The organism is Halomonas sp. LES1, assembly GCF_031846005.1.
GTDB lineage: Bacteria > Pseudomonadota > Gammaproteobacteria > Pseudomonadales > Halomonadaceae > Halomonas.
The window spans coordinates 112,725-169,027 of sequence record NZ_JAVRGC010000007.1; the positions used below are offsets into that span (position 1 = coordinate 112,725).

At 66.2% G+C, this 56,303-nt stretch carries 53 protein-coding genes and 1 pseudogene (1 of these 54 only partly in view); 27 read left to right on the top strand and 27 right to left on the bottom strand.

All coding sequences use genetic code 11. The features are described 5' to 3' along the window. From RM463_RS14425 to RM463_RS14445, 5 genes are all read left to right on the top strand, one after another. A protein-coding gene (locus tag RM463_RS14425; RefSeq protein WP_311430388.1) for an MFS transporter crosses the window boundary here: on the top strand, positions 1–874 show its 3' portion. 440 nt of this gene lie to the left of the window's left edge; only the last 874 of its 1,314 coding nucleotides appear in the window; the start codon falls outside the window, past its left edge; the stop codon is at positions 872–874. A gap of 117 nt (positions 875–991) precedes the next feature. Then, on the top strand, positions 992–1,426 hold the full coding sequence (locus RM463_RS14430; RefSeq protein WP_311430389.1) for a PAS domain S-box protein: 435 nt from the start codon (positions 992–994) through the stop codon (positions 1,424–1,426). Positions 1,427–1,623: 197 nt separating this feature from the next. Continuing rightward, on the top strand, positions 1,624–1,827 hold the full coding sequence (locus RM463_RS14435) for a PA3496 family putative envelope integrity protein (RefSeq protein ID WP_195688066.1): 204 nt from the start codon (positions 1,624–1,626) through the stop codon (positions 1,825–1,827). Positions 1,828–1,917: 90 nt separating this feature from the next. Continuing rightward, positions 1,918–3,579 carry an energy-dependent translational throttle protein EttA gene (gene ettA / locus RM463_RS14440; protein ID WP_311430390.1) on the top strand — a complete coding sequence of 554 codons (1,662 nt, stop codon included), beginning with the start codon at positions 1,918–1,920 and terminating at the stop codon, positions 3,577–3,579. A 182-nt stretch (positions 3,580–3,761) separates the two neighbouring features. Continuing rightward, on the top strand, positions 3,762–5,099 hold the full coding sequence (locus tag RM463_RS14445) for a DUF2254 domain-containing protein (protein ID WP_195688068.1): 1,338 nt from the start codon (positions 3,762–3,764) through the stop codon (positions 5,097–5,099). 9 nt (positions 5,100–5,108) lie between these two features. Here RM463_RS14445 and lpxL read toward each other — a convergent pair whose 3' ends face one another. The 12 genes from lpxL to RM463_RS14505 form a co-directional block, all read right to left on the bottom strand. Next, positions 5,109–6,026 carry an LpxL/LpxP family Kdo(2)-lipid IV(A) lauroyl/palmitoleoyl acyltransferase gene (gene lpxL / locus RM463_RS14450; RefSeq protein WP_195688069.1) on the bottom strand — a complete coding sequence of 306 codons (918 nt, stop codon included), beginning with the start codon at positions 6,024–6,026 and terminating at the stop codon, positions 5,109–5,111. Between the two features lie 20 nt (positions 6,027–6,046). Beyond that, positions 6,047–7,150, bottom strand: a complete 1,104-nt coding sequence (gene alr / locus RM463_RS14455) for an alanine racemase (protein WP_311430391.1) — start codon at positions 7,148–7,150, stop codon at positions 6,047–6,049. 155 nt (positions 7,151–7,305) lie between these two features. Next, positions 7,306–8,283, bottom strand: coding sequence for an RNA polymerase sigma factor RpoS (rpoS, locus tag RM463_RS14460; RefSeq protein ID WP_409228807.1), 978 nt, complete (start codon positions 8,281–8,283; stop codon positions 7,306–7,308). A gap of 113 nt (positions 8,284–8,396) precedes the next feature. Continuing rightward, positions 8,397–9,536 (bottom strand): peptidoglycan DD-metalloendopeptidase family protein, encoded by a 1,140-nt coding sequence (locus RM463_RS14465; RefSeq protein WP_311430393.1) that lies wholly within the window; start codon positions 9,534–9,536, stop codon positions 8,397–8,399. After that, positions 9,529–10,599, bottom strand: a complete 1,071-nt coding sequence (locus RM463_RS14470) for a DUF368 domain-containing protein (protein ID WP_409228766.1) — start codon at positions 10,597–10,599, stop codon at positions 9,529–9,531. The genes RM463_RS14465 and RM463_RS14470 overlap by 8 nt, the downstream gene beginning before the upstream one ends. Before the next feature lie 13 nt (positions 10,600–10,612). After that, positions 10,613–11,293, bottom strand: a complete 681-nt coding sequence (locus RM463_RS14475; RefSeq protein WP_311430394.1) for a protein-L-isoaspartate(D-aspartate) O-methyltransferase — start codon at positions 11,291–11,293, stop codon at positions 10,613–10,615. Beyond that, on the bottom strand, positions 11,280–12,026 hold the full coding sequence (surE, locus tag RM463_RS14480) for a 5'/3'-nucleotidase SurE (protein WP_311430432.1): 747 nt from the start codon (positions 12,024–12,026) through the stop codon (positions 11,280–11,282). Before surE ends, RM463_RS14475 begins: the two co-directional genes overlap by 14 nt. 26 nt (positions 12,027–12,052) lie before the next feature. After that, positions 12,053–13,129 (bottom strand): tRNA pseudouridine(13) synthase TruD, encoded by a 1,077-nt coding sequence (gene truD / locus RM463_RS14485; RefSeq protein WP_311430395.1) that lies wholly within the window; start codon positions 13,127–13,129, stop codon positions 12,053–12,055. Continuing rightward, entirely contained in the window at positions 13,122–13,643 is a 522-nt protein-coding gene (gene ispF / locus RM463_RS14490; RefSeq protein ID WP_311430396.1) for a 2-C-methyl-D-erythritol 2,4-cyclodiphosphate synthase, read from the bottom strand. The genes truD and ispF overlap by 8 nt, the downstream gene beginning before the upstream one ends. Beyond that, positions 13,643–14,377 (bottom strand): 2-C-methyl-D-erythritol 4-phosphate cytidylyltransferase, encoded by a 735-nt coding sequence (ispD, locus tag RM463_RS14495; RefSeq protein ID WP_311430397.1) that lies wholly within the window; start codon positions 14,375–14,377, stop codon positions 13,643–13,645. Before ispD ends, ispF begins: the two co-directional genes overlap by 1 nt. Continuing rightward, positions 14,374–14,709, bottom strand: a complete 336-nt coding sequence (gene ftsB, locus RM463_RS14500; RefSeq protein WP_132043042.1) for a cell division protein FtsB — start codon at positions 14,707–14,709, stop codon at positions 14,374–14,376. The genes ispD and ftsB overlap by 4 nt, the downstream gene beginning before the upstream one ends. A gap of 46 nt (positions 14,710–14,755) precedes the next feature. Then, a complete protein-coding gene (locus RM463_RS14505; protein WP_311430398.1) occupies positions 14,756–15,919 on the bottom strand; it encodes a GNAT family N-acetyltransferase in 1,164 nt (387 codons plus the stop codon). 116 nt (positions 15,920–16,035) lie between these two features. On the opposite strand from RM463_RS14505, the gene RM463_RS14510 reads away from it, so the two are divergent. The 11 genes from RM463_RS14510 (at position 16,036) to RM463_RS14560 (ending at position 28,044) form a co-directional block, all read left to right on the top strand. Continuing rightward, on the top strand, positions 16,036–17,433 hold the full coding sequence (locus RM463_RS14510; protein WP_311430399.1) for a coniferyl aldehyde dehydrogenase: 1,398 nt from the start codon (positions 16,036–16,038) through the stop codon (positions 17,431–17,433). A gap of 165 nt (positions 17,434–17,598) precedes the next feature. Next, on the top strand, positions 17,599–19,485 hold the full coding sequence (gene edd / locus RM463_RS14515) for a phosphogluconate dehydratase (protein ID WP_311430400.1): 1,887 nt from the start codon (positions 17,599–17,601) through the stop codon (positions 19,483–19,485). Positions 19,486–19,496: 11 nt separating this feature from the next. Next, positions 19,497–20,462 (top strand): glucokinase, encoded by a 966-nt coding sequence (glk, locus tag RM463_RS14520; protein ID WP_311430401.1) that lies wholly within the window; start codon positions 19,497–19,499, stop codon positions 20,460–20,462. Positions 20,463–20,483: 21 nt separating this feature from the next. Continuing rightward, positions 20,484–21,530: a D-hexose-6-phosphate mutarotase gene (locus RM463_RS14525; RefSeq protein WP_311430402.1), complete on the top strand. Its 1,047-nt coding sequence runs from the start codon at positions 20,484–20,486 to the stop codon at positions 21,528–21,530. Positions 21,531–21,573: 43 nt separating this feature from the next. Then, the gene (locus RM463_RS14530; protein WP_311430403.1) at positions 21,574–22,569 is read left to right on the top strand and encodes a Gfo/Idh/MocA family oxidoreductase; all 996 of its coding nucleotides are present in this window, start codon (positions 21,574–21,576) and stop codon (positions 22,567–22,569) included. A 165-nt stretch (positions 22,570–22,734) separates the two neighbouring features. Next, positions 22,735–23,544, top strand: a complete 810-nt coding sequence (locus RM463_RS14535; RefSeq protein WP_195688082.1) for a FadR/GntR family transcriptional regulator — start codon at positions 22,735–22,737, stop codon at positions 23,542–23,544. Further along, entirely contained in the window at positions 23,541–24,689 is a 1,149-nt protein-coding gene (gene dgoD, locus RM463_RS14540; protein ID WP_195688083.1) for a galactonate dehydratase, read from the top strand. Before RM463_RS14535 ends, dgoD begins: the two co-directional genes overlap by 4 nt. A gap of 21 nt (positions 24,690–24,710) precedes the next feature. Then, the gene (locus RM463_RS14545) at positions 24,711–25,481 is read left to right on the top strand and encodes an SDR family NAD(P)-dependent oxidoreductase (protein ID WP_195688084.1); all 771 of its coding nucleotides are present in this window, start codon (positions 24,711–24,713) and stop codon (positions 25,479–25,481) included. Next, positions 25,478–26,527 carry a 2-dehydro-3-deoxygalactonokinase gene (locus tag RM463_RS14550; protein ID WP_311430404.1) on the top strand — a complete coding sequence of 350 codons (1,050 nt, stop codon included), beginning with the start codon at positions 25,478–25,480 and terminating at the stop codon, positions 26,525–26,527. Before RM463_RS14545 ends, RM463_RS14550 begins: the two co-directional genes overlap by 4 nt. A 24-nt stretch (positions 26,528–26,551) precedes the next feature. Next, complete coding sequence (locus tag RM463_RS14555; protein ID WP_311430405.1) at positions 26,552–27,163, top strand: 2-dehydro-3-deoxy-6-phosphogalactonate aldolase; 612 nt, start codon at positions 26,552–26,554, stop codon at positions 27,161–27,163. Further along, complete coding sequence (locus RM463_RS14560; protein WP_311430406.1) at positions 27,160–28,044, top strand: SMP-30/gluconolactonase/LRE family protein; 885 nt, start codon at positions 27,160–27,162, stop codon at positions 28,042–28,044. The genes RM463_RS14555 and RM463_RS14560 overlap by 4 nt, the downstream gene beginning before the upstream one ends. A 117-nt stretch (positions 28,045–28,161) precedes the next feature. Here RM463_RS14560 and RM463_RS14565 read toward each other — a convergent pair whose 3' ends face one another. The 3 genes from RM463_RS14565 to zwf all read right to left on the bottom strand — a co-directional run bounded on the left by RM463_RS14565 (position 28,162) and on the right by zwf (position 31,101). Then, complete coding sequence (locus RM463_RS14565; RefSeq protein WP_311430407.1) at positions 28,162–28,824, bottom strand: bifunctional 4-hydroxy-2-oxoglutarate aldolase/2-dehydro-3-deoxy-phosphogluconate aldolase; 663 nt, start codon at positions 28,822–28,824, stop codon at positions 28,162–28,164. Positions 28,825–28,841: 17 nt separating this feature from the next. Next, on the bottom strand, positions 28,842–29,513 hold the full coding sequence (pgl, locus tag RM463_RS14570) for a 6-phosphogluconolactonase (protein ID WP_311430408.1): 672 nt from the start codon (positions 29,511–29,513) through the stop codon (positions 28,842–28,844). Between the two features lie 94 nt (positions 29,514–29,607). Beyond that, complete coding sequence (gene zwf / locus RM463_RS14575; protein WP_311430409.1) at positions 29,608–31,101, bottom strand: glucose-6-phosphate dehydrogenase; 1,494 nt, start codon at positions 31,099–31,101, stop codon at positions 29,608–29,610. Between the two features lie 228 nt (positions 31,102–31,329). On the opposite strand from zwf, the gene RM463_RS14580 reads away from it, so the two are divergent. Continuing rightward, positions 31,330–32,190, top strand: coding sequence for a MurR/RpiR family transcriptional regulator (locus tag RM463_RS14580; RefSeq protein ID WP_195688091.1), 861 nt, complete (start codon positions 31,330–31,332; stop codon positions 32,188–32,190). Between the two features lie 96 nt (positions 32,191–32,286). Here RM463_RS14580 and RM463_RS14585 read toward each other — a convergent pair whose 3' ends face one another. The 7 genes from RM463_RS14585 to RM463_RS14615 all read right to left on the bottom strand — a co-directional run bounded on the left by RM463_RS14585 (position 32,287) and on the right by RM463_RS14615 (position 40,666). Further along, positions 32,287–33,885 (bottom strand): solute:sodium symporter family transporter, encoded by a 1,599-nt coding sequence (locus tag RM463_RS14585; RefSeq protein ID WP_311430410.1) that lies wholly within the window; start codon positions 33,883–33,885, stop codon positions 32,287–32,289. Between the two features lie 220 nt (positions 33,886–34,105). After that, positions 34,106–34,480, bottom strand: coding sequence for a RidA family protein (locus RM463_RS14590; RefSeq protein ID WP_195688093.1), 375 nt, complete (start codon positions 34,478–34,480; stop codon positions 34,106–34,108). Positions 34,481–34,677: 197 nt separating this feature from the next. Next, positions 34,678–35,532, bottom strand: a complete 855-nt coding sequence (locus RM463_RS14595; RefSeq protein ID WP_195688094.1) for a universal stress protein — start codon at positions 35,530–35,532, stop codon at positions 34,678–34,680. A 73-nt stretch (positions 35,533–35,605) separates the two neighbouring features. Next, positions 35,606–37,093: a SulP family inorganic anion transporter gene (locus RM463_RS14600; protein WP_195688095.1), complete on the bottom strand. Its 1,488-nt coding sequence runs from the start codon at positions 37,091–37,093 to the stop codon at positions 35,606–35,608. A gap of 215 nt (positions 37,094–37,308) precedes the next feature. Further along, a complete protein-coding gene (locus RM463_RS14605) occupies positions 37,309–38,187 on the bottom strand; it encodes a DMT family transporter (RefSeq protein ID WP_311430433.1) in 879 nt (292 codons plus the stop codon). A gap of 108 nt (positions 38,188–38,295) precedes the next feature. Then, complete coding sequence (locus RM463_RS14610) at positions 38,296–39,102, bottom strand: slipin family protein (RefSeq protein WP_311430411.1); 807 nt, start codon at positions 39,100–39,102, stop codon at positions 38,296–38,298. 58 nt (positions 39,103–39,160) lie between these two features. Continuing rightward, positions 39,161–40,666 (bottom strand): nodulation protein NfeD, encoded by a 1,506-nt coding sequence (locus tag RM463_RS14615; RefSeq protein ID WP_311430412.1) that lies wholly within the window; start codon positions 40,664–40,666, stop codon positions 39,161–39,163. 256 nt (positions 40,667–40,922) lie between these two features. Here RM463_RS14615 and RM463_RS14620 point away from each other — a divergent pair, with 256 nt between their 5' ends. Further along, a complete protein-coding gene (locus tag RM463_RS14620) occupies positions 40,923–42,956 on the top strand; it encodes a diguanylate cyclase (RefSeq protein ID WP_311430413.1) in 2,034 nt (677 codons plus the stop codon). 89 nt (positions 42,957–43,045) lie between these two features. Here RM463_RS14620 and RM463_RS14625 read toward each other — a convergent pair whose 3' ends face one another. After that, positions 43,046–43,735, bottom strand: a complete 690-nt coding sequence (locus tag RM463_RS14625) for a hypothetical protein (RefSeq protein WP_311430414.1) — start codon at positions 43,733–43,735, stop codon at positions 43,046–43,048. 217 nt (positions 43,736–43,952) lie between these two features. On the opposite strand from RM463_RS14625, the gene RM463_RS14630 reads away from it, so the two are divergent. The 5 genes and pseudogenes from RM463_RS14630 to RM463_RS14650 all read left to right on the top strand — a co-directional run bounded on the left by RM463_RS14630 (position 43,953) and on the right by RM463_RS14650 (position 48,724). Beyond that, positions 43,953–45,056, top strand: coding sequence for a phosphotransferase (locus RM463_RS14630; protein ID WP_311430415.1), 1,104 nt, complete (start codon positions 43,953–43,955; stop codon positions 45,054–45,056). A 2-nt stretch (positions 45,057–45,058) separates the two neighbouring features. Then, entirely contained in the window at positions 45,059–45,190 is a 132-nt protein-coding gene (locus tag RM463_RS14635) for a hypothetical protein (RefSeq protein WP_311430416.1), read from the top strand. A 12-nt stretch (positions 45,191–45,202) separates the two neighbouring features. Further along, a pseudogene (locus RM463_RS14640) lies at positions 45,203–46,339 on the top strand (ABC transporter substrate-binding protein); the annotation flags it as partial. A 37-nt stretch (positions 46,340–46,376) separates the two neighbouring features. After that, positions 46,377–48,095 (top strand): ABC transporter permease subunit, encoded by a 1,719-nt coding sequence (locus RM463_RS14645; protein WP_311430417.1) that lies wholly within the window; start codon positions 46,377–46,379, stop codon positions 48,093–48,095. Next, the gene (locus RM463_RS14650) at positions 48,092–48,724 is read left to right on the top strand and encodes an ATP-binding cassette domain-containing protein (protein WP_311430418.1); all 633 of its coding nucleotides are present in this window, start codon (positions 48,092–48,094) and stop codon (positions 48,722–48,724) included. Before RM463_RS14645 ends, RM463_RS14650 begins: the two co-directional genes overlap by 4 nt. On the opposite strand, the gene RM463_RS14655 is transcribed toward RM463_RS14650, so the two are convergent. Both RM463_RS14655 and RM463_RS14660 read right to left on the bottom strand, forming a co-directional pair. Beyond that, complete coding sequence (locus tag RM463_RS14655; protein ID WP_311430419.1) at positions 48,711–49,550, bottom strand: sterol desaturase family protein; 840 nt, start codon at positions 49,548–49,550, stop codon at positions 48,711–48,713. The genes RM463_RS14650 and RM463_RS14655 overlap by 14 nt on opposite strands. Then, entirely contained in the window at positions 49,543–51,741 is a 2,199-nt protein-coding gene (locus RM463_RS14660; RefSeq protein ID WP_311430420.1) for an FAD-dependent oxidoreductase, read from the bottom strand. The genes RM463_RS14655 and RM463_RS14660 overlap by 8 nt, the downstream gene beginning before the upstream one ends. A gap of 112 nt (positions 51,742–51,853) precedes the next feature. Here RM463_RS14660 and RM463_RS14665 point away from each other — a divergent pair, with 112 nt between their 5' ends. Further along, complete coding sequence (locus RM463_RS14665) at positions 51,854–52,552, top strand: TIGR04283 family arsenosugar biosynthesis glycosyltransferase (protein ID WP_311430421.1); 699 nt, start codon at positions 51,854–51,856, stop codon at positions 52,550–52,552. Then, positions 52,542–53,207, top strand: coding sequence for a TIGR04282 family arsenosugar biosynthesis glycosyltransferase (locus RM463_RS14670; RefSeq protein WP_195688107.1), 666 nt, complete (start codon positions 52,542–52,544; stop codon positions 53,205–53,207). Before RM463_RS14665 ends, RM463_RS14670 begins: the two co-directional genes overlap by 11 nt. On the opposite strand, the gene RM463_RS14675 is transcribed toward RM463_RS14670, so the two are convergent. Next, positions 53,159–53,932, bottom strand: coding sequence for a YiiX/YebB-like N1pC/P60 family cysteine hydrolase (locus tag RM463_RS14675; protein ID WP_195688108.1), 774 nt, complete (start codon positions 53,930–53,932; stop codon positions 53,159–53,161). The genes RM463_RS14670 and RM463_RS14675 overlap by 49 nt on opposite strands. A gap of 214 nt (positions 53,933–54,146) precedes the next feature. Here RM463_RS14675 and RM463_RS14680 point away from each other — a divergent pair, with 214 nt between their 5' ends. Both RM463_RS14680 and RM463_RS14685 read left to right on the top strand, forming a co-directional pair. Further along, positions 54,147–54,761 carry a sigma-70 family RNA polymerase sigma factor gene (locus RM463_RS14680; RefSeq protein WP_195688109.1) on the top strand — a complete coding sequence of 205 codons (615 nt, stop codon included), beginning with the start codon at positions 54,147–54,149 and terminating at the stop codon, positions 54,759–54,761. A gap of 2 nt (positions 54,762–54,763) precedes the next feature. Continuing rightward, on the top strand, positions 54,764–54,961 hold the full coding sequence (locus RM463_RS14685; protein WP_267491297.1) for a zf-HC2 domain-containing protein: 198 nt from the start codon (positions 54,764–54,766) through the stop codon (positions 54,959–54,961). Between the two features lie 30 nt (positions 54,962–54,991). Here RM463_RS14685 and RM463_RS14690 read toward each other — a convergent pair whose 3' ends face one another. Continuing rightward, positions 54,992–55,450, bottom strand: a complete 459-nt coding sequence (locus tag RM463_RS14690; RefSeq protein ID WP_195688111.1) for a DUF302 domain-containing protein — start codon at positions 55,448–55,450, stop codon at positions 54,992–54,994. Between the last annotated feature and the right edge of the window lie 853 nt (positions 55,451–56,303).

Genomic DNA, 56,303 nt, shown 5'->3' on the forward strand with positions numbered 1-56,303 from the left:
GGCCCGGGGACTCTCCTCCATCGCTACCAAGGATGTGCTGGGCAAGACCATCGCCAAGCAGCGCCGCGGCAATCTGATGGGGTGGAGCGGCAGCGTGGCGGGCGCCGTGACCCTGGCCGCCGGTGGCGTATTGATGCTCTTCGAGGACCGCCAGGGAGAGGTCGCCCTGGCCGTGCTGCTCGGGGTGGCGGCGCTGGGCTGGGCGCTGAATGCCCTGTGTGCGGCGCGTATCCATGAGGCACCCGGCGCCGTGGAGGGCGGCGAGAATGCCTGGGATAGCATCAAGCTGGGCCTGCGCCTGCTGCGTGAGGACCGCGCCTTCCTGCACTTCAATATCTCCCGCACCCTGCTCCTGGCCAGCGCCCTGGCCCTGCCCTGGGTGGCACTGCTCGGCCAGCAGCAGAGCGGCACCGAGCTGGGGGGCCTGGGGGTGCTGATCGTGGTGTCGGGACTCGCCGGCATGCTGGCAAGCCCGGTGTGGGGGAAGCGTGCCGATGCCTCGAGCCGACGGGTGATGCGCGATGCCGGCCTGGGGGCGGCGGCCTGCTGTCTGCTCGGCGCCGCCTTCGCCTGGCTGCCGGGCGGCTGGACCCAGACGGTATGGCCCTATGCACTGGTCTATGCGCTGCTGGTGGTCGTACACGCCGGGGTGCGGCTGGGGCGCAAGACCTATGTGGTCGACATGGCCAGCGGCGACAACCGTGCCCTCTACGTGGCGCTCTCCAATACCATTACCGGGGTGCTGCTGCTGGCGGTGGGCGGTGCGGTCGGCGCCCTCGGCCAGTGGCTGGGCAGCCCGACCCTGCTGGTGATACTCGCCGGCATGGCGCTGGCCGCCGCCGCCAGCGCCAGCCGGCTGCCCGAGGTGGAGTAGCGGTGGTGCGTTGCAATCACCATGACCTCTGGCCATGATAACTGGCAGGCTTGACTCCATAATGCATGTCGTCACCCCCAGGCGGCCAGGACAGGATTCGCGACAGGAACGCCCAATATGAAACGATCTCCACTGATCAGCCCGGACCTGCTCGAGCGCATCGTCGACGCCTCCGATGATGGCATCGTGGTCGCCGAGCAGGAGGGTGACGATACCATCCTGATCTATGTCAACCAGGGCTTCGAGCGCCTGACCGGCTACAGTGCCGACGAGATCCTCTATCAGGACTGTCGGTTCCTGCAGAACGACGATCGTGACCAGGAGGGACTTGTCACCATTCGCAAGGCACTGGGCGAGGGACGCCCCTGCCGAACGATACTGCGCAACTATCGCAAGGACGGCACCCTGTTCTGGAATGAGCTCTCGATCACGCCGGTCCACGACGAAGACGACAATCTCACCTACTACATCGGGGTACAGAAGGACGTCACCGAGCGTGTCGAGGCCCAGCAGGAGCTGGAGCGCGTCAAGGCCGAGCACGGCCTGGATTGACCACCGACAACGATATCGCGCCCAGGGGGTTGCACTTCTCGCCTTTTGGCACTATATAGCGCCCAGGCAACCATGTTGTGACCGAGTGTTGTGACCGAGTTGTCCGGGCGCTTCGGATTCCACGCACGCACAGGGGAAGAGAAGCGATATGTGATCGGTCGGCACGGGTCGACCACTGGCCATGGGAGGAACGCCACATGCGCCGTGAACACCTTCTCGATTCCGATGATGACAATGATCGGGAATCCGCTGATGCAATGAACGATGACGATTACGCGCCGCCCCGCGCCTCCAGTCGCGCCGATACCCTGCGTGCCCGGCGCCGCGTGGAGTCACTACTCGAGGAGCGGCGCCTGCGTCGTGCCATCGAGGATGACTGGGCGATCGACGAAGAGGAGTAGGCTCCGACCGAGCACTCCAGTGGCTGGCCTTTACCCGTTGCGGGCACTATCATCCGTGGGTCAGCCAATCCTCCAACCAAGTGGAACTCCATGGCGCAATACGTCTACACCATGAACCGGGTGGGCAAGATCGTGCCCCCCAAGAAGCAGATCCTCAAGGATATCTCTCTCTCCTTCTTCCCGGGCGCGAAGATCGGCGTACTGGGCCTCAATGGCGCCGGCAAGTCGACCCTGCTGCGCATCATGGCAGGCGTCGACACCGAGTTCGAGGGTGAAGCCCGCCCCATGCCGGGTATCAACGTCGGCTACTTGCCCCAGGAGCCCCAGCTCGACGACGACAAGAACGTTCGCGAGACCGTGGAAGAGGCGCTGGGCGAGATCAAGGACGCCCAAGAGAAGCTGGACGCCGTCTACGCCGCCTATGCCGAGCCGGATGCCGACTTCGATGCCCTGGCCAGCGAACAGGCTCGCCTGGAAAACATCATCGAGGCCTCCGACGCCCATAACCTGGACCGCAAGCTGGAAGTGGCCGCCGAGGCCCTGCGCCTGCCGCCCTGGGATGCCCGCGTCGGCAACCTCTCGGGTGGCGAGCGCCGCCGCGTGGCGCTGTGCCGCCTGCTGCTCTCCAGCCCCGACATGCTGCTGCTCGATGAGCCCACCAACCACCTGGACGCCGAGTCCGTGGCCTGGCTCGAGCGCTTCCTGCATGACTACAGCGGCACCGTGGTCGCGATCACCCACGACCGCTACTTCCTCGACAACGTGGCCGGCTGGATCCTCGAGCTCGACCGCGGCCAGGGCATCCCCTTCGAGGGCAACTACTCGGGATGGCTCGAAGCCAAGGAGAAGCGCCTCGAGCAGGAGGCCAAGCAGGAGGCCTCCAAGAACAAGGCCATCAAGCATGAGCTCGAGTGGGTGCGCAGCAATGCCAAGGGCCGCCAGGCCAAGAGCAAGGCACGCCTCAATCGCTTCGAGGAGATGCAGTCCGGCGACTTCCAGAAGCGCAACGAGACCAACGAGATCTATATTCCGCCCGGCCCGCGGCTCGGCGACAAGGTCATCGAGTTCCACGGCGTCTCCAAGGCCTTCGACAACAAGCTGCTCTACGAGGACCTCTCCTTCAGCATACCCAAGGGAGCCATCGTCGGTATCGTCGGCGGCAACGGCGCGGGCAAGTCGACGCTGTTCAAGCTGATCACCGGCAAGGAGCAGCCCGACACCGGCGAGGTGGTGGTCGGCGAGACCGTCGATATCGCCTATGTCGAACAGCTGCGTGACGCCCTGGATGACAAGCAGACCGTGTGGGAAGCCGTCTCCGACGGCCAGGACATGCTCAATATCAATGGCTATGAGGTCTCCTCACGGGCCTATGTGGGTCGCTTCAACTTCAAGGGCAACGATCAGCAGAAGCGTCTCAACGAGCTCTCCGGCGGTGAGCGAGGCCGTCTGCAGCTGGCCCAGACCCTCAAGCAGGGGGCCAACGTGCTGCTGCTGGACGAGCCTTCCAACGACCTGGATATCGAGACCCTGCGCGCCCTCGAGGAGGCCCTGCTGGCCTTCCCCGGCTGCGCCCTGGTGATCTCTCACGACCGCTGGTTCCTCGACCGGATCGCCACCCATATCCTGGCATTCGAGGGCGACTCCCATGTGGAGTTCTTCGAGGGCAACTACACCGAGTATGAAGCGGACCACAAGAAGCGGGTCGGGGATAACACCCCGCATCGCATGAAGTACAAGCGCATCGACGCCTGACCGGCTTCGCCGGGACGGTAAGTTGTAAGTCAGCTTGATGTCCGACGAGTAAGAACCAACCCCGCACCCCTAGGGTCTGCGGGGTTTTCGTATGGCTGATGGCTTACTGCTCCCGAGAGGGATAGGGTTGCACCCGGCGCCGAGTCACGCGATAAGGGGACTCCGCTCATGAGGAGCCGCCCATGATCCGCTTGCTGTTCTGGCCCATCCATCTGTTCAAGGCCTTTCGGCAGAGCATTGCCTATCTGCCTTCTCTGCTGGCGCTGGCCTATGCGCTGCTCGCCTATGTGTCACTCTTCCTGCCGATCTCCGACGAGCAGCTGCCTTCCCTGCTGGTCAAGCTGATCGAGCCGCCGGAAGACACCCGCTCGCTGCTCGCCGCCCTGCTCGGCGGCATGATCTCCCTGATGGTGTTCAGCTTCTCGATGGTGATGTCGGTCCTCTCCCAGGCCGGCGGTCAGTTCTCCCACAAGCTGGTGTTCGGGCTGATCTCGGAGCGCTCCCATCAGCGAGTGCTGGGTCACTACCTGGGCACCATTCTCTTTGCCCTGGTGCTGCTGATGACCCCGGATGTCAACGAGGGCATCGTGACCTGGCGGACACTGGCGGTCTACCTGGCCTGCCTGATGGTCATTCACTGCCTCGCCTTGTTCGTCTACTTCATCCACAACGCCTCGCAGTCGATCCAGGTCGACGCCGTGGCGGCCGACCTGCACCGAACCACTCTCATCTCGATGCAGGCGCTGCAGACCTGTCAGAGCGGCGAGGAGTGGCGGGTTCTCGCTTCCTCCACTCCCCCCATCACGTCCGAGCCCCCCTATCACCCCGTACATGCCCGGCAGGCGGGCTATCTGCTGAATGCCGACCTCACTACCCTGGCAACCCTGGCGGAGCGGGCCGAGGGCACACTGCACCTGCATTTCCACTTCGGCGACTACGTGGTGGCGGGCATGCCGATCCTCTCGCTGGAAGCCCCGGAGGCGCCCGATTCGGGCTGGTGCGATGAGGTACGTGCCACGCTGACCTATATGGAGGGGGAGTCGATCAGCGAGCACTATGTGTTCGGCATGACACAGCTGATGGAGGTGGCCGTCAAGGCGCTGTCACCGGGGATCAACGACCCCGGCACCGCTCGACTGTGTCTGCATCGCCTCACCGACCTGCTGCGCCGACGCCTGGAGTGGCGGCCCTGTGACGCACTCTTCGACCAGGACGGCGCCTGCCGGGTGACATGGCAGGTAGAGGCGTTCGACAGCCTCGTGTTCCGACTCTTCCAGCCCATCCTGACCTACGCCAGGGAGGACCTGAGCATCGGCCTGGAGCTGCTGAGGTCATTGAAGACCCTCTCCCAGTTCGCCGATCGCCGGGATCTCAAGACACTGCAGGCCCATGCCGACCGGGTGGTGGAAACGCTCGCCCAGTCGGCGGACCATCCGCTGGACCGGCGCTTCGTCTCCGATCACTTGAATCGCGGCTCCCATCGCCTCTCGTTGCCGGATACCCTGCCCCGCCTCTCCTGACCGATTACATCAGTAGGGAGAGGGTTCCCCTTCCGGGCGTGTCTTGAAACGCCGGTGCAGCCACAGATACTGCTCGGGGTGCTGGCGGATCGCCGCCTCGATCACGGCGTTGACACGGGTGGCATCGGCCACCTCATCACCGCTGGGGAAATCCTCCAGCGGCGGCAGATACTCGAGGGTATAGGTGCGATTATCGGCGTTGCGGTGAAAGATCAGCGGTATCACCGGCGCCCCGGTCATGCGAGCGATGCGTGCCGTCATCTTCACCGTGGCCGCCTGGATGCCGAAGAAGGGGGCAAAGACGCTGACATCCCGGCCGAAGTCCTGGTCGGGCGAATACCAGACCGCGTGCCCCGCCTTGATGCGGCGCACCACGCCGCGCAGGTCGTGGCGATCGATCACCGCATCGAAGTAGGGGGCACGGGCACGCCCCATGAAGCGGGCGAAGAGCGGGTTGTCATGGGGCCGCTGCACGGCGTCGGCACGAAAATAGAGCGAATGCAGGGCGGCACCCAGGTCGAGGGTCGAGAAGTGCACCCCGAGGATCAACGCTCCCCTCCCCTCGGCCTCCAGCCGGGCACGATGCTCCTGACCCTTGAAAACGACCCGGTGACGCAGGTGTTCGGGGTCACGACACCAGCCCGTTGCGGTCTCCATGAGGCCGATGCCGTTGGCGATAAAGGTCTCCCTGACCAGGCGACGCTGCGCTTCATCGTCGAGCTCCGGGAAGCAGAGCCTGAGATTGGTCTCGGTGATATGCCGGCGCCGCCCGGCAAAGCGCCGAGCGGCCAGGCCGATCAGCTTGCCGATCCACAGCTTGAGACGCCAGGGCAGCCAGGCCGCCACATGCATGGCGGCAATGGCCAACCAGACCGGCCAGTAACGGGGGTGGGCGAAGTTGGGGCGGTCAGGAGCGTCCCTGGACATGTTCGGTTCCTGTCGGGCTTTCAAGACGCTCCATGATACCGCCTCGGCACCCTGGGCAGCACCCCGGTCAGCAGGGTGTAGCTGATGGTGTCGCAGTGGCGGGCCACCTCATCCACCGACAGCACCTCGCCGTTGGCGGCCCGCCCCCACAACACGACCTCGCTGCCGATATCGGCCTCGGGAATATCGGTGATATCCACGGTGAGCATGTCCATGGAGACCTTGCCGGCAATGGCGGTGCGCTTGCCCGCGACCAGCACCGGAGTGCCGTCCACGGCATGGCGGTCATAGCCGTCGCCGTACCCCGCCGCCACCACGCCGATGCGTGAGGGCCGGGGGGTAACCCAACGGCCGCCATAACCCACCGGTTCTCCGGCGGGAAGTTCACGCACGGCGATGATCGCCGAACGCAGGGTCATCACCGGCGCCAGCCGGGAGGTCAAGGCGTTGGGCTGCTCGAGGGGGTCGCTGCCATAGAGCATCACTCCCGGGCGATTCCAGGCACCATGGGCCTCGGGATGCGCCAGGGTCGCCGGCGAGTTGGCCAGACACAGCGGCGCCCCCAACCGTTCGGCCAGGGCCTCGAGCTGAGCCAGCTGACGCCTGAAGTAGCCAACGTCGATCAGGTCCGCGGTAGCGAAGTGGCTCATCAGGTGGAGGTCACAGGCCTGCTCCGGCGCCGCCGCCAGACGCTGCCATGCCGCTTGTGCGCGTTCGGGCGAGAAGCCCAGACGATGCATGCCGGAGTCCACCTTGAGCCACACCGGCACCGGCCGCGAGAGTCGCTGCCCCAGCAGGGCGTCGATCTGCCAGTCGCTGTGCACCGCTATCCACAGACCAAGTTCATCCACCTGGATCATTTCATCCACGCTGAAGATGCCCTCGAGCAGCACGATGGGTACGGTGATACCCGCCTCGCGCAGCCTCACCGCCTCCTCGATACAGGCCACCGCAAAGGCAGGAGCGATGCCCTCCAGGGCTCGTGCACAGGCAACCGCACCATGACCATAGGCATCGGCCTTGATCACGGCGACACTGCGGCTGCGCGGTGAACACTCACAGGCGAGACGATAGTTATGGCGCAGGGCGTCGAGGTCGATCTCGGCGATCAGCGGCCGGGCCATGGCAAACTCCTGAACGATGGATAGTGGGCGAACCAGGAATTATCGTCGGATGTGCAGCGGGAATCACGGAAAAAGCCACCATATGAATGGTGGCTTTTCACGACGACATGCTGAATTTGGCAGGTTAGCTAGAGGTTCTTGCTGATATGTGAATATCAGGCAAAGATGGCATCCAGGCTGAGCCCCTGCTTCTCGAGAAGCCGGCGCAGCTTCTTCAAGGCCTCGACCTGAATCTGACGCACCCGCTCGCGGGTCAGGCCGATCTCCTCGCCCACCTGCTCGAGGGTAGCCGCCTCATGCCCGCGCAGGCCGAAGCGACGCACCACCACCTCGCGCTGCTTTTCGCTGAGCACGGAGAGCCACTCGTCCACGAGCTGCTTGACGTCGCCGTCGAGCAGACTCGACTCGGGGCCGTCATCACTGTCATCGGCCAGCGTCTCGATCAACGGCTTGTCGCTGTCCCCTCCCACCGGGTAATCCACCGACGAGATGCGCTCGTTGAGCCCCATCATCTTCTTGACGGCCTCCACCGGCTTGTCGAGGTACTCGGCGATCTCCTCCGCAGTCGCCTCGTGATCGAGCTTCTGGGTCAGCTCGCGGGCCGCGCGCAGGTAGATGTTGAGCTCCTTGACCACGTGGATGGGCAGACGGATGGTGCGGGTCTGGTTCATCAGCGCCCGCTCGATGGTCTGACGGATCCACCAGGTGGCATAGGTGGAGAAGCGGAAGCCTCGCTCGGGGTCGAACTTCTCCACGGCGCGGATCAGCCCGAGATTGCCCTCCTCGATGAGGTCGAGCAGCGAGAGGCCGCGATTGAGGTAGCGCCTGGCGATCTTCACCACCAGCCGCAGGTTGGACTCGATCATGCGTGAGCGACCCATGGGGTCGCCCTTCTGGGCCAGGCGGCCGTAGTAGACCTCCTCCTCGGGGGTGAGCAGCGGCGAGAAGCCGATCTCGTTGAGATAGATCTGAGTGGCGTCGAGGCTCTGATGGCTGTAGCGATCTTCGCGAGTCAGGGCCTTCTCGAAGGCAGCCTCGTCATCCCTCTCTGGCTCGTCGATGGAATCGACGACCTCCTGCTCCTTCTCCTCTAACGTGTTCAGATCCACATCCTGAAGGTCCCGTTCAAGCATGCTCATCGATGGCTACCCCGTGCTAGCGTCCCGTCGCCGAGCCCTGGAGCATCGGCGAAACCGATTATTATTGTGTGACAACCCCGGTGAGGCTTCCCCACCGGGCGGCGGCATCAACGCGAGGGCAGGTAGTCCAGGGGGTCCTGAGGCTGTCCATCCTTGCGCACCTCGAAGTGAAGCCTGACATCCTCGGCATCACTGTCCCCCATGGTGGCAATCACCTCGCCGGCCTCGACCACATCATTCTCGCTTACCTTCAACGTCTCGTTATGGGCATAGGCACTGAGGAACTGGTCGTTGTGCTTGAGCAGGATCAGCTTGCCATAGCCCCTGACGCCGCTGCCCGCGTAGACCACGATCCCGGGCCCAGCCGCCTTGACAGGTTGCCCCTTTTGTCCGGCGATATCAATGCCGGCGGTGATCGTGCCGCCATCGCCGAACTGGCCGACCACATCACCGCCCACGGGCCACTGCCAGGGCACCTCGGCGACCGGGGTATAGGTACGTGAGCCGCGCTCCTGGGCCTGGGTGCCACCTGCAACGGCAGTACCGGCATCGGCGCCGCTGGCCTCTTCCCTGGCCGGTTCTTCCCGGTTTTCGGTGGCGGCGACTGCCTGGGGCGCGTTCTCTTCGCCGGCCGCAGGGGCAGCCTGCGACGCTTCACTCGCGGCATCCCGCTCGCTGCGTTCGGCCAGGTCTCGCTCGCTCAGGCTCCCGTCGGCCCCCGGGCTATCCGGCGAATAGACCGGCCCCGGTCCATCGTCATTCTCGCCGCTGGATGTCGATGCCTGGGCGCCCTCCGAGTCGCCGGGAGCGGCACTCGTCCGGTCGCGGCGTGACACCGTTTCGGTCTCGCCACTCGGCAGCAGCCACTCCATATCATCGGAGCCGGCGTCGGCCTGGGTACCGCCGAGGGGGGTGGCCACCGCCACGGCACTGCCACCATCGCTTCCAGGCTGGCGAGCCGCCGGCTGCTCCCCGGCTGCCTCGCCACCGAGGACCAGACGCTGCCCCGGCTGGATCGCGTAGGGAGGGCCGATGCGATTGAGGCGTGCCAGGTCCCGATAATCCATGTTGTGGCGCCAGGCGATGCCATAGAGGGTGTCGCCCCGCTCCACGGTGTAGTGGCTGGCCGCCGTTTCGGCGCGACTCGCCGAGAGATCTCGCACCGGCACCTGGCTCGGGGCGCCCTGCTGGTTGGCACAACCGACCAGCGCCAGGGCCAGCCCCGAAATCATCAATACATTACGCATCAGAGCCTTCCTCCTTGTTGGTTTCTCGAGAGTTGGTTTCTCGAGAGCTTGCCCCTTGAGAATTCGCCCCTTGAGGGTCTGCCCCTCGAGCGCTGGTTTCCTGAGAGCCTGCCGCAGACAGGCTATCGTTACGCACTGCCGCACTGCGTCGCCCCGAGTGATCGAGCAGCAGCACGACGAAGGCACCCGCCAGCATCAGCGCCACCACCGCCACCAGCTGAGGAGCATCGCCGGTGAGAAGGCCGTAATCGCCCGGTGTCAGGTAGCGATAATCCAGCGGAATCATCTGCCCCTCCGGGCCCAACTGGTAGCGTACCAGCTCCCGCCATGGCCAGAGTAGCGGCAATGAGCCGACGATAAAGCCCACCAGCAGCTGCAGGGTCGCGGTGTGATGGTGGTCGAGAAGCCAGGAGAGCAGCCGCGAAAAGGCGAACAACCCCACCGCACACCCCATGCCGAAGAGCCCGATCAGTCCCAGGTCGAAGCCACGGATGCCATCCATCACGGTGCCATAGAGGCCCATGGTCAGCAGCAGGAAACTGCCGGAAACACCGGGCAGAATCATGGCACTGATGGCGATGGCGCCTCCTGCCAGCAGCATCACCTCCTGGCTGCCCAGCTCGCTCATCAACGGCATCAGCGAGGGCAGTCCATTAGCCAGCAGCAGCCCCCCTATCAGCGGCAGGATATGCCACCATCGCCAGTCGGCCGGATGACGACTGACCACCAGCGCCGAGGCCAGTACCAGCCCGAAGAAGAAGCCGTTGAGCAGCAGCGGGTGATCCTCCAGCAACCACACCGCCAGGTGGGCGACGCTGACCAGGCTGACGGCGATCCCCAGCAACAGCGGCAACAGGAAGGGCAGATTGAGGTGGGCCACCAGGCCAGCCACTCCGCCGCGTCGCCAGGCCCCGAAGGCACTGGGGCCGAACTGCTTGATGGTATGGATCAACTCCTCGTAGATCCCGGTGATAAAGGCGATGGTGCCGCCGGACACGCCAGGAACCGCGTCGGCGGCGCCCATGCCGGCGCCCTTCAAGAGGGTGGCGAGATATCGCTTCAACGGCGGACTCCTTTCAACGAATGACGCCTTCGAGCAGCGGCACGAAGCGTACCGGCTCCAGCCGCCGCTTCTCGAACTGGTCGTCCTGGCGCTGGATACGGGTCAGCCACTGGCGCCCCCGAGCGTCGGACAGCGGGGTAATCAGCACGCCGCCCTCGGCGAGCTGGGAGAGCAGTGCGGCCGGTAGCTCGCTGGCGCAGGCGGTCAGCAGGATCACATCGAAGGGCGCGGCCTCTTCCCAGCCATGGCCACCGTCGGCCAGGCACAGGTGGGCATTCTTCGCCCCCAGCAGGCGCAGCCGCTCGGCGGCACGTCGCTGCAAGGCATTGATTCGCTCGATGGACCAGAGTTCCGGTACCAGTCGCGAAAGTATCAGCGTCTGATAGCCGGATCCGGTGCCGACCTCCAGCACGCGTTGCGGCGATGCCTGCAGCACCAGCTCGGTCATCCGCGCCACCATCCACGGCTGGGAGAGGGTCTGGCCGTAGCCGATCGGCAAGGAGGTATCCTCGTAGGCGCGATGGGAGAGCGCCTCATCGAGAAACAGGTGACGTGGCTCACGCCCCAGGGTCTCCAGTACCCGGGGGTCACGGATGCCCTGGGCGGCCAGGCGCTCCAGCATGCGGTCGCGGGTACGCTGGGAAGTCATACCCACACCACGCACCAGCTCGGCCAGGCGATCAGGTGAGTGCATCCAGCCAGCCTTCTACATCCGCAATGGCCGCATGCCGAGTCAGGTCGGTCTGCAACGGGGTGATGGAGACGAAACCCGCCTCCACGGCGGCGAAGTCGGTATCGGGGCCATCGTCGGCGTTCTTGCTCAGCGGCGCGATCCACCAGCGCACCTTGCCACGCGGGTCACGCACCTCCTGGGGAGACCCCGCGGGGCCACGATAGCCCAGGCGGGTAACCCGAAAGCCGCGGATCTCGTCCCAAGGCAGGTCGGGCACGTTGACATTGAGCAGGCTGCGCGGCGGCAGCGAGAGCTGCTCGGCGGCCCCCACCAGGCTCGCCGCCACCCGGCCGGCGGTGTCGAAGTGGCGATGCCCCACCAGCGACATCGCGATGGCCGCCATGCCCAGGTTGCGCCCCTCCATGGCGGCGGCCACGGTGCCTGAGTAGAGCACGTCATCCCCCAGGTTGCCGCCATGGTTGATGCCCGAGATCACCAGATCGGGTTTCTCGTTCCAGACACCATTGACGCCCAGGTAGACACAGTCCGCCGGCGTGCCGTCGACGCTGTAGAAGCCGTTTTCCATGGCCGTCAGTGACAACGGCCGGGACAGGGTCAGCGAGTTGCTGGCCCCGCTCTTGTCGCGGTCCGGCGCCACCACCCGCAGCCTGGCATGGGAGACCAGGGCATCGTGCAGGGCGCGCAGCCCGGGGGCGTGAACACCGTCGTCGTTGGAGAGCAGCAGTCGACGCATCTCGAATCCTTGCATGGGCGCCTCCGTCACAGGGTCGGGTGCGCGATCAGTTCTCTGAGTACCGCGGTGGCGAAGGCACCACGGGGCAGTGTAAAGGTCAGCCACAGCTCGCCGTCACCACGCTCCAGGCGTGTCTCGGCCAGCCGCAGGCGCAGCGGGCGGCGCCCCAGGCGTACGCCGGCCGCCTCGAGTCCCGCGCATAGCCCCGCAAAGCGCTGCGCCAGCTGGTCCTCACGGCGCCGAGCCTCGCCACTCGCCAGCGAGCCACCGGTGCCCCACAGCACACCGCTCGGATGCAGATCGAGGCGTGCCGCCCGGGCCTCGAGCTCGGCGTCCGGCGACTCGACGGCGAACTGGCTGGCACTGCCATCGAGGTTGGCCACCTCCCCCGGCAACAGACGATCCCAGCTGCCCTCGCGGATGCGCTCGGCGAGCAGCTCATTGAACAGGAAGCTGCGTGCCGACGAGAGCAGCATGCCATCGCGATCGTCGCGCTTTCGCCAGCCGCTGGCCAGCAGTGAACGCGCACGCAGCAGATTGCGACCATCCGGGCCGAAGCGCTGGGGACCGAAATAGTTGGGCACCCCACGCTCGAGCAGGCGCTCCCAGCGATGAACGAGGCCCTCGTCGGCCACCGCCGGGCCAGTCAGGCGCAGCCGGAAACGGTTGGTGCGATGCACCCCTCGCTTGAGCTTGCGCGGGTGACGCGCCATCTCGAGCACCCGTATGCCACGCTCGGCCAGGGCCTCGCGCAGTCCCGCCGGCGCCTCGCGCCCCAGCAGCTGCACCGACAACCACTGGCGGGTCACCGCCACCCGGTCCTTCATCCCCGAGTAGCCCACCGCCCGCGGCGAGGCCTCGCATAGCCTGGCGAGCTCCTTTACCACCATGGCGGTGGTCAGGTCACGCTTCTCGATATAGAGCCAGAGATGCTCGCCCTCCCCCTCGGGGTCGAAGTCGAGCGTCTCCTCGACCAGGAAGTCCTCGGGGCGTGTTCGATAGTCCCCCTCCGGGGGCGGCCCGAACTCGGCATCGAGCACCCGCGGCCAGGTCGGGGGCCAGTCGAGGGCGTCGAGGGGATGGCGTGTCGACGACTCACTCACCGGCGCCCTCGCTCGTCGTGGTCTCATTGTGAACGTCCGGCGAGACCGGCAGGAGCAGCACCACCGCCTCGGCGGCGATGCCCTCGCCGCGGCCGGTAAAGCCCAGACGCTCGGTGGTGGTGGCCTTGACGTTGACGGCCCCGCGTTCGACGCCCAGATCGGCGGCGACATTGGCCGCCATGGCCTCGACGTGAGGGGCCATCTTCGGCGCCTGGGCCATCAGCGTGGCATCGAGGTTACCGACCCGATAGCCAGCCTGGTGCACCAGGACCACCACGCGACGCAACAGGTCGCGACTGTCGGCGCCCTTCCAGGCCGGGTCGGTATCGGGAAAGTGGCGGCCGATATCGCCCAGGGCGCAGGCGCCCAACAGGGCATCGCTGATGGCATGCAGCAGCACATCGCCATCGGAGTGCGCGACGAAGCCGCGCTCGAAGGGGACGGCGACGCCGCCGATCATCAGGTGGTCGCCCTCGCCGAAGCGGTGGACATCGAAACCATGGCCGATTCGCATCATCTCTCCGCAACGCCCGCCGGCGTCGTCTCGCTGTACGCCGAGGCCTGGGCGGCCAGGATCATGCCGGCCAGGGCCAGGTCCTCGGGGTGGGTGATCTTGAGGTTGTCGCGACGCCCGGGCACCAGCCGAGGCGCATGCCCCAGGGCTTCCACCGCGGAGGCCTCGTCGGTGACCGTGACGCCGGACGCCGCGACCTGGCGAAGCGCCTGATTCAGCAGGCCGTAGCGAAAGCCCTGAGGGGTCAGGGCGTGCCAGAGGCCCTCACGAGGCTCGGTACGGGCGACCCGGCCGGCGCCATCGTCACGCTTCATGGTATCGGCCACCGGCGCGGCCAGCAGCCCGCCCACCGCATCATCGGCAAGCTCCCGCATCAGCCGCCGCAGGTCCTCGACGGCGACACAGGGGCGCGCCACATCGTGGACCAGCACCAGGTCATCATCCCGCGCCTCACCGGCGATGGCCCCCAGGGCGTTGGCCACGCTGTCCGCACGTTCGGCGCCTCCCGCCACGCGCCGCCAGTCGGCGAAGGGTACCCAGTCGGGGTCGAACCAGGCGTCGTCGGGGTCCAGGCAGAGGCAGAGTCGTGCCCCCGGGAAGGCGGCATGCAGCCGGGTCAGGGTATGGGCCATCACCGGGCGGGCATCGAGGGTCAGGTACTGCTTGGGACGGTCGGCCCCCATGCGCCGCCCCTGCCCCGCCGCCGGCACCACCAGCCAGGGTGTCGCACTCATCGGCTCGCCTCCAGGCGGGTGGCGGGCAGCGGATTGACCACCGGCTCCACCTCCACCGCCACATCGGGCACCCAGAAGAACTGCTCGTCGGTGCGCACCATGCCGATATCGCTGCGTGCCCGCTCCTCGATGGCATCGAGGCCGGTCTTGAGGTCGAGCACCTCGGCAGCCAGGCGCGCATTGCGGTCGCGCAGCGGCTGGTTGGCCGCCTCCAGCGACGCCACCCGCTGGCGAACCTCACGCAGCTCCATGACGCCTCCCTGGCCGAGCCACAGTCGATACTGCAGCAACGCCAGCAGGATCGTCAGCGTCAGCGCCAACCCCTTGAGCATGATGCCTTCCCGTCACCTCGATACGATGCCGCGCATTATGCCATTTTCATTGCTCGCCGGCAGAGTCAATCTTCGCCTCATCGCGAAACGGCAGTGCCGACTCGGCGGCGCGCCGATAGGCCAGCACATGCTCGCGCTCCTCTCCACAGAAACGCGTGACGGCGTCACGCAAGCGAGGATCGGCGATATGGTGAAGCGAGGTCAGCAGCCGCGGCTCGAACCCCCGGGTGAGCTTGTGCTCGCCCTGGGTGCCGGGGTCGAAGCGCGTCAGGCCACGCGCCAGGCAGTGCTCGATTCCCTGGTAGTAGCAGGCCTCGAAGTGCAGGCAGTCGGCGCTCACTTCGCTGCCCCAGTAACGCCCAAAGAGGGTGCGTGCACCCTGCAGGTAGAGCGCCGCCGCCACGGGACGATCGTCGCGACGCGCCTGCACCAGCAGCAGGCTCTCCGGCATGGTGGCACGCAGGCGCCGAAAGAAGTCGAGGTTGAGGTAGCCATGGCGACCACGCTCCCGATAGGTGATCTCATAGCAGCGATAGAAGTGCTCGAGGGCCGCGGCGTCGATCGCCTCGCCCTCCAGACGATGCAGGCTCAGCGCCTGGTCGGCGACGATTCGCCGTTCACGGCGAATCGCCTTGCGCCGCTTGGAGGTGAGGGTGGCCAGGAAGCCCTCGAAGTCGCCATAGCCACGATCCTGCCACTGGAACTGTACACCGTGCCGCGCCAGCAGCCCCGGCCGAGCCTTCTGCCACTCGGCCACCTCCGCCTCCTCGGCGAACAGCAGGTGCCAGCCGGATAGCTCGCCCTCCTCCCAGGCACTGGCCAGGGTCTCACGTGCCTCGCGTGGATCAACCTCCGGCGCCAGGGCCAGACGCGGACCGGGAGCCGGGGTATAGGGAATCGCCGTCAGCGCCTTGGGGTAGTAGCGCCCACCGGCGCGCTCCCAGGCATCGGCCCAGGCCCAGTCGAAGACGTATTCACCGAAGGAGTGATGCTTGTGATAGAGCGGCATGAGGCCGACCAGCGCTTCGCCCTGCCACAGGGTCTGGTGGCGCGGCACCCATCCGGTGGCCGGGCATACCGAGCCGCTGGCTTCCAGGGCATGCAGGAACTCATGGCGCAGAAAGGGGTGATCATCACCGACCAGGGCGTTCCAGGCGCTGGCGGACACCGCCTCCATGGAGGGCAGGGGTTGGCGCCTCAGCATTGTCATGCGATCACTCCTTTCACGGTTCGTTGCGTCTTCCTCCCTGGCCCTGGCGGCGCGATGGCGCCACCATTGTGCACAGCCTCCCATCAACCTTCCATCACCCCGAACAGGATTCCAGCATGAGCGATCTCAGTGATCTCCAGGCCCTCCTCGACAGACAGCGGCGTGCCTTCGAGGAAGCGCCCTTCCCGAGCCTCGCCACCCGTCGCGACCGGCTGACACGCCTGGCCACCCTGACCCGCCGCCATCGCGACGAGATCGTCACTGCGATCAGCACTGACTTCGGCCACCGCGCCGCCATGGAGACCCGCCTGAGCGAAGTGGCCACCGTTCTCCAGTCGGCCAGCTTCTCTCGACGCCGACTGCGCCACTGGATGCGCCCCGAGCGCCAGCCGGTGGGCTGGAGGCTATTGCCGGCCCGAGCGAAGGTTCACTATCAGCCACTGGGCGTGGTCGGCATCATCGCCCCGTCCAACTACCCCTGGAACCTTGCCTGGCTACCCGCCATCGATGCCCTGGCCGCCGGCAACCGGGTAATGATCAAGCCCAGCGAGCACTGCCCTGCCACCTCGGCACTGATGGCACGCCTGGCGGCTCGTTATTTCGCCCCCGAGGAGCTCTGCGTGGTGGAGGGCGATGCCGACCTGGCCAGGGCCTTCGCCACCCTCCCCTTCGATCACCTGCTGTTTACCGGCGGTGCCACCATCGGTCGAGAGGTGGCGCGTGCCGCGGCGACCAACCTGACGCCGGTCACCCTGGAGCTGGGCGGCAAGACACCGGCGCTGGTGGCCGCCGACGCCGACCTGGAGAAGGCCGCCGAGCGCATCGCCTTCGGCAAGTGGCTGAACGCCGGCCGCACCTGCATCGCCCCCGATCACGTGCTGGTGGAGGCCTCGCGACTCGAGGCATTTCTCAAGGCGATGCAGCGCCAGGTGGCACGCTTCTACCCTCGAGGCACCGCCAGCCATGACTACAGCGCGGTGCCAGGCGCGGCACACCGTCAGCGTCTCGAGGCGATGCTCGACGAGGCCCGCGACCATGGCTGCCGGGTGATCGACCTGGGGGAAAGGCTCGAGCTGGCCGACGGCGGGGTCAAGTTGCCCCCCACGTTGATCGTCGACCCGAGTAACGACCTCACCCTTATGCGAGAGGAGATCTTCGGCCCCTGGCTTCCGGTGCTCGGGGTGCGCGACATGGATGCCGCCATCGCGTGCATCAAGAGTCAGCCGCGCCCGCTGGCGCTCTACGCCTTTACCGAGGACCCCACCCTGCGCCGACGCCTGCTCGAAGAGACTCATTCCGGCGGCGTGGTGTTCAATGACACCCTGTGGCACAACGCCGTGCCGGCACTGCCCTTCGGCGGCGTCGGCGAGAGCGGCAGCGGCGCCTATCACGGCGAGGCGGGCTTCCAGCGCTTCAGCCATGCGCGCGCCGTCTTCATCCAGTCATCCCGCAGCCCGGTGGGCTGGCTCAATCCCCCCTACCGGCGCTGGCTGTTGCGGCTACTGGGGCTTTGATGCCCCGGCAGCCAGCGGCTGCCACGATATCCAACGACACACTCAACGACACCCACAGGCGCAAGGTAACAAAACTACATTTATCGCGAAATATTCGCTAGCATGATCCCGAATACCGAACATTGATTTGGTAAACTTACCAAACAGTCACTGCCGAGGTGCACCATGGCCAGCCCCAACCCGACCCTCAATGCCACCGTCGCCGCCGTCACCGACCGCATTCGCCAGCGCTCCTCCGAGCGACGCGCCCTCTACGAGGCACGCATGGCCGACCAACATCGGCGTGGCGTGCACCGCGGCGAGCTCTCCTGCGGCAACCTGGCTCACGGCTTTGCCGCCTGCGGGGTCGAAGACAAGAACGCCCTGAAACTGATGAACAGTGCCAACCTGGGCATCATCTCGGCCTACAACGACATGCTCTCGGCCCACCAGCCGCTGGAGACCTTCCCCGAGACCATCAAGGCCGCGGCACGCGCCATGGGCTCCACCGCCCAGTTCGCCGGCGGCGTGCCCGCCATGTGTGACGGCGTCACCCAGGGCCAGCCAGGCATGGAGCTGTCGCTGTTCTCCCGGGACGTGATCGCCATGGCCACCGCCGTGGGGCTTTCCCACAACATGTTCGACGCCGCGCTCTACCTCGGCGTATGCGACAAGATCGTGCCGGGGCTGTTTATCGCCGCGGCACGCTTCGGCCACCTGCCGGCCATGTTCGTCCCCGCGGGTCCCATGCCCAGCGGCCTGCCCAACAAGGAGAAGGCACGCATTCGCCAGCTGTTCGCCGAGGGCAAGGCGAGCCGCGAGGAGCTGCTGGAGGCCGAGTCCGCGTCCTACCACAGCCCCGGCACCTGCACCTTCTACGGCACCGCCAACTCCAACCAGCTGATGATGGAGATGATGGGGCTGCACCTGCCCGGCACCTCCTTCGTCAATCCCGGCACCGAGATGCGTGAGGCGCTGACTCGCTTCGCCACCGAGCAGGCGATCCGCAACACCGAACCCGGCGGCGACTACCGTCCCTTCTACAGGCAGATCGACGAGCGCGCCATCGTCAACGCCATCGTCGGTCTGCTCGCCTCCGGCGGCTCCACCAATCACACCCTGCACCTCGTGGCCATGGCCGCCGCCGCCGGCCTGACGCTCACCTGGGAGGACTTTACCGACCTCTCCGCGGTGACCCCGAGCCTGATGCAGGTCTACCCCAACGGCCAGGCCGACATCAATCACTTCCAGGCCGCCGGCGGCATGAGCTTCCTGTTCCGCGAACTGCTCGCTGCCGGCCTGATCCACGGGGATATCCCCACGGCGTTCGGTACCGATCTCACCGCCTACACCCAGGAGCCCTTCCTCGAGGAGGGCAAGCTGGTCTGGCGCGAGGGGCCGGCAGAGAGCCTCGATCGCGACGTGCTGCGCGGCGTGGCAGACCCCTTCGCCGCCACCGGTGGACTCACCGTGGTCGACGGCAACCTGGGGCGCGGCGTGATCAAGGTCTCGGCGGTCGCCGAGGAGCACCGTGTGGTGGAGGCGCCGGTGAAGATCTTCGAGGACCAGAACGAGCTCAAGGCCGCCTTCGAGGCCGGCGAGCTCGACCGTGACGTCATCGCCGTGGTGCGCTTCCAGGGCCCCAAGGCCAATGGCATGCCCGAGCTGCACAAGCTGACGCCCTATCTTGGCGTGCTTCAGGACCGTGGCCACAAGGTGGCGCTGGTCACCGACGGACGCATGTCCGGCGCCTCCGGCAAGGTGCCCGCGGCCATCCATATCAGCCCCGAGGCGCTGGACGGCGGTCCCCTGTCGAAGCTGCGCGACGGCGATGTCGTGCGCCTCGATGCCAATGCCGGCACTCTCGAGACCAGGGTCGAGGCCCATGCCTGGGCCGATCGCGAGCAGCGCGTCGCCGCGCTGGACCACTATCATGTGGGGCTGGGCCGCGAGCTGTTCAGCGGCTTTCGTCACCTCGCCATGCGCGGCGAGGAGGGAGCCGGGGTCTTCGGGGGCTTCGAGGCCGACGACCTGGCCCGTCAGGCCGGACAGATCCACGATGAGGATGCCTGAGGATCTCTGCGATGACACGACCGGCCCTGATCGGTGACATCGGTGGGACCAACGCACGTTTCGCGCTGGTCACCCCCGGGGGAGTCGCCCCTCACGATATCCTCAGCCTGCCCTGCGCCGATTACCCCGGCCTGGTGGAAGCGGTGCAGGACTACCTTGCCCGCGTGGGCGCCACCGGCACACAGGCACCGCGAGAGGCGTGCCTGGCCTTCGCCTGCCCGGTGCATGACGACCGCATCAAGATGACCAACAACCACTGGGTCTTCTCGCGCGCCGCGGTCCAGGCCGAGCTCGGGCTCACCCTCTTCAAGGCGATCAACGACTTCACCGCCCAGGCCCTGGGAGTACCCCATGTGGCCGAGGAGGAGCTGGTCGAGATCCAGTCGGGCGAGGCGACTCCCCACGCCGCCCGGCTGGTCATCGGCCCCGGCACCGGCCTCGGTGTGGCCACCCTCTTCCCCGGACGCCACGCCTGGATCCCGCTGCCGGGTGAGGGAGGCCACATTACCTACGCACCCACCGACGAGCGGGAACGACAGCTGCTTCACCACTTCCATCACCGTTACGGGCGCGTCTCGGTGGAGCGCGTTCTCTGTGGCCAGGGGCTGCTCGACCTCTACCTCGCCCACTGCGTACTGGAGAGCGCCACGCCCGCGCTCTCCACGCCGGCCCAGGTGACAGCGGCCGCCGACGAGGACCCCATCGCCCGTGATACCCTGCTGCGATTCCTGAAGATCCTCGGCGATGTCTGCGGTGATGCGGCACTCACCCTGGGCGCCCGCGGCGGTGTCACGCTATGCGGTGGCATCCTGCCGCGGCTGCTCGACTGGCTGCCCCAAAGCCGCTTCCGTGAGGCCTTCGCCGACAAGGGGCGCATGCATGCCTACAATGCCGCGATCCCGATCCATGTCGTTACGGCGCCATGGCCGGGCCTGCTGGGCGCCGCCGAGGCACTGCACAATGAAGAAGTCGAATAGCTCGACGGAAGAGGTCAAACGATGATTCCCGCAACTCTGCGAACCCTGCTCGATGATACCGACGGCCAGCGTCGTGCCGAATGGCATGGCCGCGATATATGGCTGGCCAACGAAACCTGGGGCGAGCTTGTCGTCTCGCTGCAGGGGGCTCAAGTGCTTCACTATTGCCCGTCGCCGCTCTCTATCGCGCCCGAAACCGCGCGAGCCGTTGGCGCTCTTCCTAACGCACCCGAAACCGCGCAAGCTGAAGGCGCTCTACCCAACGCGCCCGAAGCCGCGCGAGCCGCTGGCGCTCTTCCAAACGACGCTGCGGAGGCACCCGAGGGCATGGCGGCCGGCGGCTGGCTATGGGTGACGCCCACGCCCCAGGACCCGCCCGGGGCCATCCGCGGCGGTATCCCGCTCTGCTGGCCCTGGTTTGCCGACGAGCACACGGCCGATGAGAGTGCGGACCGCTCCGGCCCGCTGCATGGGCCGGCGCGCAAGGCGGCGTGGCGCCTCGACGCGGTGGACGAACACGAAGAGGGCGTGGAGCTTCACCTCTCTCCCGAGTTACGCCTGCATAGTCAGCTCACTCCACGAGCGGTGATCCAGGCCAACGCCAACCGCCTTCATGTGGAGCTTATCACCGAACACACCGGCGAGACGCCGGTGAAGATGAGCGGTGCGCTGCACACCTACCTGGCGGTAACCGACGCCTTTGGGTGCCGCCTGGAAGGCCTCCCCGGCGCCCGCTATCTCGACAAGCTGGCCGGCTTCGCCGAGCGGGAGCAGCAGGGAGAACTCGGCGTGCGTGGTGCGCTGGACCGCATCTACCACAGCAATGCCGAGCTCACCCTCGACGATGGCAACCGCCGCCTGCGCATCGCTCGCCAGGGCAGCGACTCGGCGGTGGTCTGGCACCCCGGCGATGACGCCCTGCCCGCCGATACACCGGCCGAGGTGGGTCGCCACTTCCTCTGCGTGGAGGCCGCCAACACCCGTCTCGACCCGGTGTGGCTGGTGCCCGGCGCCCAGCATCTGCTGGGTACCACCATCAGCCTGGATGCCGAGAGCCCACAACACTGACGACACTTGCCACGCACCCCGAATCACGCAAGGAGACGCCGACATGCGCCAGCTACAGTGGGGCATACTGAGCACCGCCGGCATCGCCCGCAAGGCGATGATCCCGGCCATTCAGGCCGCGCCCAATGCGCGCCTCACCGCCATCGCCAGCGAAAGCGGCAAGGCCGGTGATGTGGCCGCGGAATACGGCATCCCCCGCGCCCACGAGGGGTTCCGCCAGCTGCTGGAAGACCCGGATGTGGAAGCGGTCTATGTGCCACTGCCCAATCACCTCCACGCTCGCTGGGTGTGCGAGGCGGCACGTCACGGCAAGCATGTGCTGTGCGAGAAGCCCGCCGCCCTCGACGCCGAGGAGGCCCGCACCATGCAGGAGGCCTGCGACAGGGCCGGGGTGGCGCTGATGGAGGGCTACATGTATCGCCATCACCCTCAGCATCTCAGGGTCCGGGAGCTTATCGAGCGCGGCGAGATCGGCGACGTCCGCCAGGTGCGCGGACTCTTCTCCTTTCCCCTGGCCCTGGATAGCGACAATATCCGCCTCTCCGCCGATGCCGCCGGCGGCAGCCTCCACGACGTCGGCTGCTATCCACTGGATGTGATTCGCCGCCTGCTCGGCATGCCCGAGTCGGTCACGGTGGTGGGCCGGGTACCCGAGGCGCTCGGCGTGGACACCAGCGTCAACGGCGTGCTGCGCTATGCCGACGGCCGGCTGGCGGAGTTCGGCGCCAGCTTCGAACAGACCATGCTCAACCGCTACGAGGTGATCGGCAGCCACGGCAGCCTGCTGCTTCCCACTGCCTTCCGCCCCGACAAGCAGGGCGGCGTTGGCGAGATCGTCATCACCGACGAACGGGGCCGCACCCGCCGCGAGCCGGTCTACGGCGATCAGTATCCGGCTCAGGTCGAGGCCTTCTCCGCCTGGGCCCTGGGCGAACGCCCTGCTCCGGATGCCCCCGCCGAACTCGCCGATCAGGCGCGGCTACTGGCGGCCTGCCGGGAATCGCTGCATCAGGAGTGCACGATTCGCCTACGCGCATAGGCCGACACCTCCCCTAGCCCCCCCGACCAACCACCGGCACCGAACCAGGCTGCCACGGCCTCTACCACGCTGTGACATGCCTGGTGCCGGCCGACTGCCCTGTCGGCTTGTCAAAATGTCAGACATTTATTAATCTAAACGCATTGCCCATACTGGAGCGATGCCATGTCCGACAAGGCAGCCCCCTCGACCGAGACCCGCACGACCTCCCTGAACAACCTCCCCCCCCACCAGGGAGGCGCCGAAGCCTTGGCTCGCCTACTGGCCCGGGCGCTGTTCGCCGGCCGCTGGCGACCCGGCGATGACTTCCCCAAGGAGATGGACCTTTGCCATCACTTCGCGGTGAGTCGCAATCAGGTTCGCAACGCCCTGGCCAGTCTCACCGCCACCGGGCTGATCGAGCGCACCGCCGGCCGCGGCAGTGTGGTGCGCATGGTCGATGACTGGCACCTGCTCGACCCGCTCGTCAGCGACTGGATGACCGGCATCGAGAGTCTCGACGCCTCCCTGATTCGCGAGATCTTCGCCTTCCGTTACTCGGCGGAACCGGTCGTCGCCCGGCTCGCCGCCGATGCCGCCGAGCCGGCGGATCTCGATCGCCTGGAGGCCGCCTACCAGGGGATGTGTGCCACCGCCGACAAGCCCGGCGCCCGCGACCTTCATGCCGAACACGACGTGGCCTTCCACGACGCCATCTATCGCGCCAGCCACAACCTGGTCTGGCGCCAGATGGGCCACCTGCTGCGCCCCTCGATCATTGCCCTGATCCAGAGCTCCCAGGCCCGGGTCTCCGGTGAGCACGAGGGTCTCGACGATAGCCTGGCCCGCCACGGCCGCGTACTGGAGGCCATCACTCGTCGTGATGGCGCCGCCGCCGAGAGTGCCGCCCGTGAGGTGCTCCGGCGTACCGCCATCGACCTGGCCATCGTGCCCACCCCCTCTCACTCCCATCCCACTCCCGAGGATTCCCCATGAAGATCACCCGACTCAAGACCTGGCAGGTTCCCCCGCGCTGGCTGTTCCTCAAGATCGAGACCGATGAAGGGTGCTACGGCTGGGGCGAGCCGGTCATCGAAGGCCGCGCCGCCACCGTGGAGGCCGCCGTCCACGAGCTCGCCGACTATCTGATCGGCCAGGACCCGCACCGCATCGAACACCTGTGGAACACGCTCTATCGCGCCGGCTTCTACCGTGGCGGGCCGATCCTGATGAGTGCCATCGCCGGCATCGACCAGGCGCTCTGGGACCTCAAGGGCCGCGACCTGGGGGTGCCGGTGCACCAGCTGCTGGGCGGCGCGGTGCGCGATCGCATGCGCATGTACGCCTGGACGGGCGGCGACCGTCCGAGTGACGTGGGCGCCGGGGCCCGTGCCCTGGTCGCACAGGGCTTTACCGCCTTCAAGATGAACGGTACCGCGGAGCTCGCCATCGTCGACTCCCACCGCAAGGTCGACGAGGCGGTGGCACGCGTGGCAGAGGCACGCGACGCCGTGGGCCCCGACGTGGGCATCGGCATCGACTTCCATGGCCGGGTCCATCGGCCCATGGCCAAGGCGCTGCTGCGTGAGCTGGAGCCCTTCCACCCGATGTTCGTCGAGGAACCGGTGGCCCCCGAGCACCTGCCCTGCCTCAAGCAGATCGCCGGTGGCCTGGGGTATCCCCTGGCGACCGGCGAGCGGCTGCACACCCGCTTCGAATTCCGCGACCTGCTCGCCGATGGCATGATCGATATCATCCAGCCCGACCTCTCCCACTGCGGCGGCATCAGCGAGGGGCTCAAGATTGCCTCCATGGCCTCCGCCCATGATGTCGCGCTGGCCCCGCACTGCCCGCTCGGCCCGCTGACCCTGGCCGCCTCCCTGCAGCTCGATGCGGTGTGTCACAACGCCTTCATCCAGGAGCAGAGCATGGGCATCCATTACAACCGCGACAACGATGTACTCGACTACCTGGTCGACAAGTCGGCGCTGTCCATCGAGGAGGGCTTCTGTGCCATTCCTCAGGGACCGGGACTCGGCGTGGAGATCGACGAGGCCTTCGTCGAGGAGCGCGCGAAGGTCGGCCATCGCTGGCGTAACCCGGTGTGGACGCATGAGGACGGCTCCATCGCCGAATGGTAGGGAACAGGAGAGAGAAGAGTTATGAGTTTCAGCTTCAACGACCTGACCTTCGGCGACCTGAAGGACCAGAGCGTCTTCATCACCGGCGGTGGCTCGGGCATCGGCGCGGCCCTGACCGAGGGCTTCCTGGCCCAGGGCGCCAGGGTGGCCTTCGTCGACCTGGACGATGCCGAAGCGTTCTGCGATGCCATGGAGGCGAAGTACGCCAGCCGGCCGCTCGCCATCGCCTGTGATATCCGTGACGTGACGGCGCTCCAGGCGGCCATCGCACAGGCGCGTCATGCCCATGGCCCGATCGGCGTGCTGGTCAACAATGCCGCCAGGGACACCCGTCACCGCCTCGATGAGTGGAGCGCCGAGGAGTGGGATGACTCCCTCGCCACCAATCTGCGGCCGCAGTTCTTCACTGCCCAGGCCGTCGCCGCCGACATGCGCGAGCTGGGCGGCGGCGCAATCATCAACCTCTCCTCCAACAGCGTGCACCTGGGCCTTGCCGGCTATCCGGCCTATGTCACCGCCAAGGCCGGCATTCTGGGCCTGACCCGGGCACTGGCCCGCGAACTGGGCCCCGATGCCATCCGCGTCAACTGCCTGATCCCCGGCTGGGTGATGACCAGGCGTCAGAAGGAGCTCTGGGTCAACGAGGCCGACCTTCGGGAGTGTCTGGCTCAGCAGTGCCTCAAGGAGCCGATTCCGGTGGAAGACATGATCGGTCCCTGCCTGTTCCTGGCCTCCCGGGCATCGCGGATGATGACCGGCCAGGAGCTGATCATCGATGGGGGTCGAGCATGAGCCATTCAGTGGCCGAGTCGCTGGCCTGGGTCGCTGTCGACTGGGGCTCGAGCAATCTGCGCGCCTGGGCCCTGGACGCCCGTAACAGGGTGCTGGCCCGCACCGGCTCACGGCGTGGCATGCTCTCGCTGACACCCCATGACTATGAGCCCGAACTCAAGCGGGTGATCGGCGACTGGCTGCCCCCCACGGGCCGCGTGCCGGTGCGGATATGCGGCATGGCAGGGGCTCGCCAGGGTTGGCTCGAGGCCGCCTACCTGCCGGTGCCGACCCGGCTGGACAATCTGTCTCGGGGCGCGGTGAGGCCCTCGCTCGAGGATCCACGCCTGGAGGTCACCCTGTTGCCGGGGCTCTGCCAGGCAGCCGATGACCAGCAGCACGGCTTCGATGTAATGCGCGGCGAGGAGACTCAGCTGGCCGGCCTCTGTCGTGCCGATGCCGGCCAGGGTGGGCGAGAGGAGGCCTTCTCTCCTGTCACGGGGCTCGCCTGCCTGCCCGGCACCCACGCCAAGTGGGCATGGCTCGAAGAGGGAACGGTCACCCGCTTCACCACCTGCATGACCGGCGAACTATACGACCTGCTGGCCCGCCAGTCGGTGCTGCGCCACTCTCTCGACCACCCGGCCGGTATCGACGACCCCAGCGAGCCGGGCAATCGCGAGTGTTTCATTGCGGCCGTACGCGAGATCAACGACGCCCCCGCCGCCTTTACCGCCAGGCTCTTCAGCCTGCGTGCCCGCGACCTGCTGGACGACGGCCTGCCGGTCGGCGAGGCCCGTGGCGCTCGCCTCGCCGCGCGTCTGTCGGGTCTCGTCATCGGTCTGGAGCTCGCGGGACTGCGGGACGAGCTGAGGCTCGAGTCGGCGGCGGCCCGGGACATCACCCTGATCGGCAACGACACGCTCTGCGCGCGCTACGCCCTGGCGCTTTCGACCCTGGGCCACACCAGCCACACGCTGGACGGCGAGAGCGCCGTGCTCGCCGGCCTGAGCCTGGCCAATCGCACCCTGAGCCAGGCCGCCATGAACCGCGCCTCAGGCGCCTGAATCCCCGTTGATGGAGATCGACCCATGTCCCTGCCCCTGATCGGCATCCTGCGCGGCGTCACCCCCGACGAGGCGGTGGCGTTGGGTGAGGCGGTGCTCGCCGCTGGCATCACCACCCTCGAGGTGCCCCTCAACTCCCCCGACCCGCTGGAGAGCATCCGCCGCCTGGCCGACACCCTGGGCGACCGGGCCCTGGTGGGCGCCGGCACCGTGCTGACGCCTACCCAGGTACGCGACGTCTTCGCCGCCGGCGGTCGACTCGTGGTCTCGCCCAACTGCCGGCCGGCGGTCATCGAGGAGAGCCGTCGTCTCGACATGCAGAGCTGGCCGGGTATCGTCACCCCTTCCGAGGCCTTCGACGCCCTGGAAGCAGGCGCCAGCGGCCTCAAGCTGTTCCCGGCGATCCAGGTGGGTCTCGAGGGCATGCAGGCCATGCGCGCCGTGCTCCCCACCGGCACCCGGCTCTATGCGGTGGGTGGCATCGGCGTGGACAACTTTGCCGCCTGGCGGTCCGCCGGCATCGATGGCGCCGGCCTGGGCAGCGCCCTCTACCGGCCCGGCCAGAGCCCGGCCCTGGTGGGCGAGCAGGCCCAGGCGCTGGTGGCGGCCTGGCGTGTCGCGGGAGGTGAGGCATGATGACACCGCGTATCCGTGCCGAACTCGCCGTGGAGCGTCATTGCGAACTGGGCGAAGGCCCCCAGTGGCATGCCGCCGCGGGGCGCCTCTACTGGTGCGATATTCTCGCACGGCGACTGCACTGGCTGGCGCCCTCCACCGGGGCCACCGGCCAGCATGCCCTCGACCACCGGGTCTCCCTGGCCGCCCCACTGGCGGGTGGGGAGCTTCTGCTGGTGGGCGAGGATCGCCTCAGCCGTTTTGACCCTCATGGTGGAAGGGTCGAGAAACTCCTCGACTTCGAGGCCGACAATCCCGTCACCCGCAGCAACGACGGCCGTGTCGACCGCCACGGCAGCCTGTGGCTCTCCAGCATGGGCAGGGCCGCCGAGCCCGGTGCCGGCAGCCTCTATCGCCTGCATCGGGGTGAGCTGACGCGCCTGCGTACCGGCTTGACCATCCCCAACGCCATCTGCTTCTCGCCCGACGGGGAGTCTGCCTGGTTTACCGACACCGTGACCGGCGTGGTGATGCGCTGGGCCCTGGATCGTGAGGGCTGGCCACTGGGGGAGCCTACCCACTGGGCCGACGTCTCGGGCACTTCGGGCCATCCCGACGGCGCGGTGGTGGACGCCGAGGGCTACCTCTGGCTCGCCCTGTGGGGCGCCGGCCAGGTGGTGAGACTGGATCACGACGGCCATATCGTCGCCGAGATCGAGCTCCCGGTGACCCAGCCCTCCTGCCCCGTCTTCGCCGGAAAGAACCTCGAGCGGCTCTATATCACCACCGCCCGGGAGGGCCTGAATGACGCCGCCCTCGCCGCACAGCCACTGGCCGGTGCCCTGTTCGTGGCCGATGTGGGCGTGACCGGGCTGGCCGAGCCGCTGCTGCGGCTGACATAGGGCCGAACTGACAGAGGGCCGAACTGACATAGGGCCGAGGTAAAAAACCCGGCCTTGGAAGGCCGGGTGAAAGGCGACAGCGACTGGCTGTCGAGAGAGCACAGGGTCATGAAACCATCAGTGGTGGTAGCGCTCCGCCACCTCCTTGGCCAGCTGACGGATGCCGTTCCAGTCCTCGGCCTCGACCAGGGATTTCGGCGTCAGCCAGGAGCCCCCCACGCACATCACGTTCACAAGCGCCAGATAGTCTGCGGCGTTGTCCAGATTGATGCCGCCGGTGGGGCAGAACCGCGCCTCGGGCAGCGGGCCCGCGAAGGCCTTGAGCGCCTTGACGCCACCACTGGCTTCGGCGGGGAAGAACTTGAAGCGGCGGTAGCCAAACTGCCAGCCGGTCATCAGCTCGGAGACACTGGCCACCCCGGGCAGCATGGGTACCGGGCTCTCCACGCCATGGCGATAGAGCGCCTCGGTGGTGCCGGGGGTAACGATGAAGTCGGCCCCCACCTCCTCGGCCTGCCGATACTGGGCCGGCGTCAACACGGTACCCACGCCGATGCTGGCCTGGGGCAGCGCCTCCTTGATGCGTCGAATCGCCTCCAGGGCACAGTCGGTGCGCAGGGTGACCTCCAGCACGGAGAGGCCACCTTCGAAGAGGGCGCGAGCCAGAGGCACGGCATCCTCGATACGCTCGATGGCCAGCACCGGAATGACCTCTGCCTTGAGGCAGATGCTGTCAAGCTCGGTGGTACGGGTCGAGGGAAGCTGCTTGTCGGGGGTCATGAAGATATCTCCAAAGCTCAGGGGGCCCAGTAGGTCGCCAACGGGCAGGCCAGGAAGGCGCGAATCGGTAGCTCACGGACGTCGTCGCCGGCCAGCGCTCGGGCCAGCACGGCCTGCTTGTCACCACCGGTGATATGCAGAAAATGGCGGCGCGCCTGGTGCAGGCGACCGGCGCTCAGGGTGATACGCGGCTGGGGCTGGCTCGGCGTCCGCACGGCCACCGTGGTGGCATCGGTGCTCAGTGCCAGATCGAGCTCGCGGCTATCGGGAAACAGCGAGGCGGTGTGACCGTCGCCCCCCATGCCGAGAATCACCACGCTGGCCGGCCAGGCCAGGGCCTCGATGCGTTCGGCCACGACCTCGGCCCCCTCTTCGGGGGTGGAGTGGTCACTGGTCAGGGGCGTGAAGGTGGCCGACGCCGCTGGGCCGCGCAACAGATGCTCTCGCACCAGGCGGGCGTTACTGTCGTCGGCCGTCTCGGCCACCCAGCGCTCGTCGGCCAGGGTGACCTGGACCCGCTCCCAGGGTAGCCGGCAGGCGGCCAGCGCCGTGAAGAACGGTACCGGCGTCGAGCCACCGGAGACCACCAGCAGGGCGCGATCATGGTGCTCGAGGTCGACGCGCAGGGCCTCGGCCACCGCCTCGGCCAGCTGCCGGGCAAGCTGTTCACGGGGAGAAACGTTCGTCATGTTCAATAATCCTCATACCAACTGCGGCCATCCTGGGTGATCATGGCGGTCTCGAGAGAGTCGACAGTGGCCCTAATGGGCCGGCCGGGATGCCTCAATAGTCTTCATACCAGCTGCGGCCATCCTGGGTGATCATGGCGATGGACGCGACGGGGCCCCAGGAGCCAGCCGGATAGCGGCGAGGCGGCTCGTCCCGGTCCTTCCAGGCGGCGTTCAGGCTGTCACACCACCGCCAGGCGTACTCCACCTCATCGCGACGCACGAAGAGATACTGCTGCCCCTTCATCACCTCCAGCAGCAGTCGCTCATAGGCATCGGGGATACGCGTCTTGGGAAAGGCGCTGTTGAAGTCCAGGTGCAGGGGGCCACGCCGCAGGCGCATGCCCTTGTCCAGGCCGCTGTCCTTGGTCAGCACCTCCAGGGCGATGCCCTCCTCGGGCTGCAGGCGGATCACCAGCTTGTTGGCGGCGAGATCGCGCTGATCCGGATCGAAGATATAGTGCGGCTGCTGGCGGAAGTGGATCACGATCTGCGAGAGCTTCTCGGGCATGCGCTTGCCGGTGCGCAGGTAGAAGGGCACGCCTGCCCAGCGCCAGTTGGCCACACCGGTCTTCATGGCCACGAAGGACTCGGTGTGGCTCTCGGTGTTGGCGCCCTCCTCCTCCAGGTAGCCGGGCACGCTCTTGCCGTCGATGGTGCCGGCGATGTACTGGCCGCGCACCACGTCACGCCCCAGCATGTCGTCGGTGAAGGGCTTGAGTGCCTTGAGCACCTTGACCTTCTCGTCGCGGATGGCGTCGGCATCCAGGTTCGCCGGTGGATCCATGGCGATCAGGCAGACCAGCTGCAGCAGGTGGTTCTGGACCATGTCACGCAGCTGGCCGGCATCATCGAAGTAGCCCCAGCGCCCCTCGATACCGACCTGCTCGGCCACGGTGATCTCCACATGGGAGATATGGTTCTGGTTCCACTGGGTGCCGAACAGGGGGTTGGCGAAACGCAGCGCGATCAGGTTCTGCACCGTCTCCTTGCCCAGGTAGTGGTCGATGCGATAGATACGGGACTCGGGGAAGACGGCACCGATGGCGTCGTTGATCTCGGCAGAAGAGGCCAGGTCGTAGCCGATCGGCTTCTCGACCACCACGCGTGACTCGTCATCGAGGCAGCCGGTGGACTCGAGGTGCCGGCAGATATCGCCGTAGATCCTGGCGGCCACCGAGAGATAGACCACCATCGGCCGCTCGGCACCCTGGCGCCATTCATGGATGGCGGCATAACCCTCGGGGCGGGTGAAGTCGAGCTGCAGGAAGTCGATACGCGCCAGAAAACGCTCCAGTGCCTTGCGATCAAGCTCCTCCGGCTTGACGCGGGCCTTCAGCGTCTTCTCGACCACCGCTCTAAAGCTGTCACGGTCATGCTCCTGACGAGCCAGCCCCAGCAGGCGAGTGGCGGGATCCAGCAGCCCTTCACGCTCCAGGTGGAACAGCGAAGGAAACAGCTTGCGTTGGGCCAGGTCGCCGAGAGCGCCGAACAGCGCCAGATCGATCTCGGCTCCAGTCGCTTGCCCGGCTCGGTTGTGTTGGCTCATCCTCACCCCTTTTCGTTAACTTACAAAAAAAATACGCACAAGACGCAAGAAAAGCAAGCACCGATAGTAACTTTACAAATAAAAATGGCTTGCCGGCCACACCATGTGGCCTAACCCCGGAAGGACAAGCTAGGATAGTCACCACCATGTAGTTAAATCACCACATTTTCCACCATCGCGCCAACTCGCGGCCACGCGCCGCCCCAGCACGGAGAGCTCGCCCCCCCCATGGCTCGTCACGACCTGATCGATCGCATCCGACAGCGCCTCGAGGAACTCAACCGCTCCGAACGCAAGGTCGCCGACGTGATTCTCGCCGACCCGACGGCCGCTACCGGCATGAGCATCGCCACCCTCGCGCAGGCCGCATCCGTCAGCGAACCCACCGTCAATCGCTTCTGCCGCAGCTTCGACGCCAAGGGCTATCCGGACTTCAAGATCAAGCTGGCCCAGAGCCTGGCCAGGGGCACCCCCTACGTAAGCCAGGCGGTGGAGCCCGACGACAGCGCCGCCGACTACACCCAGAAGATCTTCGGAGCCACCATCGCCGCCCTGGACGCGGCACGTCGCCAGACCGACGTCACCCGCATCGAGCGCGTGGTCGACTTCCTGATCCAGGCCAAACAGGTCCACTTCTTCGGCCTGGGCGCCTCGGGTGCCGTGGCCCAGGATGCCCAGCACAAGTTCTTCCGCTTCAACCTGCCGGTCACTGCCTATATCGACGTGCTGATGCAGCGCATGGTGGCCTCCACCTGCCATACCGGGGATGTGGTGGTGGTCATCTCATGGACCGGCCGCACCCGCGAACTGGTCGACATCGCCAGGCTGGCACGCGAGAACGGTGCCGTGGTGCTGGGCATTACCGCGCCGAGCTCTCCGCTGGCCCGGGAGTGCAGCGAGACCCTGGAGGTCGCGACCCCCGAGGATACCGATTACTACATGCCCATGACCTCGAGGATGATCCAGCTGGCCCTGATCGATGTGCTGGCCACCGGGGTCACCCTGCGTCGCGGCGAGGACTTCCTCGGCCACCTCAAGAAGATCAAGGATAGTCTTCAGGATACCCGCTACCCCGGCAGCGACGACTGAGCCCCCACCGACGCAACGCCGCCCCGCCGAGCTTCGGCGAGGCGGCGTTGTCTCTGGCATCAGAGGATGGTCAGCAGAAGGCTGCTGGCATGCGTCCTACACGCTGGCGAAGGCCGCGTAGATCGCCACCACCAGCACCACCAGCACGATCCCCACGGGCACGGCTCCCTTCCAGGGTGTCAGGTCCACCGCCTGAACATCCTCATGCACCCAGGCGGTGTCACGTGGGCGCAGCTTGCCGATCAGCAGCATCATCGCCACCAGCAGCACAAAGACCAGGGTCACGAAGTGGAACTCGTGCATGATCACGGGCAGCTTGTCGAAGGGCGGCACGAAGTAGCCGGCGGCGATCAGCAGACAGCCCCCGATCAGCGCGATCTTGGCTGCCATGGGCGGGACCCGACGGGTAAGCAGCCCCACCAGCACCACCGCCAGAATGGGGATGAAGTAGATGGCATTCATCTTCTGCAGATAGCCGAACAGGCTCTCCTGTCCGGCCAGCAACGGAGCGATGATCATGGTCACTACGGCCATGACCCAGCCGAACACCTTGCCCGACCTGACCACCTGCTCCTCGCTGGCCTCCTTGTTGAGCACCCCCTTGTAGATCCCCAGGCTGAAGATGGTGGTCGTGCTGTTGAGTGCCGAGTTGAACGACGAGAGGATGGCACCCACCATCACTGCGGCGAAGAAGCCCGTGAGGTACGGCGGCAGCACGTTGAATACCAGCTGGCCATAGGCCTCGTCTGCGCGCACTCCCTGATCGGCGTAGAGGTGATAGGCGATGATCCCCGGCAGCACCAGATAGAGTGGCCCCAGCAGCTTGAAGAACCCGGTCAGCAGCACACCCTTCTGGCCCTCCGCGAGGTTCTTGGCCGCGAAGGTGCGCTGGATGATCTGCTGGTTGGTCGTCCAGTAGAAGACATTGATCAGAAACACCCCGGTAAACAGGGTAAAGAAGGGTACCTGCTGCTCGGCCCCCCCGATGGAGTTGAGCTTCTCCGGATCGCTGGCCTTGAGGGTGTTCCACCCCTCCAGCACGCCGCTGCCGTCACTGACCGCCTGCAGGCCGAAATAGACGATCACGAAGCCACCGATCAGCAGCCCCACCCCGTTGAGGGTGTCGGAGACGGCAACGGTGCGCAGGCCGCCGAACAGCGCATAGACGGCGCCAATGATGCCCACGATCCAGACGGTCAGCCACAGCAGCACGGTGGGCGACTGGATACCGGTGAGCCCCTGCAGATCGAGCATGCCCTGCAGTCCCATGGCCCCCGAGTAGAGGATGATGGGCAGCAGGATCACCGCATAGGCGATCAGGAAGATGATGTTGGTGATCAGCTGGGTGCCACGGTCGAAGCGGATCTCGAGCAGCTGCGGTAGCGTCGCGATACCGCTTCTCAGGAAGCGAGGCAGAAAGAACAGGGCCAGCGCCACCAGTGCGATGACGGCCACCACCTCCCAGGCCATCACGCTGAGGCCGTCGGTAAAGGCGGCGCCGTTGAGCCCCACCATCTGCTCGGTGGAAAGGTTGGTCATCAGCAGCGACCCCGCAATCAGCGGAAAGGTCAGGGTGCGGCCGGCAAGGAAGTAACCCTTGGTGCTTGAGTGATCGTCACGGCGCGTGATGCGCCAGGTGATGAAGGCGACCAGTCCCGTGAAGAACAGGAAGGACGCCAGGGTGAGGGCATGCATGGGGGAGCCTCTCTTCTGTCGGTGTCGGGGCCCGACCACAGCCGGCCGGAATGTCTGACATTAAGAATTGCCACGCCATTCTAGCCGGATATCCCTCCGTCAATATTCGACTTTGGTCAAAAAGAGCACGATAGCTTTGTTAATCTTACCGAGCAGGGAGGTGCTATCACTCCGCGCCGGAGCGCGCCCCGCCAGGGGCGACACCCGGGCGCCAGGACCGTCAGTAGCTGTAGTCGATCGAGGCCACGGCGGCGGTAACGGTGATCTCCACCTTGAGCTCATCGGCCGGCATCGGCGCACAGACGCAGGTACGTGCCGGGGCATGGCCGTCGGGAACCCAGGCGTCCCACACCGCGTTCATGGCAGCGAAGTCATGGCCATCCTTGAGATAGATGGTGGCCGTCAGCAGGCTCTCGCGATCGCTGCCCACCTCCTTGAGCAGTGCATCCACACGGGCCAGCATGCTCTCGGTCTGTGCGGTGATGTCGCCATGGCGTGCCTCGGGGCCGGCTACCTGGCCGCACAGATAGGCGATGCCGTTGTGGATGACGGCACGACTCATGCGTGCCTTGGTGTCGTAGCGATTGATCGTCATCGTGTTTCTCCTCGCCGTTGCATGAAAGGTGGAGACCAATTATCACCGCTGCGCCCGACAGCGTCGATGCCGGACACGCCGAAATCCCTCATCATGGTAGTAGGCTTCAGGGCCTCAAGAGCCAGCAGCCGGAAACGACGACGCCCCGAGCCGAACCGGCCCCGGGGCGTCATGGTGACAGGACGATTGCGAAAGGATCAGCGCAGCAGCAGCACCGGCCCTCGGGCATTACGCAGCATGGCGGTGGTGGTGCTGCCCACCAGCAGGTGACGGATACGCGAGTGACCATAGGCCCCCATCACCAGCAGGTCGATCTCCTGCTCCTCCTGATAGGCGCGCAGGGTCGCCTCCACCTCGCCGGCGCGGATGGCACCCTCGGCCTCGTGCCCGGCATCGCCCAGGGTCTTCAGGGCCCACTCGAGCTGTGAGCGGTTGTCACCTGTCTCGGCGCCGACGATCATCACATGGACCGGCACGCCGTCGAACAGCGGGCTCCGGGCCAACATCTCGACGCCCTTGCGGGTGGTCTTGCTGCCATCGAAGGCGAGCAGCACCTTCTCGGGGCGACGGAAGGTATCCGGCACCATCAGAATGGGCCGGTGCAGGCTGCGCACCACCCGCTCCAGATTGGAGCCCAGGTGCCCGCTGTCCTGATGGGCGGTCTCGCCGCGCTTGCCCACCACCAGCAGACGAATCTCCTCCTGCAGCTCCTCCAGGGTCTCCACCAGGGTACCGTTGCGCTGGCGAATGCCGGGATCGCTCACACCACCCTCGACGGCACGCTCCCTGGCGGCCTTGAGCATCAGCCGCCCCTGCTCCTGAGCCACCTTGGCGCGCTTCTCCTCCAGCTGGGCCAGCTCCTCGAGCAGATGCTCCCGGGCCCCCAGACCGAGGTTGCCGGACAGGTCCGTCTCGGCGGTCTGGGGGTGGTTGTCGTTCACATGCAGGAAGGTCAGCGGGGCATTCAGCGCCTGGCTCGCCCAGGCGCCGTAGTCACACACTCCTTCGGAGAACTTCGAGCCGTCGATGGCGGCCATCACCTGTTCTGTCATCGTCTTGTCCTGAAGCTGGCGTGGGTATCCATTACGTTAGTACACCATCGTTCTACATCATCCGGCCGACGGGTCAATGACCGCCCATCAGCTTCTCGACGGCCTCGGGGTCATCATGCACCGCATAACGGTCGACGATGGTGGCACTCGCCTCGTTGAGGCCGACCAGCTCCACCTCGGTGCCTTCGCGCCGGAACTTGATCACGATGCGGTCCAGCGCCTGAACGGCGGTAATGTCCCAGAAGTGGGCGCGTGACAGATCGATGGTGACCTTCTCCACGGTCTCCTTGAAGTCGAAGGCGTTGCCGAAGCGCTCGGAGGAGGCGAAGAACACCTGACCCACCACCTTGTAGACCCGGTGCCCCTCTTCCGGCGTCTCGGCGCCAACGTAGAGGATATTGCCCACCTTGTTGGCGAAGTTCATGGCGGCGAGCAGCACGCCGACGAAGACACCGATCGCCAGGTTGTGGGTCCCCACGGTCACGGCCACCGTGGCCAGCATGACCACGTTGGTGCTCATGGGGTGCTTCCTGAGATCCCGGATGGAGCTCCAGCTGAAGGTACCGATGGAGACCATGATCATCACCGCGACCAGGGCGGCCATGGGAATCTGCGACACCCAGTCGGCGAGGAATACCACCATCAGCAGCAGCACGACGCCGGCGATCAGGGCGGAGAGACGCGTCCGCCCTCCCGACTTGATGTTGATCACCGACTGGCCAATCATCGCGCAACCCGCCATGCCCCCGATGAGGCCGGTGCCGATATTGGCCAGGCCCTGCCCCTTGCACTCACGGTTCTTGTCGCTGGGCGTATCGGTCAGGTCGTCGACGATGGTGGCGGTCATCATCGACTCCAGCAGACCCACCACGGTGAGCATGATCGAGTACGGCAGGATGATCATCAGCGTCTCGAGATTCAGCGGCACCTCGGGCCACAGGAAGACCGGCAGGGTATCGGGCAGCTCGCCCATGTCGCCGACGGTGCGAATCTCCATGCCGGTGAGCAGATAGACCGCGGTGAGAACCAGGATGCACACCAGCGGCGAGGGCAGCAGCTTGCCCACCCTTGGCAGGTAGGGGAAGCCGTAGATGATCGCCAGCCCCGCCGCCGTCATGGCATAAACGTGCCAGGTCACATCGGTGAGCTCCGGCAGCTGGGCCATGAAGATCAGGATCGCCAGGGCATTGACGAAGCCGGTCACCACCGAGCGCGACACGAAACGCATCAGATCGGCCAGGCGCAGGTAGCCGGCAATGATCTGGAAGACCCCGGTGAGCAGGGTGGCGGCCAACAGGTACTGCAGGCCATGCTCCTTGACCAGGGTGACCATCAGCAGCGCCATGGCGCCGGTGGCCGCCGAGATCATGCCCGGCCGGCCGCCGGCGAAGGCGATGATCACCGCCATGGAGAAGGAGGCGTAGAGGCCCACCTTGGGATCGACGCCTGCGATGATGGAGAAGGCGATCGCCTCGGGGATCAGCGCCAGAGCCACGACGATTCCCGCCAGGGTGTCGCCCTTGAGGTTGGAGAACCAGCTCCGTTTCATCTTTTCGTACATGCTGCGGTCCAGTCAGGAGTGATTGGAAGGCCATGAGGCATCGGGGGACGTGCCGGATTGACGCCGGGGCGCCCATGTATCACGCAGGGAGAAGGGAGTGTGGCAGGACGACGCGACCAGCCCTGCCAGACGCATCGAGTCACTCAGGAGCATCATCGGACGAAGGTTCGATGCTTGCGTAAGGTCCAGTGCTTGCGTGAGACAGGGCGCGGATTCTAGCAGAGCTCATGTTGCACTGCACCCCGAGCGCGCTGGCGCCGCTCGACCCGTCGATCGACCAGTCCCTTGAGCAGCAGGCTGCCGAGTACCAGGGCACCACCGGCAAACGCCGCCAGCGACGGGCGCTCCCCGAGCAGCCACCATACCCAGAGCGTGCCGACCACGACCTCGAGCAGCATCAGCAGCCCCACCTCGGCGGCGGGCAGGTAGAGCGGGCCACGCTGAAGCAGGGTGAAGCCCAGCGGCAGCAGTCCCAGGCAGAGCACCAGCAGCCACGCCAGGGTGGTGCCGTGCGGCAAGGCGATGCCCGCCCCCATCAGACCATAGAGCCCGGCAACGGCCGCCACGATCCCTCCCGCCAGGGTCAGCATGGGGCTCATGTCGACATCCTGGCGCGTGCGACAGAGGGTGAAGTTGGCCGCCATCGCCGTGGCGGCAAGCAGTGCAAAGGCGTTGCCGCGCCAGGAACCGACACCCGCGTCGTCCAGGGCGATCAGCGCGATGCCCACCAGGCAGGCCAGGATAGCCAGCCAGGTGCGCCGCGGCAGGCGCTCGTGGAGAAAGACGCGGGAGAGCAGTGCGGCGATCAGGGGGGCTCCGGCGAGGATCATCAGCACATTGCCGGCACGGGTATACTGGTTGCCCAGCACGAAACCGAAGGTGGAGAGGCTGAACAGCAGTGCCACACCGATGCCGGTCCAGCCACAGCGACGATAGGCCGCCGCCGCCCCCCGTCCGTGGCGGGCGAGCACAATGGCGAGAAAGCCGAGGGCGGTAAGCAGCCCCCGCCACACCAGGATCTCGGCGTCCGGCAGGCCGATCAGCTTGATCAGCAGCGCATCGGGGGAAATCAACAGTACCCCGCCACCGGTCATCAACAGCCCCTGCTGGCGGCGGTTCAGATGGGAGAGTGTCAAGGCAACCTCATGGACAAGCCGGGCGCCACAGCATGCCACGACCAGCTGGCCGTGGCACGGGGTGGATCAGGCCGAATCGCCGTTGTCGTCGGGCGCCGGACCGGAGGTGCCCTCCCGAGCCGCCGCTGACGCCCGCATATGCTTGAAGGCCTCCATGATATCCATGGGCAGCGGGAAGACGATGGTGGAGGCATTCTTGTTGCTCATGTCGCTCATGGTCTGCAGGTAGCGCAGCTGGAGCGCCGCCGAGTTCTCGGCCATGACATTGGCGGCCTGCACCAGCTTGCGCGAGGCCTGCAGCTCGCCCTCGGCGTGGATCACCTTGGCGCGACGCTCCCGCTCGGCCTCGGCCTGGCGGGCAATGGCACGGATCATGCTCTCGTCGAGATCGACATGCTTGATCTCCACATTGGCCACCTTGATGCCCCAGCCTTCGGCAGAGGTGTCGATGATCTCCTGAATATCATCGTTGAGCTTGTCGCGCTCGGAGAGCATCTCGTCGAGGTCGTGCTTGCCGAGCACCGAGCGCAGGGTGGTCTGGGCCAGCTGGCTGGTGGCGAGGGTGAAGTTCTCGACCTGGATGATCGCCTTCTCGGGGTCCACCACACGGAAATAGAGCACGGCGTTGACCTTGACGGTGACGTTGTCCTGGGAGATCACATCCTGCTCGGGCACATCCATGGTGACCACCCGTAGATCGACCACCTGCATCTTCTGGATGGCGGGAATGATGATGATCAGCCCCGGCCCCTTGACCGACTGGAAGCGGCCGAGGAAGAACACCACCCCGCGCTTGTACTCGGGCAGGATACGAATCGAGGCCGCCAGCAGCATGATCAGCAGGACGACCGGGACGAGGTAGGAAAGCAGCATGGTGTCGGCTCCTTGGTTGGGCCGGACGATGCGGATCATCGACCGTGCCGGACAAGCCTCAGGACGATGAGGCCAGCGGTTCGACCTCCAGGGTCAGGCCGTCGACCGCGGTGACGCGTACCGACTGCCCGCGGGCGAGCGGCGTGGGACTGCGCGCCCGCCAGCGCTCGCCCATCAGGCGTACGTGGCCCTGGTCGGTGAAGTCCTCGAGGACCAGCGCCTCGCTGCCGACCAGCTCCTCATGGCCGGTGCGCGGTGGGCGTCGCCGCAGGCCGATGAAACGGGTCACGACCCACAGCATCAGGCCCGCCGCAAGCAGCGCGATGCCACCGATCATCGGCAGCGAGATGTTCAGGGTATCCGCGTCCATCAGTATCACCGATCCGATCACGAAGGCGACGATGCCGCCGATGCCGAGAATGCCGAAACTGGGCATCAGCGCCTCGCCCACGATCAGCCCCAGACCCACCAGGATCAGCGCCAGGCCGGCGTAGTTGACCGGCAGCACCTGGAAGGCAAACAGCGCCAGCAGCAGGCAGATGATGCCGATGGTGCCCGGCACCAGACTGCCCGGATTGGAAAGCTCGAAGATCAGCCCGTAGAAGCCGATGATCATCAGGAAGTAGGCGACGTTGGGATTGGTGATCACCGCCAGCAGCTCGGTGCGCCAATCGGGATCGAAGCGTTCGACGGTGAGCTCCGCGGTGGCAAGGGTGCGCTCCCCGTCATCCATCACCACCGTGCGACCGTCGAGCTGGGCGAGCAGGTCGTCCAGATCACTGGCCACCACCTCGATGACATTCTGCTCGAGCGCCTCCCGGGCGGTAAGATTGACCGCCTCGCGCACCGCCTGCTCGGCCCAGTCGGCATTGCGGCCATGGCGTTCGGCCAGTGAGCGGATATAGGCGACGGCATCCTCCAGCACCTTGCGCTCCATCGCCGTCTCGCCGCGGCGCTTGGCCGGCGCCTCCTGTGCGGCCTCGTCTGGCATCGACTCGCCCTCGTCCGGCGTGGCCTCAGTCGAATCGTCGTCGCGCCCCTCGGCGTCGGCGGAGCCGTTCGATTCGGATTCGGGTTCGGGTTCGGTTTCGGGTTCAGGCTCACCCAGGCCCGGTAGCCCGCCTCCCCCGCCTAATTGCACCGGCGTCGCCGAGCCGAGATGAGTGGCCGGCGCCATGGCGGCGACGTGACTGGCATAGAGCAGATAGGTACCGGCGCTGGCCGCCCGGGCCCCCGCCGGGGTGACATAGAAGGCCACCGGCACCTCGGAGGTGAGCATGGCGCGGATCATGTCGCGCATGGCGGCGTCGAGGCCGCCAGGGGTATCCATCTCCACCACGACCAGCTCGGCATCGGCCTCGGCGGCACGCATCAGGCCGCGCTGAAAGTAGTCGCTGGTGGCCGGCCCAATGGCCCCCTCCACCCGCATCACCAGCGTGTTGCGCTCACCCTGCTGTGCCTGCACCGCGGCCTGCCCAAGCAGCAGCAACAGCCCCAGGGCCAGGCAGACGAGACTGAACAGCATTGCCACATGCCTGGGAGACGCGGTACGCAACGGCTTCATGGAACTCTCCTGAGCGGCACCTAGACCCTGGGAGGCGCCACACTGGAATGATTAACATCTTGTAATATTCAGCATAGCAGGCCGCCTCCCTGTATGTCCCATACGGTTGAAGTCGGCACCCTGCCGTCGCCTCCATTCGTCCTGCAACGCCAACCTTGTCAAAGACGCCTCCTGCAACAGCTTCGCCCTGGATTTCAACAGCCAAATCAGTGCGGTGACTGGTGCTCGTCCCCGCACGCTGGCAACATGTTCGCTTATGACCACCAGCTCCGAAGGAGGCGGCCGAGGGTTCGGGAGTCGACTCCTCGGCATTCTGAGCCGCCCCCTGACACTCCCCCTGCTGACGCTGCGCGGCCGCCTGCTGGCCGGTGCAGGGCTACTGTGGGCGGTGCTCTGTATCACGCTGCTAACCTATGGCTGGCAGGCGGGACACCTGCTGGTGGACAAGACCAACCATCAACACCTGCGCTATGAAGCCGAGCTGATACGCAACTCCATCACGTATCAGGTCAACGCACGCCTGCAGGTGCTGGAGCGTCTCGCCCAGCACCTCTCCGAGCCGATCGGTGACGCCCTCGGCACTCGGCAGCTAGACGCCCTGACCCCACTGTTCGAAGGCCTGGTACGTTTCGATCTCGATAGCCGCATCGTGGACGCCTGGCCTACCCGCAGTGGCATAGTGGGGGCCCGCTTTCCCGACCGGGACTATGCGCGCTTCATGCACGCCTTCCAGCAGCCCCATGTCAGTGCCCCCTTCGTGAGCCGACTCACCGGCGACCCCCTGGTAATGATGCTGGTGCCGCTGCATGACGCCGAGGGGCGCTACACCGGCTTTCTGGGCGGCGTGGTCAATATCGACCAGAGCCGGCTCTTCAAGGGGTTCGAGCACCTGCGCCTCGGCGAACGCGGGCATGTCACCATCACTACCGCAGCCGGCCAGCGCCTCTATCACCCCGAGCAGCGCCAGGCTGTCGTCGAGTTGCCCGACACCCTCCCCCCGGCCCTCGACCGGGCCCTCTACGGCTGGCAGGGGGAGGCCGAGGAGCCCACCACCAGCGGGGAGCCTGCGCTGGTGGCTTACCGTCAGGTCTGGCCGGCGGACTGGATCGTCGGCGTGCATCTTCCCAATGCTCAGGCCGAGGCGCCGCTGGTTGCCGGCATGCGACGGATCACGCAGCTGGCCTGGTGGGCTCTGGGACTGGTACTGCCGGTGCTCGGTCTTCTGATCTGGCTGGCCCTGCGCCCGCTGACCCGGCTGGCCAGGCAGGCGCGTGAGCTTCGCGACGGACAGCGCCACCTGCTCGAGATTCCCACCCGGATGCCGGAGCTGCGTCGGGTCATCGATGTCATCAACCAGACCACCCAGGCCCGGAGAGCCAACCTGCATGATCTCACTCGTCGCAAGGCCCTGCTCAATGCCACGCTGGCGGCATCACCTCAGGGCATGTTCGTTACCGACCCCCGGGGTCGGCTGACCTTCCTCAACGAGGCGCTCAACAAGACCCTCGGCACTTCCGTATCGCAGACACTCGAGTCCTGGGCCCATCGCATCCATCCCGAGGAGCGCGTCCCGGTGCGGGAGGCCTGGCGACAGAGTCTTGCAAGGCAGCAGGGCTTCATGCGCCAGTTCCGCTTCGTGGATCACGAGGGCAAGCAGCGCTGGCTGGATATTCACACAAGCGCGATACATGTGGAGGGGGAGTTTATCGGCGTCGTCGGAACCGTTCGCGATATTACCCAGCATCGTCACGATGACGCGCTCCGTCGCTGGGAGGCGGAACACGACCCGCTGACCGGACTGCTCAATCGACGCGGCCTGACACGCCGGCTGGAAGAGGCTCTGGTGGAGTGGCAGAAGACCGGTGATCAGACGGCGGTACTGCTCTTCGATCTCGATCACTTCAAGCCGATCAATGACCAGGGCGGCCACGCCCTGGGAGACCGCATGCTGCAACGGATCGCCGAAACGATTCGGGGCGTGGCACGCAGCAGCGATCATGCGGCACGCCAGGGCGGCGACGAATTCGCCGTACTGCTGACGGGCTGCAGCCTCGACCAGGCTCAGACCCTCGCCGAGGTGTTGCGGGAGCGCGTCGCCTCCCTCGCGATCGAACACCAGGAGCATCGCTGGCAGGTCACCGCCAGTATCGGCATTTCCTGCTTTCAACCGGGCGACAGGGAGATCGATGCCATGCTCGCCCGGGCCGATGCCGCCAGCTATCGCGCCAAGCAGGGCGGTCGCAATCGCGTCGTTATCGACGAGGACAAACCACGCTCCGTTACCGGCTAGCCGGTACCGGGCCTCGGGCGCAGCTCAGGGGTTGGGCCCGAGACCCGGCCGGCTGCCCTCAGGCGGGAGAGAGCCGCCAGCGGAGGAGATCACAGATCGTGAGACTCGCCGGCGAAGCGGCGCTGCACCTCGACCATATAGGCCGACAGCGAGGTCAACGCGTCGCTCCCCCAGGCCAGCGGCTCGGCCTCCATGGGGGCGATCATGCAGACCTGCACCATCTCATCGGCGTGAACCTCGGGCATGCCGAACCGGCTATCGGCCATGGCCACCCGATGGGGGAAGGGCTGCTCGAAGGTAGCCTGATAACCGGTATCCTCGCCGTCGCTGCCATGACAACTGGCACAGGCCAGACCATTGCTGCTCAGCGAGCTGTCGTGGTAGAGCGCCTCACCCTGAGCCAGCAGGCCGGCATCGTTGGCGCCATCCTCGCTGTATGCCGGCGTATAGCCGTCGGGGCGTTTAACGGCCTCACTGCTATCGGCTTTAACCTCTTCGGCTTCACCTTCTGCCTCTGCTTCGCCTTCGGCCTCTCCTTCAGCTTCGCCCTCTGCCTCGCCTTCCGCTTGGGCCTCGCCCTCTGCCTCACCCTGCGCCTCGGCATGGGCGCTGGAGAGGAACAGTGAGAGAGTGCCCGGACCAGAGTCGCCGCTCTCATCCTCCATGGTGACTTGCAGTGAGACGCCCCCCGCCGCCAGCACCAGCACGGGGGCCGTGCAGGCCAGCTGCCGACTCAGGCGACCCAGCAGCCGGTGTCTCTTGTCGTTATCGTGTGACATGGTGCTTCTCCTCGATGGTTGCCCACAGGGTCATTGCCCACAGGGACAAGGGATATTGATACTCTCCCGATGACGTTCGACGCCATGGGGACCGCCACCCTGAGGCGATACGTCTTGGTAGGAGCCAACCCGGCGAACCTTACGGCTAAAGGCTGTAAGGATCTCTGCTTCGCCACGACACTTCTGACAGATCGATATCATTCCAGCGAGGAGGCCCATGACAGGGACCACGAGCGAAGCGAGACCCACCGAGACACGGGGCGCACAGAGAGAACGCCTGGCCGAGGCGCTGGTCAGGCAGGGCTATCGGGAGGCGATACGTGAGCTGCGACCGATGGCTGATACCGGGCTGGCCCATCACCACTTCTGGCTCGTCCGTGACGGGGACGACTGGGTGGCACGACTCCCCAAGCAGAGCCAGCTGGGCCTTGCGGCAGGCGCCAATCTGGACTATCAGGCCACCTGTTTCGAACGCGCCGGCGCCTCGGGTCACACACCATCCCTGCAGGGCGTGCTCACCCCATCGACAACGCTGCCTCGAGGCGGCCTGCTGGTGGATGCCGTACACGGGCGGCCGGCTCGACTGCCCGACGACCTGCCGGCGATCGCCGAGGCACTCGCCGCCCTGCATGGGCTGCCGTTGCCGCCCGACGAAGCACGTGCCCCGCTGCTGGCACCAGCCGACCCCTGGGCCGCCATGCGCGAAGAGGTGACGACCCAGGCCGAGTTCCTCGACCAGGCTGGACTGTCTGCCGAGGTGGTGACGAAGGTGCGAGAGGAGCTGGGCTCCCTGCCGAGTGAACTCGAGCGCGGCGAGGCGTCGAGACCCCGGCTGATCAGCTTCGATGCGCACCCGGGCAACTTCCTGATCGATGCCGAGGGTCGCGCCGTGCTGGTCGACCTGGAAAAGTGCCGCTACGGGCTCCCCGGCTTCGACCTGGCCCACGCGAGCCTCTATACCTCCACCACCTGGGACCCCAACAGCCATGCCGTGCTCGGCATCGGCGAACTGACCGACTTCCACCACCGCTGGATGAACCGTACCGGCATCGGCGAGCTCGACACCCTGCTCGCCTGCCGCCGCGCCATGTGGCTATGGTCGCTGACCTGGTGCGCCAAGTGGCGTGCCAGTCATGATCGCACCCGAGACGCCGGGGCCCGCGGTGAAGACTGGTCTGCCGAGCTCAGCGATGACGCGCTGATCGCCCATGTGCGCGACAGGGTCGACCACTATCTCTCCCCCGCCGTCATCGACCATGTCCGGCGCGAGTTCGACGCGCTGGCCACTGCCCTTTCGAACGCTCTGGAACAGGATGCCTGACCATGCTCCGATACCGCCCCGCCCGCCTGGCCACCGCACTGGCCTGTGTCTCTCTCGGCCTGCTCGGCCTGGCGTCGGCCTCACCGCTGGCGGCCAGCCCCGATCTCGATGACTGGCAGGCCGTGCGCGAGTAGGCTCGCGGCCAGACGGTCTACTGGAACGCCTGGGGCGGCGACACGCGCACCAATGGCTATATCGCCTGGGTCGCCAAGCGGATGGCCGAGGCCCACGGCGTCGAGGTCGTGCACGTCAAGCTGGATGACACCAGCACCGCGGTTTCACGGGTCGTCGCGGAGAAGGCGGCGAACAACCTGGACGATGGCAGCATCGATCTGGTCTGGCTCAACGGCGAGAACTTCGCCGCCATGCGCGAACACGAGCTGCTGTATGGCCCCTTCGCCGAGGCGCTGCCCAACTTCGCCCTGACGCGCCCCGCCGACAACCCCGAGGTGATCACCGACTTCACCCTACACACCGAGGGCTTCGAGTCCCCCTGGGGCAAGGCGCAGATCACCTTCTACTATGACAGCCATGAGCTTCGCGGGGATAGCGACGAGCTCCGCGGGGACAGCCAGGAGGTGGAGAATCCCCCCGGCAGCATCGAGGCGCTGCTCGACTGGGCCCGTGCCAATCCCGGACGCTTCAGCTACCCGCGCATTCCCGACTTCACCGGCAGCACCTTCCTCAAGCAGGCGCTGATCGCCCTGGCCGACGAGCGCCAGGCACTCTATGCGCCGGTAGAAGCCAGCGATTTCGCCACGATTACCGCCCCGCTGTGGGACTACCTGGATGCCCTGCACCCGCACCTGTGGCGTGGCGGGCGACAGTTCCCCAACTCGGGGCCGGAACTGCGCAGCCTGATGGGGGCCGGCGAACTCTCCCTGGCCTTCACCTTCTACCCCTCCGAGCCGGCCGCCGCGGTGGCCGACTTCGAGCTGCCCGCCAGCACCCGCAGCTACGTGTTCGACGACGGCACCCTGGGGAACGTCCACTTCGTGGCGATTCCCTTCAACTCGCCGCACAAGGCGGGTGCCCTGGTGCTTGCCGACTTCCTGCTCTCCCCCGAGGCCCAGGCCCACAAGCAGGACCTCGCCGTCTGGGGCGACCGTACGGTGCTCGACGTGGCCCATCTGGACGACGCCACTCGCCGGCTGTTTGCCATCGAGGCGGACAGTCCCGCCATGCTCGCCCCCGAGGCCCTGGCGAAGACCCTGCCCGAGCCCCATCCCAGCTGGATGACGGCCCTACAGGAAGCGTGGCAAGCACGTTACATCGCCCAGTGAGGCAACGCATGCAGGATGACGGGAGGCAGCGGACGCCATGTGGCTGCGCCTGATGCCGACGGTGGTGTTCACTCTGCTGGTCGGCCCCATACTGGCCGGCGTGGCGATGGTGGTGTTACCGGCCTTCGGCTATCTGCCCGCTCTGGGCGGCGAGACGTTCAGCCTGGCCCCCTGGCGCGAGCTGCTGGACCAGCTGGGGCTGGCACGCTCGGTGAGTATCAGCCTGGCCAGCGGCCTGATCGCCACCGCCGTATCACTGGCCGTGGTGCTGCTGTTCCTGGCCGCGGCCGCCGACACCCGACTCGACCGCTGGCTGCGCCGTGCGGTGTCGCCGCTGCTGGCGCTGCCCCACGCCGCGGCGGCCTTCGGCCTGGCCTTCTTGATCGCCCCCTCGGGGCTGATGGCGCGGCTGCTCTCCCCGGGGGCGACCGGCTGGGAGCGGCCGCCGGACCTGCTGATCGTCCAGGATTCCTGGGGCCTCAGCCTGATGGCCGGCCTGATCATCAAGGAGCTTCCCTTCCTGCTGCTGATGAGCCTGGCGGCTCTCCCCCAGCTCGACGCCCCGCGGCGGGTGGCCCTGGCCCGCTCGCTGGGCTATCGACCCATCATCGCCTGGCTCAAGACGGTGGCCCCGGCGCTCTACCCGCTGATTCGCCTGCCGGTCTACGCGGTGATCGCCTTCGCCAGCTCGGTAGTGGATGTCGCGATGATCCTGGGGCCGACGCTGCCACCGACACTGGCCGTCTCGATTCTCGAGTGGTTCCACGACCCCGACCTGGAAAAACGCTTCCTGGCCTCGGCCGGCGCCGTGCTTCAACTGGGGGTCACGCTCACGGCCCTGCTCATCTGGTGGGGGCTGGAGTGCCTGGCAAGGCGGCTGGGCCGAGGCTGGGTGGTGAACGGCCAACGACGCGGCGGCGAGCGCTGGCTGCGCCTCACCGGTCGCGGCGCTCTGGTCATTACCACGCTCACCGCCGGGCTGGGGCTCGGTGGCCTGGCCCTCTACTCCGTCGCCGGCTTCTGGCGCTTTCCCGATGCCCTGCCGACCACACTGACCCTGGGACACTGGCAGACCGCGCTTCCCTTGCTGGGAGGCCCCGTGACCACCACCCTGACCATCGCGGCAAGCGCCACCCTGCTCGCCATGCTGCTGACCCTGGCGGTACTGGAGAACGAGCAGCGTGGCGGTCGGCGCCCTGGCGTGAACGGGCCGCTCCCTGCACCAGGCCGGCGGATCACCGCCATGAATCTGCTCTATCTGCCGCTGATCGTGCCGCAGATCGCCTTCCTGTTTGGCCTGGTGGTGCTGCTGGAGACCCAGGGCATCCGCGCCCGACTGCCCCTGGTGATCTTTGCGCACCTGCTGTTCGTGCTGCCCTATGTCTTCCTGTCGATGGCCGAGAGCTACCGCCGCTTCGACCCGCGCTGGACGCGGCTCGCCCTGACCCTGAGCCACTCCCGCAACGGGGCCTTCTGGCGGGTACGCCTGCCCATGCTGCTGGCACCGCTGCTGACCGCCGCCGCGGTGGGCATGGCGATCAGCATCGGTCAGTATCTGCCCACCCTGCTGCTGGGGGCCGGGCGCATTGCCACCGTCACCACCGAGGCGGTATCCCTGGCCAGCGGCGGCAACCGCCGCGTGATCGGCGTCTGGGCGCTGGTTCAGGCCAGCCTGCCGCTGCTGGGTTTCATCATCGCCATGGGCCTGCCCCGGCTGCTGTGGTCAAACCGTCGTGGCATGCGAGGAGCGCCATGAAGACATCACACCCCCTGGTTCTGGAAGAGATTCGGCTCGCCCTGGGGGGGCGGACACTGGTAGAGCTCGATGCCGTCATCGGCCCCGGGGAGGTGTTGACCGTGATGGGCCCCTCGGGCGCCGGCAAGTCGACCCTGCTGGCCATGATCGCCGGCTTCCTCGATCCCGCCTTCGAGGCCCGGGGGCGGGTATGGCTGCGCGGGCGCGATATCACGTCCCTGCCCGCCGAGGCCCGCGGCATCGGCCTGCTGTTCCAGGACCCGCTGCTCTTTCCTCACCTCTCGGTAGCCGGCAACCTGCGTTTCGGCATGCCTCGACGAGTCAAGGAGAGGGCCGCTCGCATCGAGCAGGCACTGGCTGAGGTGGGCCTCGCCGGCTTCGGCCCCCGCGACCCGGCGACCCTCTCCGGTGGTCAACAGACACGCATCGCGCTGCTACGCCTGCTGCTCTCCGAGCCGGCCGCGGTGCTGCTCGATGAACCCTTCTCCCGGCTCGACCGCCCGCTGCGTCACGAGGTGCGCCGCCTGGTCTTCGACCGGCTGCGGCATGCCGGCCTGCCCAGCCTGCTGGTGACCCACGACCACGAGGATGCCGAGGACGCCGGCGGGCCGGTGATCACTCTCGGCTGATCGGCTTGCCCTCCGGCTGTGGCACCGGTCGGCGGAAGGGTTGGGTAAGCATCTGACCCAGGCGCAGTTCGCGGGGGTCCCGGAAGACCTTGAGACCGATTGTCATGCCCAGGTGCCCCTCCTCGGGCTGCGCACGATAGGTGCCGAACAGGCGATCCCACCAGGAGAGGTTGAAGCCGAAGTTGCTGTCGGTCTCATGCTGACGCCAGGAGTGGTGAACCCGGTGCATGTCGGGCGTCACCACCAGGCAGCGTAGCCAGCGGTCGAGCCGTGACGAGAGACGCGCATTGGCGTGGTTGAACAGCGAGCTGGCGTTGAGGATCACCTCGAAGAACAGCACCGCCACCGCCGGCGCCCCCAGCGCCAGCACCACCACGACCTTGAGCAGCATCGAGAGCAGGATCTCCAGTGGATGAAAGCGTAGCCCCGTGGTGACATCGATCTCCAGATCGGCGTGGTGCATTCGGTGCAGCCGCCACAGCCAGGGTACGGCGTGGAAGAGGCGGTGCTGGAAATAGATGACGACATCCAGGGCCAGCACACAGAGCGGCACCGACAGCCACCAGGGCACCCCCAGCCAGGGCATCATCCCCCAGCCATGGGGCGCGATGGCCAGCGCCACACCCACCGCCGCCAGCGGAAATACCAGGCGCAGCGCCAGGGTGTCGACCACCACGATCATCAGGTTGGCGGGCCAGCGACGCCGCCTGGGCACCCGCTGCGGGCGACGCGAGGCCACAAGCTCCCAGCCGGCCATCGCCAGCAGCACACCGGCGAAGGCCACCAACTGCAACCAGGGCTCATGTTGCAGCAGCCCCTCAGGCATAAGGCGACTCCTTGTTGCAGCTATCCCTGGACGGCTCGCGCTCACCGCGCCGCCAGGCAAAGTAGCGCGCCAGCCACCCCAGCAGGCGCTCCGGTTTATGGGCATTCTTCCACACCCCGGCGGCGGCCTTCACCGCCTCACTGCGGGTGGGGTAGGGGTGGATGGTGGAGAGCAGGCGATTGAGGCCGATCCCGCGGGTCATCGCCAGGGTGAAGGTCGCCAGCATCTCACCAGCCTCGGCACCGACAATGCTAGCCCCCAGGATGCGGTCACTCCCCGGGCGAGTCAGCACCTTGACGAAGCCCCGGGCCTCATCTTCGGCCAGGGCGCGATCCAGCTCAGCCAGCGAATAGCGGGTTACCTCGACATCGACACCCTTCTCTCGAGCCTCGCGTTCATTGAGCCCGACGCGCGCGATCTCCGGCGTGGTAAAGGTGACAGCCGGCAGCGCCTGGTAACTGACCCGGAAGCGCTTGACCTCCCCGAACAGGGCATTGACGGTGGCGTGCCAAGCCTGATGGGCACCGGCATGCGTCAGCTGGTAGGGCCCCACCACATCGCCACAGGCCCAGACATTGGGCAGCACGCTGCGCAGCGTCTCGTCCACTTCCAGGGTACCGTTCTGCCGGGTCTCGACGCCCAGCGCCTCGAGCCCCATGCCGGTCACATTGGCTTCGCGGCCCACGGCCACCAGCAGATGGGTCAGAGGCAGGCGCGTATGGCTGTCATCGGCGTCGGCCACCTCCAGTACATGCCCCTCGACGTCGGCGACGACCCGCAGCGCCCGATGGCCCAGCAGCAGCTGCACCCCCTCCTCTTCCATGGCGACCTCGAGCTCCCTGGCCACCTCGGCATCCTCGCGGGGAAGGAGCTGTTCGGCAGACTCCACCAGGGTCACCCGGCTGCCCAGCATGGCGAGACTCTGCCCCAGCTCACAGCCGATCGGGCCACCCCCAAGCACCACCAGGCGCTCGGGCAGCGTATCGAGCTGCCACAGGTTGTCGGACGTGAGCACCTTCACCGCCTCGATGCCGGGCAGCTCAGGCACCCGCGGTCGCGCACCACTGGCGATGATCACCTGCCGCGTGGTCAGGGTACGCTCCCCTTCGGGCGTCGCCACCCTGACCTCCCAGGGGCTCGTCAGTCGCGCATCGCCCTCGAGGACGTCCACGCCCAGGCCACGATAGCGCTCGGGGCTGTCGTGGGGCTCGATGCTCTCGATGGCGCCGTGTACATGGGCCATCACCGCCGCGAAATCTACCCTGGGTTCCGCTACCCGGACGCCATAGCGACCCGCCCGTCTAATCTCCCGGACCGAGCGTGCCGCGCGAATCAGTGCCTTGGAGGGCACGCAGCCGGTATTGAGGCAGTCGCCTCCCATGCGCTCCCGCTCCACCAGGGTCACTCGAGCGCGCACGGCAGCGCCGATGTAACTGGCCACCAGTCCCGCCGCACCCGCGCCGATCACCACGATATCGCGGTCGAACCTCCCGGGGCGCCGGTAGCGACGGGCCAGGGCCCGGCGCCGAACCACCGCCACCACGCCCCTGGCGAGCCAGGGAAAGAGGCCAATCAACACGAAGGAGAGCAGCAGCGAGGGTGACAGGATATCGCCCAGTGACTCCAGGTCGGCCAGCTCACTGCCGGCATTCACGAACACCACGGTGCCCGGCAGCATGCCCAGTTGACTGACCCAGTAGAAGGTGGACAGCCGCATGCGCGTCAGGCCCACCACCAGATTGATCACGAAGAACGGGAACAGCGGAATCAGGCGCAGGGTAAAGAGATAGAGGGCACCCTCGCGTCGAATACCGGCATTGATGCGCTCCAGCTGGCGGGCATAGCGCCGCTCCAGTGGCCCGCGCAACAGGGTGCGCGCGATCAGGGCCGCCAGGGTCGCCCCGATGGTGCTGGCAAAGGAGACCAGCAGCAGCCCCCCGCCCAGACCGAACAGGGTGCCGCTGAGCACCGTCATCAGGGCCGCCCCCGGCAGGGAGAGCGCCGCCATCGCGACATAGAGAAGGAAGAAGCCACCGATCACCGTCACCGGCTCTCGCGACAGCCAGGCATGAAAGCGCGCCTGCTCGGCCTGCAGCACCTCCAGGGTCAGGTAATCATTGGCACCGGACAGAAAGAAGGCCACCACCAGGGCGGCAATCAGCAGGAGTAACAGCAGTCGATGTGAGCTCATCGGGCCTCCTCGGGCCTGAAAGGACAAGAAGATAAAGAAAAGGCGAGAAATGAAAGCGTGAATCTGAGTCGTCGGTGGTACGGTATCCTTACGCTTCAATCCCATGATGGCCATGGAGACGATGCCCAACCCACCGCTGAGCCTGATCATTCCCGTGTTGAATGAAGCCGCAACGATCACGACCACCCTGGGCAGGCTTGCTCCCCTGCGCCAAGGTGGCACGGAGGTGATCGTGGTCGATGGCGGCAGCCGGGATGGTACCCCTGAACTGGCCCGACCTCACTGCGAAAGGCTGATTAAAGCACCCTGCGGGCGGGCACGACAGATGAACCGCGGGGCAGAGGTGGCCCGTGGCGAGGCGCTGCTCTTTCTGCATGCGGACACTCACCTGCCCGACAATGCCGATAGCCATATCGACCAGGCACTCTCCCGGGAACGCTGCTGGGGAAGATTCGATATCCGACTGGAGGGTGATAGCCGACTGCTGCCGGTGGTGGCTCGCGCCATGAACCTGCGCTCGCGACTGACCGGCATCGCGACCGGCGACCAGGCGCTGTTCATGACGCGCGCCGCCTTCGATGCCGTAGGGGGCTTCCCCGACCAGCCACTGATGGAAGATATCGCCATCAGTCGTCGCCTCGGGCGACTCTCTCCCCCGGCCTGCCTGCGCTCGCGGGTGACCAGCTCCGGTCGCCGCTGGGACAGCCAGGGCCCCTGGCGTACCATCTGGCTGATGTGGCGACTGCGCTGGCGATACTGGCGGGGAGCACCACCCGAGACACTGGCCAGGGAGTACCGACATGTGCGCTGAAGGGGTCGCCGGCAGGGTCAGGCTCGCCATCCTGGCCAAGGCCCCGATTCCCGGAAGCGTCAAGACACGCCTCATTCCGGGCTGCGGTGCCGAAGAGGCCGCCCGTGTTCATGCGAGCCTGCTTCGCCACACCCTGGCCGTGGCCTGTGCGGCCCTGCCGGCGAAGCGGATCACGCTGTGTACGGCCCTCGAGCATGAGCACCCGCTGTTTCTCGAGCTGGCGACGAAACATGGCGTCGCCCGGCATGCGCAGCCCGAGGGTGACCTGGGCGAGCGCATGCGATTCGCGCTGACGCCGGGTCCGGCGATGGTTATCGGCAGTGACTGCCCGACACTGACGCCCGAGCTGCTGAGCGCCTGTGCCGAGGCCTTGGCCGATCACGACGCCGCCTGCCTGCCGGCAGAGGATGGCGGCTATGCACTGCTCGGCCTCCACGAGGCCCACCCCAGCCTCTTCACCGATATCGACTGGGGCAGCGGGCGCGTCATGGCCCAGACCCGCCAACGCCTGGATGCCCTGGGCTGGCGCCTGGCCTGCCCGGCCACCGTGTGGGACGTCGACCGCCCCGAGGACCTGAGGCGCTGGCGACACGCTTCCCGCAGCCGTTACACCACCTCCCCTTCTCCTTCGGATGACGCCCAGCGCAGCCGATGAGGGTCGAACCCTGAACCAAGACCCGGCTTGATGATCTGAAAATAGGGCGACAGGTCGAAGTCGCGAGGCGTAAACAGGCTGAAGTGTCGGCGGCGAAAGATCCGGCGGCGACATTCGGCGCAGCGCTGCTCATCTCTCAGCCACTCCTCGATGGGAAGAATGGGGTAGTTGATAAACTGGAACGCTTCGGCAAGCAGCGTCGAGCAGATTGCACGGGTCGGGTCGCCACTACCCAGTGCCAGCATTCCACGCCGCCAGGGAACCGGAACCGGAGGGAGCGGCATCAGGTAGCGTGCCAGGTCGAAGATATTGCGCAGATCATAGCGTTGGCCGACGCGATGGGTAGCATGCTCTATCAATTGCTGGATGTCGTTATCGGCGAGGCCAACGGGGCGACAGATCCGCAAGGGGTACCCACTGAACTCATCGTAACCGACCAGACGGACCCCCTCGGCCAGGTCCGCCTCGACGAATGCGGAGCCGGGCGCGCCCCCGGCCCCTATCGCCGCCTCGGATCCGACAAACAACGCCGCATGTGACCAGGACGACTGGGTCAGGTACTTGATGACAGTGCTCAAGCGTGATGATCCTTCGACCAGCAGGACGTCACCGGGAAGCAGACAGCACCACACCTCGCCAACCGTCACCGACTCGGGCCGGTGCCATGGCCTGGGCCTCGACAGCCAGCAACTAATGCGATAGCCACAGCTCTCCAGGGCTTTCATCCCCACCCCTCCACACGTGTCCCTATGGATCAGTATCGTCCAGTGCGCTTGTTTTTTGTCGCTGGAGACAGCATCGGCTTACACTCACCGTGAAGGAGGCTTGCAACCCTGAACTCAAGCAGCAAGCACAGTGCCACCGATGAGAGTCAGGCGACGAAAGGGGTGCATCAGAAGTTCCTGCGCCTGTCCCCCCAAGATATTGGAGACAACCCTTATGGAAGACCCGGCCGCGAGCGAGGGTGACAGGCTTGCCAATCAGCGATCGACACGCCTGGAGCATCTTTCATCGATCAGACCCAAACTGGTCGCTTTCGCCAGGATGCATCTACGCGACAGTGCAATGGCAGAGGATGCCGTTCAGGAAGCCCTGATGGCGGCTATCGAGAAGGATGCCACCTTCGCGGGTCGTTCCGGCTATGACACCTGGGTGTTTGGAATATTGAAGTACAAGATTCTCGATATCATGCGCTACCAGAAGCGCCAGGGGCGGCTCCAGCCTCTCGATGACGAGGAGAGTGATGAGGTCATCGATCGACAGTTTCGAAAAAACGGACGCTGGGAAGCCCGTTCTCGCCCGGCAAGCTGGGGAGATCCTGACGCCGTCGTCGAAAGCCAGCACTTCTGGAAGGTGTTCGACGCCTGCATGATCGCACTGCCGGAGAATACTGCCCGGGTCTTCTCGCTGCGCGAACTGATGGGACTCTCTACCGAGGAGATCTGCCGGCTGCTCGAGATTCGGGAAAACAATTGCTGGGTGATTCTGCACCGTGCGCGCCTTCGTCTACGCCAATGCATCGAGAAAGGCTGGTTGGAAGGAGAAACATCATGATGATGTGCAAAGAGGCCACACGGCTGATGTCACTCAAGCATGAACGCAACCTGACCCTTCAGGAAAGGGTTTCACTACGGTTTCACCTGTCAATGTGCGGTGCCTGCAGGCAGTGTGACAGGCAGTTTACGCTGCTTCGAGAGGCCTGCAGGCGATACGGCTCTGACCATCGGGTGGATCACGAAGACGACGGGCGCTGACGCGTCCGTCGGAGCCCCACTCCATTGATGTCACCGGTCGGCGGCAGCGCTTGCCACGCTTTCCAGTACACCGGCGACCTTGTCCAGCGGCAGATCACACTCCTCCAGGGAGTGACGCTCGGCCAGATAGAGAGGCGAGTTCCACTCCAGCCTGACGCCCTCGTCGACTTCACGGACCACGATCTTCTGGGGCAGATCCAGCGCCATGCTTCCCCGACACTGCATCATCGGCGTTCCCACCTTCGGGTTGCCGAAGATAAAGGTACGGGTTGCGGGCAGCGTGAGCCCAACTCCTTCCGCGTTGGCGGCGTGGTCGACAACCGTCATCAGCGTCAGCCCCTTCTCCTCGAGGGCGCCACGAAGCCGCTGCTCGACACTCTCGATACCATCACTCGACTGCAGGTGCATCACCCCATGCTCTTGCGCCTGCACTATCACCGGCATGGCCACGAGCATGGTCATTGCCGCCCCGATCAGACACTTTCTCATGATACCGGCTCTCTCTTTTGTTGAGTTCCCTATCAGGATGGCCAAGAACAGCCCCCCTGAAAAGCCCCGAGCCTGATCCTTCAGGTTCGGGGCTTTTCAGGGGGCTGGTTGACTATAGCCACCAGTAGCGCAAGTGGTCCTGTGTAACTCCCTTCTCGTTACTTGCTCCTCTGGGCTGTTCTCTTCCACTCTGGCTGATATCTCTTTCAACGCTCCTTCCCCCAAAACCTTCGTCCTGAGAGACCGACCCGGCACTATCCTCATACAAAGACTTGCGGCGCTTCTCAAGATACTCGGAATCCATCGCCATTAGGGGTCCGGCACTAAGCATAAGAGCTATCATGGCAATAACTGCAGATCGAATATTCATAACAACACCTCATGTTTTCTGGCACTACCAAGACCTTCGCTCGGGTCTTGCCACTTTGTCCCTATGGCTACCACTTTCCTTACACCAGAAAATCGAAACTAATTACCCTGCCTCACTCACGAGGGCTCTGATCGAACGGCCTGAACCGGCTGGCTGCCTTGCCACCGGGGAGACCTGATAATATGAGCATGATGCCTCAGGCTCCTCCTGCATCTGGGCATCAAGATGCTGGACCGCTTGAAGCGACCAGGAGATCATGTAACGGGCGACCATCAGCAGAGTACGCCTGGTGCGGGGTGGGGTATGTCCGTGTGACCATCGACGACCACCTCATGTGGCCTTTTTGGCAGCGTTCATTCTGATGAAACGAGATGGAGTGCTTTTCTGGCCCTACTGTGATCCGTGCGCTACTACTCCGGGCCTGTTGTTTATCGTCTGTCAGTTAGCATAATCACGCGGCCATGCAACAAGATGACACTTCAG

What these genes read in the sequence shown, in the direction of transcription:
- RM463_RS14430 (WP_311430389.1), top strand. Translation starts at nt 992, where the DNA reads ATGAAACGATCTCCACTGATCAGCCCGGACCTGCTCGAGCGCATCGTC.
- RM463_RS14435 (WP_195688066.1), top strand. Translation starts at nt 1,624, where the DNA reads ATGCGCCGTGAACACCTTCTCGATTCCGATGATGACAATGATCGGGAA.
- ettA (WP_311430390.1), top strand. Translation starts at nt 1,918, where the DNA reads ATGGCGCAATACGTCTACACCATGAACCGGGTGGGCAAGATCGTGCCC.
- RM463_RS14445 (WP_195688068.1), top strand. Translation starts at nt 3,762, where the DNA reads ATGATCCGCTTGCTGTTCTGGCCCATCCATCTGTTCAAGGCCTTTCGG.
- lpxL (WP_195688069.1), bottom strand. Translation starts at nt 6,026, where the DNA reads ATGTCCAGGGACGCTCCTGACCGCCCCAACTTCGCCCACCCCCGTTAC.
- alr (WP_311430391.1), bottom strand. Translation starts at nt 7,150, where the DNA reads ATGGCCCGGCCGCTGATCGCCGAGATCGACCTCGACGCCCTGCGCCAT.
- rpoS (WP_409228807.1), bottom strand. Translation starts at nt 8,283, where the DNA reads ATGCTTGAACGGGACCTTCAGGATGTGGATCTGAACACGTTAGAGGAG.
- RM463_RS14465 (WP_311430393.1), bottom strand. Translation starts at nt 9,536, where the DNA reads ATGCGTAATGTATTGATGATTTCGGGGCTGGCCCTGGCGCTGGTCGGT.
- RM463_RS14475 (WP_311430394.1), bottom strand. Translation starts at nt 11,293, where the DNA reads ATGCACTCACCTGATCGCCTGGCCGAGCTGGTGCGTGGTGTGGGTATG.
- surE (WP_311430432.1), bottom strand. Translation starts at nt 12,026, where the DNA reads ATGCGTCGACTGCTGCTCTCCAACGACGACGGTGTTCACGCCCCCGGG.
- ispF (WP_311430396.1), bottom strand. Translation starts at nt 13,643, where the DNA reads ATGCGAATCGGCCATGGTTTCGATGTCCACCGCTTCGGCGAGGGCGAC.
- ispD (WP_311430397.1), bottom strand. Translation starts at nt 14,377, where the DNA reads ATGAGTGCGACACCCTGGCTGGTGGTGCCGGCGGCGGGGCAGGGGCGG.
- ftsB (WP_132043042.1), bottom strand. Translation starts at nt 14,709, where the DNA reads ATGCTCAAGGGGTTGGCGCTGACGCTGACGATCCTGCTGGCGTTGCTG.
- RM463_RS14505 (WP_311430398.1), bottom strand. Translation starts at nt 15,919, where the DNA reads ATGACAATGCTGAGGCGCCAACCCCTGCCCTCCATGGAGGCGGTGTCC.
- RM463_RS14510 (WP_311430399.1), top strand. Translation starts at nt 16,036, where the DNA reads ATGAGCGATCTCAGTGATCTCCAGGCCCTCCTCGACAGACAGCGGCGT.
- edd (WP_311430400.1), top strand. Translation starts at nt 17,599, where the DNA reads ATGGCCAGCCCCAACCCGACCCTCAATGCCACCGTCGCCGCCGTCACC.
- glk (WP_311430401.1), top strand. Translation starts at nt 19,497, where the DNA reads ATGACACGACCGGCCCTGATCGGTGACATCGGTGGGACCAACGCACGT.
- RM463_RS14525 (WP_311430402.1), top strand. Translation starts at nt 20,484, where the DNA reads ATGATTCCCGCAACTCTGCGAACCCTGCTCGATGATACCGACGGCCAG.
- RM463_RS14530 (WP_311430403.1), top strand. Translation starts at nt 21,574, where the DNA reads ATGCGCCAGCTACAGTGGGGCATACTGAGCACCGCCGGCATCGCCCGC.
- RM463_RS14535 (WP_195688082.1), top strand. Translation starts at nt 22,735, where the DNA reads ATGTCCGACAAGGCAGCCCCCTCGACCGAGACCCGCACGACCTCCCTG.
- dgoD (WP_195688083.1), top strand. Translation starts at nt 23,541, where the DNA reads ATGAAGATCACCCGACTCAAGACCTGGCAGGTTCCCCCGCGCTGGCTG.
- RM463_RS14545 (WP_195688084.1), top strand. Translation starts at nt 24,711, where the DNA reads ATGAGTTTCAGCTTCAACGACCTGACCTTCGGCGACCTGAAGGACCAG.
- RM463_RS14550 (WP_311430404.1), top strand. Translation starts at nt 25,478, where the DNA reads ATGAGCCATTCAGTGGCCGAGTCGCTGGCCTGGGTCGCTGTCGACTGG.
- RM463_RS14555 (WP_311430405.1), top strand. Translation starts at nt 26,552, where the DNA reads ATGTCCCTGCCCCTGATCGGCATCCTGCGCGGCGTCACCCCCGACGAG.
- RM463_RS14560 (WP_311430406.1), top strand. Translation starts at nt 27,160, where the DNA reads ATGATGACACCGCGTATCCGTGCCGAACTCGCCGTGGAGCGTCATTGC.
- RM463_RS14565 (WP_311430407.1), bottom strand. Translation starts at nt 28,824, where the DNA reads ATGACCCCCGACAAGCAGCTTCCCTCGACCCGTACCACCGAGCTTGAC.
- pgl (WP_311430408.1), bottom strand. Translation starts at nt 29,513, where the DNA reads ATGACGAACGTTTCTCCCCGTGAACAGCTTGCCCGGCAGCTGGCCGAG.
- zwf (WP_311430409.1), bottom strand. Translation starts at nt 31,101, where the DNA reads ATGAGCCAACACAACCGAGCCGGGCAAGCGACTGGAGCCGAGATCGAT.
- RM463_RS14580 (WP_195688091.1), top strand. Translation starts at nt 31,330, where the DNA reads ATGGCTCGTCACGACCTGATCGATCGCATCCGACAGCGCCTCGAGGAA.
- RM463_RS14585 (WP_311430410.1), bottom strand. Translation starts at nt 33,885, where the DNA reads ATGCATGCCCTCACCCTGGCGTCCTTCCTGTTCTTCACGGGACTGGTC.
- RM463_RS14590 (WP_195688093.1), bottom strand. Translation starts at nt 34,480, where the DNA reads ATGACGATCAATCGCTACGACACCAAGGCACGCATGAGTCGTGCCGTC.
- RM463_RS14595 (WP_195688094.1), bottom strand. Translation starts at nt 35,532, where the DNA reads ATGACAGAACAGGTGATGGCCGCCATCGACGGCTCGAAGTTCTCCGAA.
- RM463_RS14600 (WP_195688095.1), bottom strand. Translation starts at nt 37,093, where the DNA reads ATGTACGAAAAGATGAAACGGAGCTGGTTCTCCAACCTCAAGGGCGAC.
- RM463_RS14605 (WP_311430433.1), bottom strand. Translation starts at nt 38,187, where the DNA reads ATGACCGGTGGCGGGGTACTGTTGATTTCCCCCGATGCGCTGCTGATC.
- RM463_RS14610 (WP_311430411.1), bottom strand. Translation starts at nt 39,102, where the DNA reads ATGCTGCTTTCCTACCTCGTCCCGGTCGTCCTGCTGATCATGCTGCTG.
- RM463_RS14615 (WP_311430412.1), bottom strand. Translation starts at nt 40,666, where the DNA reads ATGAAGCCGTTGCGTACCGCGTCTCCCAGGCATGTGGCAATGCTGTTC.
- RM463_RS14620 (WP_311430413.1), top strand. Translation starts at nt 40,923, where the DNA reads ATGACCACCAGCTCCGAAGGAGGCGGCCGAGGGTTCGGGAGTCGACTC.
- RM463_RS14625 (WP_311430414.1), bottom strand. Translation starts at nt 43,735, where the DNA reads ATGTCACACGATAACGACAAGAGACACCGGCTGCTGGGTCGCCTGAGT.
- RM463_RS14630 (WP_311430415.1), top strand. Translation starts at nt 43,953, where the DNA reads ATGACAGGGACCACGAGCGAAGCGAGACCCACCGAGACACGGGGCGCA.
- RM463_RS14635 (WP_311430416.1), top strand. Translation starts at nt 45,059, where the DNA reads ATGCTCCGATACCGCCCCGCCCGCCTGGCCACCGCACTGGCCTGTGTC.
- RM463_RS14645 (WP_311430417.1), top strand. Translation starts at nt 46,377, where the DNA reads ATGTGGCTGCGCCTGATGCCGACGGTGGTGTTCACTCTGCTGGTCGGC.
- RM463_RS14650 (WP_311430418.1), top strand. Translation starts at nt 48,092, where the DNA reads ATGAAGACATCACACCCCCTGGTTCTGGAAGAGATTCGGCTCGCCCTG.
- RM463_RS14655 (WP_311430419.1), bottom strand. Translation starts at nt 49,550, where the DNA reads ATGCCTGAGGGGCTGCTGCAACATGAGCCCTGGTTGCAGTTGGTGGCC.
- RM463_RS14660 (WP_311430420.1), bottom strand. Translation starts at nt 51,741, where the DNA reads ATGAGCTCACATCGACTGCTGTTACTCCTGCTGATTGCCGCCCTGGTG.
- RM463_RS14665 (WP_311430421.1), top strand. Translation starts at nt 51,854, where the DNA reads ATGGAGACGATGCCCAACCCACCGCTGAGCCTGATCATTCCCGTGTTG.
- RM463_RS14670 (WP_195688107.1), top strand. Translation starts at nt 52,542, where the DNA reads ATGTGCGCTGAAGGGGTCGCCGGCAGGGTCAGGCTCGCCATCCTGGCC.
- RM463_RS14675 (WP_195688108.1), bottom strand. Translation starts at nt 53,932, where the DNA reads ATGAAAGCCCTGGAGAGCTGTGGCTATCGCATTAGTTGCTGGCTGTCG.
- RM463_RS14680 (WP_195688109.1), top strand. Translation starts at nt 54,147, where the DNA reads ATGGAAGACCCGGCCGCGAGCGAGGGTGACAGGCTTGCCAATCAGCGA.
- RM463_RS14685 (WP_267491297.1), top strand. Translation starts at nt 54,764, where the DNA reads ATGTGCAAAGAGGCCACACGGCTGATGTCACTCAAGCATGAACGCAAC.
- RM463_RS14690 (WP_195688111.1), bottom strand. Translation starts at nt 55,450, where the DNA reads ATGAGAAAGTGTCTGATCGGGGCGGCAATGACCATGCTCGTGGCCATG.